The sequence below is a fragment of the Gluconobacter sp. Dm-62 genome, assembly GCF_018256155.1.
Lineage (GTDB): Bacteria > Pseudomonadota > Alphaproteobacteria > Acetobacterales > Acetobacteraceae > Gluconobacter.
The window spans coordinates 517786-574955 of record NZ_JAERLY010000002.1 but is presented as its reverse complement, the minus strand read 5'-3'; the positions used below and the strand labels follow the sequence as shown (position 1 = coordinate 574955).

Here is a 57170-nt window from a genome sequence, read left to right as displayed (position 1 = left end):
CAGCGCAGCCGCAGCCGAGTGGCCCGTTGCCAGCATCGGGTCGAGCACGATGCAGGTCCGGCCCGGAATATCGCTTGGCATGTTGAAGTAGTATTCACTGACTTCCAGCGTCTCGTGGTCTCGGCGCAGGCCGATATGTCCGACACGCGCGGACGGCACCAGATCCAGCATCCCATCCAGCAGACCGTTTCCGGCACGCAGGATCGAGACGAAACAGAGCTTCTTGCCGTCCAGTTCCTCACCTTCCATCGGGCCGCTCGGCGCCTCGATATGACGCGGAGCCAGCGAGAGGTTCCGCGTGGCCTCGTAAGCCAGAAGAAGACTGAGCTCGCGTGTCAGGCGGCGGAAACCTGCCGTGGACGTGTTGTGGTCACGCAGACGGGTCAGCTTGTGGCGCACCAGCGGATGGTCGAGAACGATAGGCGGCAGCGCCTGACTCATGCTTTTTCTCCTTCGGCCGGGCGAAAATCGAGCGCCAGACCGTTCATGCAGTAACGAAGTCCCGTGGGCGGCGGCCCATCGGGGAAGACATGCCCCAGATGGCCCTTGCAGTTCGCGCAGTGGACTTCGGTGCGGACCATGCCATAGCGGCTGTCCTGCGTGGTTTCGACGCCATCCGGCAGGGACTGGAAGAACGAGGGCCACCCACTGCCGCTTTCATATTTCTTTTCCGAAGAAAAGAGCTCACGCCCGCAGGCCGCGCAGGCGTAGATCCCCGCGCGCTTTTCGTCATTGAGCGGGCTGGAGCCGGGACGCTCCGTTCCGTGTTCATGGAGGATCCGCCGCTGTTCCGGCGTTAGGCCGACACCGCAGCCACTACCGGTCTGCCCGTTCGGGCCGCAACTCTGGGTCATGCTGGTTCTCCGGAAAATCTGAAGGGCGTCTTCTGACGATGTATGAAAGCGCCGCCGTATTTTGTCACGCATCTTAAACTGTCAGGACGCAACCCGGCGAGGCGAGATCCGTTAATGGATGCACAACATCAAGACGGAAGGATCCGGTCATGAGTTCCATCGAAGACAAGATCAAGGGCGTTGCCAACCAGGTTGCCGGCAAGGTCAAGGAAGAAGTCGGTCACGTGACGAACGACAAGGAACTTGAAGGTGAAGGCGTAGCCCAGAACCTCAAGGGCAAGGTCCAGAAGACCACGGGCGACGCCAAGGATGCGGTCAAGAGCGGCATCGACAAGCTCTGAAGCCAGTCTCCCGATCACAATGCAGCACCCGCCTTCATGGCGGGCGTTCGCATTTGTGGGGAATGATGGCATGATGGATCACACTTCCATCACTCCTTCCCTTCAGGAGACTGCCCATGTCTGCATCCTCAACGCCCCGCCCCGTCATGCTGGTCATTCTCGACGGCTTCGGCTGGCGCGAGGATGACTCAGACAATGCGGTCCGCCTCGCCAATACCCCGACATTCGACACGCTCTGGGCCACAAGCCCGCATGCGTTTTTAAAAACATCTGGCGAAGATGTGGGTCTTCCGGACGGACAGATGGGCAATTCTGAAGTCGGCCATCTGAACATCGGCGCCGGTCGTGTCGTGATGCAGGAACTGCCCCGCATCTCCCGCAGCGCGCGGGATGGCTCGCTGGCGCAGAACCCCGTTCTTCTGGAGCACATTGCCGCCCTGAAGGCTTCGGGGGGGACCTGCCACCTCATGGGCCTGATTTCGCCCGGCGGTGTGCATGCCCATCAGGATCATGTCGTCGCACTGGCAAAGATCGTCAGTGCGGCTGGTGTTCCCGTCGCCGTTCACATCTTCAGCGACGGCCGCGACACCGCGCCGCGCTCTGGCGAGCAGTTCATCGGAAAATTCCTCGCGGACCTGCCTGACAGCGTACAGGTCGCAACACTGAGCGGTCGTTATTATGCGATGGACCGCGATCGTCGCTGGGAGCGCGTCGGTCTCGCCGTTGACGCCATCCGCGACGCCAAGGGGCCTCATGCGACTGATGCGCTCTCTGCCCTTCAGGCAAGTTACGACAGCGACAAGGGAGACGAATTCGTTCTCCCTACGGTTCTGGGCGACTATGCCGGCATGAAGGATGGGGACGGCATTCTGTCCTGCAATTTCCGCGCAGACCGCATCCGCCAGCTTCTGGACGTCCTCGTCCTTCCGGATTTTGCGGAATACGAGAGTGGCCGGAAGGTAAAATTCGCGTCCGTCTGCGGCATGTCACGCTATTCCGACCATCTGGCGCCGCATATGAGCGTCCTGTTCTCAAAAGTACCGCTTGAGGACCTGCTGGGGGATGTCGTGTCCAAGGCAGGCAGGACACAGCTTCGCATGGCGGAGACGGAGAAATATCCGCACGTCACCTACTTCCTGAACGGGGGCCGCGAAGTCCAGTTCGAGGGCGAGGAACGCATTCTGGTTCCCTCACCCAAGGTCGCGACTTACGATCTCCAGCCCGAAATGTCTGCCCCCGAACTGACGGACAAAGCCGTTGCCGCCATTGAAAGCGGCAAATTCGACATGGTCGTCCTGAACTTCGCCAATCCAGACATGGTCGGCCACACCGGCTCCCTGTCCGCGGCCATCAAGGCCTGCGAAACGGTCGATCAGGGGTTGGGGCGCATCAATGACGCCATTGTCAAAGCCGGTGGTGCGCTGCTCGTAACGGCAGATCACGGCAACTGCGAAACCATGCGCGACCCTGTGACAGGCGGGGCGCATACGTCCCACACGCTCAATGTCGTGCCGGTTATTCTGGCTCATGCAGACGGTAAGACCATTCATGATGGTCGCCTGGCCGATCTCGCCCCGACCATGCTGGCGCTCATGGGCATCAGCCAACCTGATGCGATGACGGGTGTCTCCCTGCTTGAAAGCGCCTGATCCGCGACATGTCCTGCCGCTTGCCCTGATCCTGTCACCAGGTTTGGCGGCAGGCCATCATGTGGTTCATCGCCAGGCACAGCACACGGTCAAAGCGGTACACACAGCGCCAAGCGAGGGGCAAAAAGCCCTCGCCCGTGCACAGGCCGCACGCCGGGCTCTGGAACAGCGACAGGCCGCAGAAGCTGCAGCTCTTCATGCCAAACAGCTTGCATCCGCACAGGCTGAGGCAAAAGCCCGTCAGGACAACGCACGAACGCTCGCCTTCACGGCCCAGACCCATACGGCACAGTCCGCTCTGGACACGACCCAGAACCATGTCCAGACGCTGAAGGCCAGCATTGTCCAGACGATGAACCGGCAAGCGGCAGTTGAGGCCGACATTCGCGAACAGAATGCTGCACTGCAACCCCTGCTCCCCATCGCTGCCCGCCTGTCCATTGCACCCGACGCGGCACTGCTGGCCTCGCCTGAAACTGCGTCCGACAGTGTGACAGCCCTGTCTATTCTCGGCGGTTTTTCGCAGTTAACCCGAAAGCGTGCGGAAACACTCCAGTCCCGGGAGGACGAACTCCGCACCATCAGGACAACCCTGACTCAACAGCAGAAAGAACTGGCAGACCTGCTGGCGGAGCAGACCCGCGATCGTAACGCGGCGGCTGCACGCACACGGCTGGCAGCCCGGCAGGAAGCTGTCGCAGATCAGGGGGCACAGAAAGCCCGCAAGGCCGTTGCAGACGCCATGCGCGCCGCAGCAGATCTGTCTGCCGAAATCAACGGGCTGGTGCAGCAGGAGGCTCAGGCGCGCGCCGAACTGGAGAAGGAAGCCGCAGCCCTGACCCGCCAGCACCAGCTTGACCGCGCCCGCCATGCCCGTTCGCAGGCTCAGGCCCTGTCATCGGCTGGACAGGGCGTTTCAAGCAGCGGCGGCCATGCTCCGGTTCCAGGCCATGTCGCTGTCCGCTGGGGACAGACGACGGAAGCGGGACCGGCAACGGGCGTCACCTATGCTGCCCTCGCTTCTGCACCGGTCCAGGCTCCCTGCACGGGCCGAGTCGAATTTGCTGGTCCTTTCCGGTCCTTCGGGCAGATGCTGATCCTCGACTGCGGCCGCAATTATCGCTTTGTCCTGTCCGGATTGGGCCAACTGACTGTCTCAGGTGGCCAAAGTATCAGGAAAGCTGCCACACTTGGCCAAATGCCTGCGACCGATGGTATGCTTTTTGTCCAGCTCCGGCATGGCACGCAGGTCGTCAGCCCCGCTCCGTTCCTTTGATCCGGTTTGCCGAGCGCGTTTGACCTTGTAGGATCGTTTCTTAGTAATTTGGCAACCTGAACCGGCCTAGTCTGCCTCCGAGGCAACGACGGGTCAGTACGTTCCTTCGTTCCCGAGGATGGAGATCACATGAAGTTTCGCAGTGGCCTGTTGCTGGGCACCGCCTTTCTGGCCGGACTGGCCGTCGGACCCGGCGCCCTGCGTCTTGCTGGCTCCGGAGACTTTCCGGGTGCAGCCCTCGCCCGTGAAATTTCCCATGACAACAGCGCGGAAACCGTCCGCCTGCTGACGTTGCTGGGAACAGTCATGGATGTGGTAAAGGCAGAGTACGTCCACCCTGTCTCCGACAAGGACCTCATCAACAACGCGCTTGACGGAATGGTCGGCAATCTCGACCCTCATTCCTCCTACATGACCGCGGCCCAGTTCCACGACATGCAGACCGAGATTTCGGGCAAGTTTGGCGGTCTGGGTCTTCAGGTTCAGGGTGAGTCCGGGCATGTTCGCGTGGTTTCCCCGATCGACGGAACTCCGGCCGCACGCGCTGGTATCCAGCCGGGCGATTTCATCACGATGGTGGATCACAAGAGCATCGACGACCTGACGCTCGATCAGGCTGTCCGCAAGATGCGCGGCGATCCGGGCACGAAAATCAGCCTGACGATTGTTCGTCCCAAGACCGGTAAGACGCTCACTTTCGACATGACGCGTGAGATCGTGCACGTCCAGATCGTGAAGTCCGCGCTGTACGGTAGCACCGGCTATATCCGCCTGACCGAATTCGATGACGACCTTGAAGGCGCCATGCATGCCGCATTCGACAAGCTCAAGGCACAGGCCACCAAGGCGCCAGGCGGCAAGCTGACCGGCATCATCCTTGATCTGCGATCCAATCCGGGCGGCAAGCTCGATCAGGCCATCGCTGTTTCGGACGACTTCATCAAGGATGGTGAAATCGTCTCAATCCGTGGCCGTCATGCAGAGAACAACCAGCGCTGGGACGCCAAGGGTATGGACATCACCAATGGCCTGCCGATCGTCGTCCTGACGAATGGTGGCTCGGCTTCGGCCAGTGAGATCGTAGCCGGTGCTCTGAAGGATCATCACCGCGCCATTATCCTGGGCGAAAAGACCTTCGGCAAAGGCTCGGTTCAGACCCTCATCCCCATCGGCGATCAGGGTGCCGTGCGTCTGACGACAGCGCGCTATTACACCCCGTCTGGTCGCTCCATTCAGGGCTTGGGCATCACGCCTGACATCCCCGTTGCCGAGACGAAGGATGACGATGCTTTTGGTTATCGTGAGGCCGATCTGTCCCATATTCTGACGAATATCGGCGGCAATCGCACGAACGAAACGCCGCGTACCGACATCCCGCCGATCGCAAAATCCATTCCGAAAATGCCGGATGCCAGCTGGCCGGCGTTCGATGCCACGAAGCCTGCAACCGATTTCCAGCTTCAGCAGGCGATCAAGGTCATCAACGCCATGGCAGGACTGTCAAATCCAGCTCCGGCTACTGCGCAGGCGACCGAGGTCAAGGCTACCGCTCCGGCTGCCCCCAAGCCACCTGAAGCCCATCACTGACAAGGACATCCCGGATCGTGCAGAACCGTCCCGCCTCCAGCCGACCAGGGCTCTGGCAACGACTTCCCGTTATCGGACGCCTTCTGATCGCGTTCTGGGCCGTCCTTCTGGCGGGTGGCGCCGGAGCCGCGGCGCTTCTGTTCCACCACCAGAAGCCTGTAATTCTTGCCAAGGCAGCGCCACAGGCAAAACCTGCAGCTCCGCTTACCCATAACACGTCTTCGATCGCCTCCACGCCAGTACCAGAAGAGACAGCACATCCTGTCAGAACGGCTGATGCACAGCTCCCAACGCCGACTTCTGCAACGTCAGCGAGCGTTGTGCCGCCAGCCCCACCGATAACCATTCCTGCCAAGGCTGCCCCCCCTTCAGCTGCATCATTGTCTACAGCCGTGACACAGCAGGCTCTTCCGCCAGCGATCCCCCCTACCGCGCCAGCGCCCTCACCAATGACTGCACCCTCCCCGACCGCACTTCCGGCGAACCGGACCGCCATCGCGATCGTGTTGCAGGGGTTCGGCTACTCGGATGCACTGACCTACGACGTTCTCTCGCGCATTCCCGCCCCGGTTGCTGTGGGAGTTTCGCCCTATGTCAGCAACATCAGCGATATCATTGCCCGCGCGCATGCGAGTCACCGGGAAGTGTATGTCACTCTTCCCATGCAGAGCGCCCATCCTGAGCGGGTTGATGAAGGTCCGCACGCGCTTGGATATGGAAACTCTTCCGCTGGTGACCAGCGCGAACTGGAGTGGTGCCTGTCCCGTGCTGCCGGTGCGGAAGGACTGACAGATGCGTCTGAAAATGGGGATGACCAGCCTGGCGGTGGGTATACCACTTCTCCTGATTTTTCTCCGATCGCCAGTTTTATCAGCAGCAAAGGCCTGCTCTATCTGGCAGGCTCTGCGCAGGATGGTCGTCGTACCCGCGGGATGACGGCAACGGCCTGGATCGATGGCGACACGGACGCGGCCACTCTGGACAACCGTCTGGCCGCCTTGCTGCCTCAGGACGGAAAGCCCGCAAGGATCCTGCTGATGGTCGGGCCCATTACGCCCGTCATGATTGACCGTCTGGCAAACTGGCTCAAAAGCCCCGCAGCCAGTAACTTCGTAGTGGTGCCGCCTTCGGCTTTTGCCGATAGTGGCATTGGCAACGATCAAGCTGCCAATCTTTCATCTTCGACCCCGGTAGCGCCTCTATGATCGATCCAGCGACCCTCCCCTACCGTCCGAATGTCGGAATTGCGCTCTTCAACAATGAAGGCAAGCTGTTCATTGCAAGACGGACAGACCTCGCAGGAGATGTCTGGCAGTGCCCACAAGGCGGCATTGATGAAGGTGAAACGCCTGAAACTGCTGCCTGGCGCGAGATGGGCGAGGAGATTGGAACGCAGAATGCCTGTATTCTTGCCGAACGGGAGGGATGGCTTTCCTATGATCTGCCCCCTGACCTGATCGGAAAGGCCCTTGGAGGTCGCTTTCGGGGACAGACCCAGAAGTGGTTCGTGATGGGCTATGAAGGACAGGACGCCGACATCTGCCTGGACCTGCACGAGCCGGCGGAGTTCGACGCCTGGGAATGGGTGGAGCCCAAAGCGGTTCTGGAACGGAATTTAGGGTTCAAGAAAGGCCTCTATGCCGATCTGATCCCTGAGCTGACGGCACTTTTTCAGGCTGCCGCCAAAGACTGGGTCCGCACCAGTCGGGCATAAAGCCCGTCTTTCCTGATGAGCTCTGCGTGTGTGCCGGCTTCGGCTACAGCGCCCTGATCCATCACCACAATAAGATCGGCCGCCTGTACCGTAGAAAGCCGGTGCGCCACGATTACGGTCGTCCGACCTGTACGCAAATTGGCAAGGGCTTTCTGCACTCTGGCTTCACTCTCGGAGTCCAGAGCACTTGTGGCTTCATCGAGCAGCAGGACACGCGGATTACGTAGCAGAGCGCGAGCGAGTGCCACACGTTGGCGCTGGCCACCGGAAAGTCGACGCCCTCCGGGCCCTACGCGAGTATCCAGTCCGGCGGGAAGATTGTCGAGGAAATCGACCGCTGCCATGGCACAGGCCTTTTCGACTTCCTCACGCGAGGCAGAAGGCCGTCCGATCCAGATATTCTCGAGCACGGACATGTCAAACAAGGTCGTATCCTGACTGACATAGGCGATGGCATCCCGAAGGGAAGAGAGTGTCAGATCCCGCAGATCAACGCCCTCCAGGCGGATGGACCCATCACTGACATCATGCAGGCGCGGAATCAGGGAAAGTGCCGTGGATTTTCCTGCCCCGCTCGGCCCCACCAGAGCAACCGTCTTTCCGGGTTGAACATCGAAGGTCAGATTCTGCAAGCCGACCCGACCATCCTCGTATTGATAGCTGGCCTGCTGGAACGCCAGATGACCTTTTCCAGGCGGCAGGGATGTCGCACCCGCCCGCTCCATCACGGCCGGGGGCTCATCAATCACGGCAAAGACACGTGACAAACCGGCTAACCCTTCCTGAAGAGCCGTATTGAGTGAACCCAGTGCGCGAATGGGTCGGGACGCGGTCAGGAGAGCTGCAATAAAGGCCGTGAAATCCCCAAGCGTCGCCCCACCCTGCGCCGCTCTCCAGCCAGCAAAACCCAGTACGGCTGCAACAGCAGCACCGCCCAGAACCTCAAGGACGGGATCAACACGCGCGCGCCCCTTCGCAATTCGCAGGAATGCCGAATGCAGCAGGTCAAGAGACTGATCGACCCGTGAGCTCTCCCGCTCTTCCATACGATAGATGCGAACCTGCCGGGCGAGGGCAAAGCTTTCATTCAGCAGAGCCGATGTCTCACCGATCTGTTCCTGCATCCCGCCCGAAGCCCGGCGCACCTTCTTGCCCAGCTTCTGAATGGGCACTGCCGCAACCGGATAAAGCACGAGTGCAATCAGGCTCAGCTCCCAGTCCGTGACGATCATGGAAATCACAAGTCCCACCACCGTCACTGCATCGCCAAGAGCGTTAACTACCCGGATCATGGCTTCGCGGATCGAAATGGCATCCGTAGTAAAACGGGCTGCCCATTTGGCAGGTGCGTCTTTTTCGATTGTCGAGACATCTGCCTGAAGCGCATGAGCAAACATGCGAGACTGCAACCCGCGGATTACTGCCAGAACTAGTCCCTGCACGGCAATCGTCTGTCCGTACTGGGAGGCAGCCTTAAGTCCCGTGACAATCACGACGAGCGCCGGAATCTGATACAGAATACGGGAATCATGAGCCGCGAACATATCCACGGCCCGTTTAATAACGGCGGGATAAAGGGCGGTCAGTCCGGCCATGAGCACTGTCAGGATAATTACGGAAATGATCCGCCCAACATGCTGACGCATTTCCTCACGCCAGATGCGTGTCATCAGGACGCGGCTGTCCGTATCAAGAGCTGTCGTTTTCGTCATATCCGGGGGTTTAGCAGGCCTTTTGAAAAGGACGAAACCGCGGTTTCATTTCTTCGCTTCGAGATAAGCCAGACACTCCAGCCGACTGGGCAGACATCCCTGTGCCATCCACCAGTCCCGGGCTGCCTTCAGCCATTGCCCCATGCCGGGTCCCGGCAAGACGCCTTGGGCGATGGCGTCCTTTCCCGATAACGGAAATTCCGGTTGTGGCATGGCCTGTAAGCGGGAACGAAACTGATCCCACGCCTTGTCAGGCGCACCAACACGGCAAGCCTGCATCAGCCAGCTTCGTTCCAAAAGCCGATCCAGACCCTGCTCTACACGCAGGCGACGCAGGTCATTGTCAGATAATTTCGGATGCAAAACCGGCCTGTCTGACGCCCAGGCCTTGATCTTCAAAGCATCTGCGTTCGAAAGCCTCAGCCGATCGGGCAGCTCCCTGCTATCCTTACGGCACAGCGCAAACAGTCTGAGTAAAGAAGAGACAGGAGCATCACAGTTCAACAAACGGTTCAGGGAAGCAGGATCGGGTTCCGGAAGGATGACTGGAAGCAGTCCAACAGTCACCATTTCAGCAACCGTCTCCATGAGGCGCGGACCCGACAGAATTCTCAGCAGTTCCGAGGCGACCCGCTCAGCAGACAGCATACCGATCAGCCCAAGCTGCTCCGCCACAGCCTGACATGCCGCTTGATCCGGATGCCCGTTGCCGTAACGCGCATCAAACCGGAAGAAACGCAGGGCTCTCAGCGCGTCTTCCGCGATCCTAAGGGAAGCATCGCCCACGAAACGCACGCGATGGTTTTGAAGGTCTTGCTGGCCACCAAAGTAATCATGCAACTGGTCATGCCGATCCAGCGACATGGCATTGATTGTGAAATCCCGCCGGGCTGCGTCTTCTTCCCAATCCTGCGTCCAGGCCACGATCGCATGGCGTCCGTCCGTTTCCTCATCACGGCGCAGGGTCGTGATTTCGTACGGAGCATCGTTCAGCACGGCCGTCACCGTCCCATGTGCCAGTCCCGTAGGGATCACGCGGATACCGGCCTCCTCCAGAAGACACTGCACATCTTCGGGAGGTTCCGGAGTCGCGAGATCCAGATCATTCACGGCAACGTCTGCAAGCAGGTCACGGACCGATCCGCCAACAAGCCGTGCGTCAGGCAGCACAGACCAGAGACGATCCAGCCCCGTGCGATCTGGAAGATGCGCCAGCAGGCCGGAGTTCTGCATCATGCCGGGCGCGAAAGCGGGAAGAAACAGTCCTGACTCCAGACGCCAAGGCAGGGCTGGCCCTGCACATGCCCCGTAACAGCCAAGGCAGCCAGCTCATAATGAACCGCGCGTGTCACCCGCGCCAGAACAGGAAAATCCCCCTCGCCGTCCCTGACATGAACATACGGCACAGCCGCACAGTCTTCCGACGGGCGATCCCAGTCGCAGGACAGCGGATGTTCAGGGCCGATACAGATCAGCTCATCCATATTGGTCCGGAAACACAGGTTCTGCTGGCGGCCGCAGGTCCCGCGGAAATCCAGTTCGACCGCCACGAACGGGGCATCCTCAACCTGGATGATCCCCTGCTCCATTGGCGTTTTCAGCCAGTATGTGCCCTCGGGGTCCCGGGTCAGCATGGACGAAAACATGCACAGCATGGCTTTGCGCTTTACCGCGGAACCCCGGTAAAGCCATGTGCCGTCACGCTGGATGAGAAACGGCAGCATACGCGGCCCCGTCGAAGAAGAGCCGCAAAAGGAAGACTGTGACACCAGAGGATCTGGAGCCACGGAGACGTCAGGTCGGGCCGCCTGCCGGAACTGATGATCGCTCAATTTTCCCTCCAACTGCATAAAAACTCTCTTCTCACACCAACTTGGGTGCAATCGAGCCTTGATGAAACCCCCACACCTGTCAGAGTGGCGCCATGAGCGAGCAGCATTATTCTTCCGGCGTCTCCGCCGGCACCCTGCAGGGCGAGGCGGACGTGGCTGAAGCCGACCGTCTGGCCCCGGTTCTCCGTCACGTCCGCCAGGCCATCGGCAGCATTGTTCTTGGCCAAGATAGCGTCATCGAACAGGTTCTTGTCACGATCCTGTCCGGCGGTCACGCGCTTCTGATGGGAGCGCCCGGTCTGGGCAAGACCCTTCTGGTCAACACGGCGTCGCGCGTGCTGGGTCTGGACGCCACGCGCATCCAGTTTACTCCTGACCTGATGCCGTCGGACATCACGGGTGCCGAGATCCTTGATCAGGATGCAGACGGCCGCCGCGCCTTCCGCTTCCTGCCCGGCCCGATCTTCGGCCAGCTTGTCCTTGCCGACGAAATCAACCGTGCCAGCCCCCGCACCCAGTCCGCACTGTTGCAGGCCATGGCGGAGCGGCGCGTCACACAGGGGGGCAAGGATTACGCCCTGCCAAGCCCCTTCCATGTTCTCGCGACCCAGAATCCGATCGAGCAGGAAGGCACCTATCCGCTGCCCGAAGCCCAGCTCGACCGTTTCATGCTCCAGATCAGCCTCGGCTTTCCGGGGCGGGATGCGGAACGTCAGATGTTGCTTCAAACAACCGGCGCCACAACGCCGACAGTCTCGGCTCTGATGAATGCGGAAAGCCTTCTCGCGGCCCAGCACCTCGTCCGGCGGCTGCCAGTCGGCGATCAGATTGTGGATGCGATCCTGACACTGACACGCTCGCTGCGTCCGGAAGATCCGTCCGCCTCGCAGGACGTACGGGACGCCGTGTCCTACGGACCGGGCCCTCGTGCGGCTCAGGCCCTGATGATCGCGACCCGCGCCCGCGCACTGCTGGATGGCCGTCTGGCACCGAGTCTTGATGACGTTGTGGCTCTCGCAAGCCCGGTCCTGTCCCATCGTATCGGGCTGGGTTTTGGGGCCCGCGCTGCAGGAACGGACAGTGAAGCCCTGATCCGCAAGCAGGCGCAGGCGCTGCTCTGATCACCGTGAAAAGCCCGTCCGATACCCTGCGCAGTCTGTTTCGCCGCCACCGGGGCGCCAGTTCCGGCGCTCCGACCGCGCAGGCGGAAAGCCTGCCCCTGCCCGCGCTCGTCCTTGAAGCCGAAAAAATTGCCGCGAGCCTGCAAAGTGGCGTTCACGGTCGCAGGCGTTCGGGGCCGGGCGAGGATTTCTGGCAGTTCCGTCCCTACCATGCCGGAGAGCCTGCAACGTCCATCGACTGGCGCCAGTCTGCGCGTTCGCCGGTTGAAGACACGTTTTGGGTCCGGGAACGCGAGCGGGAAAATGCGCAGTCGCTGATGCTGTGGTGCGACCCGTCGCCCTCCATGCAGTGGCGTTCGTCCGAGGCCCTGCCGACCAAGGCGGAGCGGGCGCAGCTCTGCACGCTGGCTCTGGCCTCCGCGTCCCTGAGGGGCGGCGAGCGCGCTGGCCTTCTGACCGGGATCGAGGCAGGACGCGCGCTGGCCGGTCGGCAGGTTCTCTCGCGACTGGCTGCATCCCTTCTGCATCCGGATGTGGACGAACCCGAATTTCCGCGCATGTCCCTCGTCCCGGCGCGGTCCAATCTGGTCGTGATCAGCGATTTCCTGTGGGACGAAAAGCGGATCGACACGTTTCTCAAGACCTGCGTCAGCCGCCCTGTGCGAACGCATCTTCTCTGCGTTCTCGATCCAGCGGAACGGGAGCTGAAACGCTCCGGACGAATCCGGTTCGAAGGACTTGAAGGGGGCGTTCTGACCCTCCCCGCCACGGAAAGCCTTGGGCCGGCCTATGAACAGGCGATGACTGCGCATCTTGCGGCCCTAAAGCAGAGCGCGGCCTCCCTCCATGCCGACTGCATCGTGCATGATGCGTCGCAGAACCCGCTCCCGGCCCTGCTGGCGCTTCACATGGCATTGGGAGGCGGCCGATGATCCTTCTGGCACCGTTCCTGCTGCTCGGTCTTCTGACTCTCCCTGCCCTGTGGTGGCTGGTCCGCGCGACGCCGCCCGCGCCCCAGAACCAGACTTTTCCATCCCTGCTCATCCTGAACCGACTGACCGCCCGGCGCGAGGATGCGGCCCGTTCTCCGCTCTGGTTGCTGTTTCTGCGCATTGCGGCCGTAGCCCTCGTCATTCTCGGACTGGCCCGTCCCGTCCTGACACCGCATCAGGCCGAAAGCGGCAATGGTCCCCTCACCCTTGTTCTCGATGATGGCTGGGCGGCCATTCCGCACTGGAGCGAACGTATTTCTGCGGCTGTGGCTCTGGGCGAAACCGCGATCCGCAACGGTCAGGACGTGACGTTGCTGCATGCTGCACGTGCACCCGATGGTGCGATGCCTGAGGCATTCACCACGCATGACGCACATGCCCTGTCCGAACATCTCTCTCATCTGCGGCCCCAGCCCTGGCCGACGGACCGTCAGGCTCTGGCGAGCCTGCTTCAGAACCGTGATCTGTCCAGCCAGCGCGTGATGGTTCTTTCGGACGGGCTGGCAGCCACGGGTGACAACGCCCTGCATGATGCGCTGGCTAAGGCCCGCTCAGTTCAGGACATGCGCTGGAATGGCTGCGACGTCCTGCGCCTTGCCGCATCTGCTGGCCAGGACGGCGCCCTGCATGCGAAGGTCGACACGCTGCCGTGCCCGGCCCGGACCGTGACGCTGCATGCCGTCAATGCGAATGGCGGCACACTCGCGGCTTATCCCCTTGCGACAGGGCAGGATCAGACCATCTCCCTCCCGGCCCTGCTGCGAAACCAGCTTGACCGTCTGACGCTGGAAGGGGCAACCGGGCCGGCCGCAGTCCACCTGATGGGACAGGCCGATCACCGTCGCCCCGTTGGCATCCTTCAGACGCCCGGCGACGCGACGCCTCTCGTCGGGTCGGCCTTCTTCCTGAACCGCGCATTGCAGCCGATTTCGGATCTGCATAGCGGAGACGCCACAGCCCTGCTGGGAGCGCCGCTCTCTGTCCTGATCGCCACGGATGGTGCGCTTTCAGGCGATCAGACGCGCAACCACGTCCTGAACTGGGTGCGTCATGGCGGTATGCTCGTCCGCTTTGCCGGCCCCGGCCTTGCCGCAGATCAGACCGCCAGTTCTGATGCCACGTCCGATGCGCTCCTGCCCGTTCATCTCATGAGCGGCATGCGGCAGCTCGGCGGCCCCATGTCCTGGGGCAAGCCACAGACCCTGGCGCCATTCCCCGAGACCTCCCCGTTCTCTGACCTGACGATCCCGCCCGACGTGACCGTCTCACGGCAGGTTCTAGCCAAGCCCGAGACGGGCCTGACGGATCATGTCTGGGCGGCCCTGAGCGACGGCACGCCCCTCGTGACCGCGCGGGCGGAAGGCAATGGCGAGATCGTCCTGTTCCACGTCACGCCTTCGCCTGACTGGTCCAATGTGCCGCTGTCCGGTCTGTTCCCCGATATGCTGGAGCGCCTGATCGAGCGTTCGGCAGGCGTGGCAGGCGGCGGTCCTTCGGAACTTGCGCCCTGGCGCATTGTGGGAAGCGACGGCGGGCTCATCATGCCGCCTCAGGCCGCACGCTCCATCCGGGCGTCGGATCTGGCGCATACGGCCGTGTCCGTCAGTCATCCCGCCGGGCTTTATGGTCCCGCCCACGGAACGCATGCTCTCAATCTTGCAGATTCCGCCTCCCCGATGACGGAAGAACCTTTGCTCGGAACGCGGATTTCGCCGGATGGCGCCCATGCGGATCGCCCGTTTGGGCCTGCATTGATGGCCGCAGGTCTGCTGCTGCTCCTGCTGGATCTGATCCTGTCGCTGCGTCGGCGTGGTCTGCTGGGCGCTCTGGCTGTTGGCGGTCTTCTACTGCTGCCGATGGCCCATGCTCAGACGCTGCCTCCGCTTCCGGCAACGGTGCCGCAGGCCGCACTTGAGACACGACTGGGCTATGTCCTGACGGGGCATGACGATATCGATGCCGTTTCCCGCGAAGGGCTTCAGGGCCTTTCCGACTACACGACGGCCCGCAGTTCCGCGACGCTCGGCCATCCGGATGGCGTCACGCCCGGCAAGGACGATCTGGCGTTTTATCCGCTGCTGTACTGGCCGATCACGCCGGATGTTCAGCCTGACCCGGAACGGACAAAGGCACTCAACACTTTCATGGAACACGGCGGCATCCTGCTGATCGACGAACAGGGCGCGGGCACCGACACGGATTCCGGAACCAGTTCCGCCGCCCGGGCCGCGTTGCAGCGCGTCACCGACGGTCTGGTCGTGCCGCCGCTCGCAAAACTGACGGACAAGCACGTTCTGGCCCACACCTTCTATCTGTTGCATAGCGGCTTCCCCGGCCGTGTTGCCGGGCAGCCGGTTTATGTCGCCCGCAATGGCGATGAAGCGAATGACGATGTCAGCCCGGTCATCATCGGCAATGGCGACTGGGCCCATGCCTGGGCTGTGGACGGGTCTGGCAACCATCCCTTCGCCGTCCTTCCCGGTGGCGAAGACCAGCGCACGCAGGCCTATCGTTTCGGCGTGAACATGGTCCTCTATGCCCTGACCGGAAACTACAAGAACGATCAGGCCCAGTATCCCGAAATGCTCCGCCGTCTTGGCAGCCCCGAAACGGAAGCGCCCGCAACCAGCCCCGACAGCGTTGATGAGGAGGACGCACCATGATGTTCGACCTCTCTCCGATGCTGCCGGTCTGGCTTCTGGCGACGCTGGCGATCCTGACGGTTGCCGGCGCGATTTACGGTGCCCTAGGTGGTGCGCGCGGAATGCTCTGGCGGGCTCTCGCTGTTCTGGCCCTGCTGGGATGGCTGTCCGGGCCACGCTCGCTCCACCCGGTTCTGCGTCCCGTCCCGCAGGATGCCCTTCTGGTCGTGGACCGTTCCGCCTCCATGCAGGTCGGACCCCGCACAGCCATTGCAGACCGCGCCGCCGAACAGATCATGCAGGACGCAGCCCGTCTTCCCGGCCTGACGCTGCATCGCGTGGATGTTCCCGGCGGCACGGGACATGGAACACGCCTGTTCGAGGCGCTGGATCACGCGGATCTTCCGCAAGGCCGTTTCGCGGGCGCCATCGTCATAACGGATGGCATGGATCATGACGTTCCAGCCCATCTGCCTCCCCGCTTTCATGGCGCAGACGGGCAGACACTTCCGCTGCATCTCCTGCTGGCCGCGCATGGCGAGGAACAGGACCGCCGCCTGCGCATCCTGAGCACGCCGCCCTATGCCATCGTCGGGCAGAACGCCACGATCCGCGTTCAGGTGGACGATCTGGGCGCTCCGGCCACAGCCGACGCCATCCTCACAATCCGATCCGGCGACGCCCCGCCCCAGACACGACCGATCCAGACCGGCACACCGCAGGACATCACGGTGCCGGTCCAGCATCCCGGCGAAACGCTCGTTGGCCTGTCGGTTTCCCCGCTGGCGGGGGAAGCGTCCACGGAAAACAACAGCGAAGTCGTGCGCATCCGGGGCGTCCGTGACCGGCTGCGCGTGCTGCTGGTCTCCGGCGTGCCCAATCAGGGCGAGCGCGTCTGGCGGCGGCTTCTGAAAGCCGATCCGTCCGTCGATCTCGTACACTTCACCATCCTGCGCTCCCCCAACACCGATGACGGCACGCCGCTGTCGGATCTGGCGCTGATTCCGTTCCCGATCCGTGAACTGTTTCAGGAAAAAATCCGCAGCTTTGACCTCATCATTCTGGACGGATTCCGCAACAGCAACATCCTGCCAGACGAATACCTGACCAATATCGCCGACTACGTCCGCAATGGTGGCGGCCTTCTGGTGACAGCTGGGCCGGAATTCACGCAGGACGGCACTCTTCAGGACACAAGCCTCGCACAGGTTCTTCCGGCCCATGTCGGAACGGACGGCGTGGTTACGCGGGCTTTCCGTCCTGCCCTGACCGATCTGGGCAAAACCCATCCCGTCACGGCGGGCCTGACGGAAGACTGGGGTCCCTGGTATCGTGCGCTCCGGCCAGACCAGTCGCATGGCGAGGACCTGATGCACGGTCCTGACGGCGCGCCGCTTCTTCTGTTGGACCGGGTGGACCGGGGGCGCGTGGCCATGCTGATGTCAGACCAGCTCTGGCTGTGGTCCCGTGGCGAAGGCGGCGGCGGACCGCAGGCCGAGCTTCTGCGGCGCCTTTCGCACTGGCTCATGAAAGAGCCCGACCTTGAAGAAAACCGCCTGACGGCCCGGATCGAAAACGGGCAGCTCGACGTCGAGCGCCACGCTGCGGGACAGGCTGTTTCGCCAGAGGCTCTCGTCACCGCACCAGACGGAAAGCGCACGCCCGTCACCCTGAAACAGACGAATGGCGTCTGGCATGCCACGTTGGCCGCCGCGACGCCCGGAATCTGGAGCGTCCGACAGGACGGGCTCGTCGCCTTTGCAAGTCCTGTTTCCCACGATCCAATCGAACGGCAGGACCTGCGCGCCACCGCGACGGTCATGGGCGCAAGCGCTCAGGAATCGGGGGGAACGGTGTCATGGATCGCGGAACATACGCCGCATCTGAAACAGGTTCCCACCGGCTCGGCCATGACGGGTTCAGGCTGGATGGGTCTGCCCGTTACGACGGCCGCCGTCGCAGGCGAAACGCGGACGACGGACCTCGTTCCCGCATGGGCAGCCCTCCTCGCAGCCCTGATTTTCCTCGCAATTGGCTGGTGGCGGGAAGGTCATTGAAAAAATGTCACAATCCGGCACGTCCAAGAGGCATCTGCAGACTCGCACAGGACGATCGATCACAGTATATTGGGATTATGCGACTGCTCCCCACCCTGCCCCGCCTGCTGCTCGTTGCCGCTCTGGCAATGACGCCGACGATTCTCGTACCCTGGCATCACGCCCAGGCTCAGGATGCCGACGACGCCGAGGCTGAACAGGAAGCCGAAGCCAACCAGAAGAAGGCCGAAGCCCGCAAGGCCGCCCAGCGCGCCGCGCCGCCTTCGGCCCTGCCTGGAGCAGAAGGGTCCGACGACGATGCCGGGCATGCCCGCGCCGACGTGAACCCGACCACGGCCCTGTTCGACGCCATCAACCGTGGCTCTCTCAACGCGGCAAAAGAAGCACTTAACCGCGGCGCCGACATGGGTGGCCACAACGTTCTGGACCAGACACCGCTGGACATGGCCATCGACCTGAACCGCAAGGACATCATGTTCCTGCTCCTGTCGATGCGCACCTATAATCCGGACGGCAAAATCGAGAACAGCGTCTCTGATCAGGGCGTCGAAATGAAGAATGGCAGCGGCCATCTCACCATTGGCGGAAAATCCGTCACACCGAAACGCTCTCTCGTCGCAGCGTCTCCGCATTTCGACACAAGCGGTGGGAAAGCCGACCCATCAGTCGGCTTTCTGGGTTTTGCAGGCCACTAATATTTCTGAACCTGATACGAAAAAAGCCGGAGATCAGTCTCCGGCTTTTTTTATGCGTACATTACGCGGTATCAGCCGACGTTGCGAAGCGCCTGACTTTCCTGGCGCAGCACGTCAATCTGGACAAACTGTCCGTCCCGCTCGAAATACCAGAACGTCCAACCATTGCAGGACGGTGCGCCTGTCAATGTCGCGCCCAGTTTGTGAATCGAGCCACGCTGATTACCTGAAACCAGCGTACCATCAGGCGTAACGGTTGCTTTCAGCCGTTTCTGCCGGTCGTACAACACCGTTCCGGCAGGAAGGACGCCTGTCTCTACAAAGCTGCCGAACGGAATACGGGGCATCTCACGCTTGGCAGGCGTCGTCGCGAGTTGCTCGGATGTCAGGCGTTCTTCACGCGCCACACGCTCCCGGGCGGCCTTAACGTAATCCGGATGGCGTTCGATGGCGATGTAATGGCGACCCAGGCGCTTGGCCATGGCGGGCGTCGTGCCACTGCCGCAGAACGGATCGAGGACCACGTCGTTGGCATTGGTCGAGGCCACCAGAACACGATGGAGCAGACTTTCCGGCTTCTGCGTCGGATGCAGTTTCAGGCCATGCTCGTTCTTCAGGCGCTCATTGCCGGTGCATAGCGGCAGATACCAGTCCGAGCGCATCTGAAGATCGTCGTTCAGCGCCTTCATGGCCTGATAGTTGAAGCGGTACTTGCTCTGCGGACCACGAGCCGCCCAGATCAGTGTCTCATGTGCGTTCGTAAAACGCCGCCCCCGGAAATTCGGCATCGGGTTGGACTTGCGCCAGACGATGTCGTTCAGGATCCAGAAGCCCAGATCCTGCATGATCGCGCCCAGCCGGAAGACATTGTGATACGATCCGATAACCCAGATCGTACCGTCCTTGTGCAGGATACGGCGTGCTTCGCTGAGCCATTCGCGCGTAAAATTGTCGTAGGTCGCGTAATCCGCGAACTTGTCCCAATCATCATCCACCCCGTCCACGACGGTCTCGTCCGGACGACGCAGCTCGCCGCGTAGCTGAAGGTTGTACGGCGGATCGGCGAAAATGCAGTCCACGCTCCCATCGGGCAGCGTCTTCATCGTTTCGATGCATTCTCCACGCAGGATCTGGTCGACGGGAAATTCACCGCTCATGCTGCGTGTGCCTCTGCTTCAATCATGTTTCGTATCGGCGCAAAACTACGCCTGTGATGGGGTGTCACCCCCCGGAGCTTCAGGCCCTGCATATGCGCGGCCGTGCCATAACCGGCATTGCGCTCCCAACCATAGGCGTCATGTCGCACCGCCAGACGCGCCATCAGGCGATCCCGCGTCACTTTTGCGATGATAGAGGCTGCGGCAATGGACAGGCTGATCCCGTCCCCGCCGATCACCATTTTGATGGGACACGGCAGCTTTGGGGCATGTTTGCCATCCACAAGGGCCAGATCCGGCATGCGCCCCAACCGGGACAGCGCGCGGCGCATGGCCAGATAGCAGGCCTGGGCAATATTGATCTGCTCAATTTCCAGAACAGACGCGGCACCGATGCCGATCAGAACCTGCTCGTCAGCCATCAGGGCCTCATAGGCAAGCATCCGGCGCCGGGCTGTCAGTTTCTTGGAATCATCAAGGAGGGAAGACAGGGTTTCAGACGGAGGCGTCGTGAATGCAACGGCAGAAGCCACCACCGGCCCTGCCAGAGGACCACGCCCGACTTCGTCGATCCCGACGACCAGCCCCCCATGGGCAGCTTCCAGGGCGTAATCCGGCATTTTTGAGCGTTCTCCCCGACAGACACCCCAAAATCAGGTGACCGAATCGGTTTTGAATCATGGCGACTCGAAAGGGAAGCCTAAAAATGCATTTTCTCTGAGTTTAGTCTGTCAAGTGTGGTGTGAAAGACTCTTTCCCTGCGGACTTCAGAGTTCTTCCTGTTCGTTGTCCTGGCCAGCACCCGGAGGCGTCGTAGGAGCAGGCTGACTCGATTGCCCTTGCCGCGTCTGAAGCTCGGTTTCGATCTGGGGAAGCTGATAGATCTTTTCTGTCACATTCGCCGCCAGCAACACGAGGCTGACGATCAGAAGCGAGAGCCCGCGGCCGACAATCTGCCGCCGCCTCCAGAAATAACCCGGCAGGAAAAGCCACCACCAGAAGCCGGGCGGCGTTTGACCACTCTCGCGGATCGAATTGCGATCAAGCACAAAAGCCGTGAAAAACAGGGCCAGTGACATCATTCCAATGATGGAAAATGTTCCCATCCGTTCACTATCCGGGATCTGGCGCCAATCCAGAACCAGAAGCGCCAGACGCTGGATGAGCCAGGGCCCCACCAGCAAAACCCAGGCCCAGTGTTCTGAAATGCCTGACGACATCCGCAGCAGGCCTGTCAGCGGCGACACAAGCCCGGCAGCGCTGGCTGGCCGCCACGTCTCTCCAAACTCCGACGTCCAGACAAGGGTTTCGGGTTTGATGCGCTGTTGCATGATCAGACGCAGGATTTCTTCACGGGAAACGGGACCGGCCTGCTGCCCGTTATTCTCGTAAAACCATTCCATGCAAAAAAGCCTCCCGGATTACTCCGGAAGGCTTCTAGCACAAAGACGTTGCAGTCGTCGAAAGGGCTGTTGCTCCCTCAGGAGCTTTTGCGTCCGAACAACAGACCGCCTACGATCATGCCAACGACCGTCGCGATCACGAGTGAGATCAGAGGGCGATCCTGCACAAACGCAGTCGCTGCTTCAAGCTTGGTTTCACCTTCGTCATAAAGGTCAGCAAATTCCTGCTGTGCCATGCCGGAAAGCTGGTCAAACTTGCCTTCGGCCTGAAGCTTGGCATCACCGGTCAGGCCACCAACGCCGTCCTTGACCTTGCCCTTGACGTCATCCAGGAGGCCTTCAGCCTTCGTTTCAGTTGTATCAGCCATCTTGTTCTCCTTTGTCCGGACAAATCTGTGTCTGCGTTGATGAACGCGCGACCGCAGCATCCGGTTCCAGTCCGATATGATCCTTGAGCGGAAAAGAGACAAGGCCTGCGACAAAGTAACGAAACGTATCATTTACGCTCATTTTGATTTTCATTGTCAAAACTGAACAGGATTTAAGGTCGCGTCATGGCAGGCGCTGGCCTCCTGCCGTATAGGTATGAAAACACATAGCATCGCCGCCTGAGAGCCCTGAGCTCTGGTATAGGGAAAGACAGAACCACCATGGATCAGCAGACGGCCGGCTCCAACGACCGCCTTACGAACAGCACCGCCCAGTCCTCCCCTCCTCCTGCCCGCTCCCGTCGGCGCTGGATCCTCTGGGGCGTTGTCCTTCTGGTCGTTCTTCTGATCCTGTTTGCGATCTTCCGCCCTCATGGCGCGACGCACAAACGTAATGGCGCCGGGACCGGGGACGGAAGCGTGCAGCCCGTCGCCGTCGCAACCGCCCATACCGGCGATATGCCTGTCATCTTCCAGGAAATCGGCACGGTCGTTCCTGTCACGAACGTAACGATCACGCCCCGGGTCAACGGTCATATTGCTGCCGTCTATTATCAGGAAGGCCAGCACGTCCATAAGGGCGACGAGCTGGAACTGATTGATCCACGCCCCTATGAAGCCACGCTTGCCCAGTATCGCGGCACTCTGGCAGCTGATGTGGCGCAGCTTGAAAAGGCCCGCGTGGACAATGCCCGTTACCAGCGCCTGATCAAGCAGAACTCGACCTCCGCCATGACTGCCCGTGACCAGGAATTCACGGTCCAGCAGCTTGAAGGTCAGGTCGAGTTCGATCGTGCCAATGTCCGGAACGCCGAGCTGAACGTGATGTACTGCCACATCATTGCGCCAGTCGAAGGTCGTGTCGGTATCCGCGTGCTCGACGTCGGCAACTATGTGACGGCAGGCCAGTCCGGCGGGCTGACGATCCTGACGCAGATGCAGCCGATTTCGGTAATCTTCACTGTCCCGCAGAACCAGCTCGGCGATGTCGCAACCCATCTGCGTGAATCCGGCGAACTGACTGTCGAAGCCTGGAACAGCGACAACACCCAGAAACTCGCCACCGGCACCGTGAAGGCCCTCGACAGCCAGATCGACACCTCCACCGGAACAGTCCGGATGCGTGGCATTTTCGCGAATGAGGACGAGCACCTCTTCCCGAACCAGTTCGTCAATCCGCATCTTCTGGTCACGACGCTGCACAACGCCCTGCTCATTCCCGGTAATGCGCTTCAGACCGGACCAGACGGCCGCTTTGTCTATCGCGTGAAGCCTGACATGACAGTGGAAGTCGTCCCCGTCACGGTGGGCACGACCGACAGCACGAATGCGGTGATCCAGAAGGGCCTGAACGATGGCGACCGTGTCGTAACCGATGGCGTCAGCCATCTGCGTCCGGGCCAGAAGGTCTCGATCCCCGACACCTCGTCGGCTGCCAAGCAGACCACGGAAGCCGAGCAGCAGACCGCCGGACAGCACCGCCGTCACCGCAACGGGCAGCAGAGCTCCGATGCGCCGCAGAAAACGAACGACCCGTCCTCGCCTGCCGATACCGGCAACCACTGATCGCCGACCAGAACAGCAAGATTAGGGAACAGCAAGACCGTGAATCCGTCCCGCCTGTTCATCGAGCGCCCGGTTGCCACCAGCCTCCTGATGTTCGCCATTCTGCTGAGCGGTCTGCTCGGCTATCACTTCCTGGCCGTGTCAGCGCTGCCGCAGGTCGAATACCCGACGATCACGGTCTCGACGTTCTATCCCGGCGCCGGTCCGGATGTGATGAGCACGTCCGTCACCGCCCCTCTGGAAACCCAGCTTGGCCAGATGGCGGGGCTGGACCAGATGACGTCCCAGTCCTCGGGTGGTGCTTCGGTCGTGACCCTGCGCTTCGGGTTGGACATGTCGATGGACGTGGCCGAGCAGGAAGTTCAGGCCGCGATCAACAACGCGACTTCCCTGCTGCCCAGCGATCTGCCCGCGCCTCCGATCTATGCGAAGGTCAATCCGGCGGATACCCCCGTCCTGACGCTTGGCATCACGTCCAAAACGCTACCACTTCCTGAGGTCGAGGACTACGTCAACACGCGTCTTGAGCAGAAGATCAGTCAGATTTCCGGCGTCGGTCTCGTTACCCTTTCGGGTGGCAACCGCAAGGCGTACCGGATCCAGGTCAACATCCCGAAGCTGACCTCCTACGGCATCGCAATCGACACGCTGCGCACCATCATCAGCACGGTCAACGTCAATTCGCCGACCGGTACGTTCGATGGCCCCAAGCGCTCCACTTCCCTGCGCATCGACGGTCAGATCCAGTCCGTCGAACAGCTCATGAACCAGGTGATCGCATACCAGAACAACGGTCCGATCCGCGTTCGCGACATCGCAACCGTGGTCGAAGGTGCCGAAAACGCACAGCTTGCCGCTTGGGCTAACCGCACACCCGCGCTGATCCTGAACGTACAGCGCCAGCCCGGCGCGAACGTCATTGGCGTCGTGGACAACGTGCTGCGTGTCCTGCCGCAGCTCAAGCTCGACCTGCCACCGGGCATTGATGTCACGCCACTGACCGACCGCACCACGACCATCCGTGCTTCCGTCAATGACGTGGAATACGAACTTGGCCTCGCCATGTTGCTGGTCGTGGGCGTGATCTTCGTGTTCCTGCGGAATGTTCCGGCAACGATTATTCCCAGCCTGTCCGTTCCGCTGTCACTGATTGGCACTCTGGCAGCGATGTATCTGCTGGGCTTCTCGCTCGACAACCTCTCGCTGATGTCCCTGACCATCGCGACCGGCTTCGTGGTCGATGACGCCATCGTGGTGATCGAGAACATCGCGCGTTATGTCGAGGCCGGCGAGGACCGCTACACCGCTGCGCTCAAGGGTGCTGGCGAAATCGGCTTCACGATCATCTCGCTGACGGTCTCGCTCATCGCCGTGCTGATCCCGCTGCTGTTCATGAAAGACGTCGTCGGCCGTCTCTTCCATGAATTCGCGATGACGCTCTCCATCACGATCATCATTTCCGCCGTCGTCGCCCTGACGCTGGTGCCGATGATGTGCGCGCGTCTGCTGTCCGACACGCATGCGCCCTCCACGAAAAACACGGTCTGGAGCCGCCTGTCCAACCGCACCGAGCGTGGCATCAATGCGCTGATCGCGGGCTATGGTCGCTGGCTTGACGTGGTGCTGCGCTTCCGTGTCATGACCTTGCTGGTCACAGTGGGCACGATCATCCTCACGGGCGTGCTGGCCTGGACCATTCCCAAGGGCTTCTTCCCGACGCAGGACACCGGCGTGATCCAGGGCATCTCCGTGATGTCACAGGCCATTTCATTCGAAGGCATGAAGGACCGTCAGGCCGCCCTTGGAGACGTGATCCTCAAAGATCCGGACGTCGCAAGCATCTCGTCCTTCGTCGGTATCGACGGCCAGAACATGACGCTGAATGTCGGCCGCTTCCTGATCAACCTTAAGCCGCGCGAGCAGCGGACAAGCGACCTGCAGACAATCCTGCGCCGCCTGTCCTCCGTCGGGCAGCAGGTGACCGGGGCGGAACTCTATGTCCAGCCGATCCAGGACCTGTCGCTGGATTCCTCGATTTCTGCCACACAGTACCAGTTCATGCTGGAAAACCCGGATTACGACACCTTCAAGACCTGGGTGCCGAAGTTCGTGGATGCGCTGCGCAAGGAGCCGTCCCTGACGGACGTGACGTCCGACCTTCAGGCCGAGGGGCTGGTGGCCCAGCTTTCGCTCGATCGTCCGACCGGCGCACGCTATTCCATCACACCGCAGACGATCGACAACCTTCTGTATGACAGCTACGGCCAGCGCCAGATCACTACGATCTACACGCAGTCCAACCAGTACCGCGTCATTCTGGAAGCCGATCCGAAGCTTCAGACCGATCTGACCTCCCTGAGCCAGCTCTACCTGCCGGGCATTTCATCCGAAGCCGGTGGCAGCACGTCCGGCCCGACCCGTCAGCCAACATCAGGCCTCGTGCCGCTGTCGCAGGTGACGACGATGACCCATGCGCTCGCACCCCTTCTGATCAGCCATTACGGCCAGTTCCCGGCTACGACCGTCTCGTTCAACGTTGCCAACGGCTATTCGCTGGGAACCGCGACAAACGCCATCGAACGCGTGGAAAAGCAGATCGGTCTGCCGCCTGAGTTCCAGACCGCCTTCCAGGGTACCGCTGCGGCGTTCCGCTCGTCGCTGTCCAACGAGGTCTGGCTGGTCATGGCGGCCGTGATTGCGGTCTATATCGTTCTTGGCATTCTCTATGAGAGCTATGTCCACCCGATCACGATCCTTTCCACCCTGCCTTCAGCCGCCATCGGTGCGCTGATCGGGCTCTATCTCTTCGGGATGGATCTCGACATCATGGGGATCATCGGCATCGTGCTGCTGATCGGCATCGTGAAGAAGAACGCCATCATGATGATCGACTTCGCGCTCGAAGCCGAACGTCTAGAAGGCCATACGCCGCTTGAATCGATCAAGCGTGCGGCGCTGCTCCGTTTCCGCCCGATTCTGATGACCACGCTTGCAGCCCTGTTCGGCGCCCTCCCCCTGCTGCTCGGCACGGGTGTCGGCTCAGAACTGCGCCGCCCGTTGGGTGTGGCCATCGTCTTCGGTCTGATGATGTCGCAGCTCCTGACCCTGTTCACAACGCCTGTCATCTATCTGTTCATGGATGAACTGGGCACGAAGACCCGCGCCTTCATCCAGCGACACCGCCGCAGCCGGCCGCCCTCGAAGCCGCAGGCTTCCAATCCTCAGACAGGCGCTCCGTGAATCTGGTCCGCCTCTTCGTCCTGAGGCCAGTCGGTACGACGCTGCTGGCCGTTGCGCTCGTCATCGGCGGCATCATGGGGTATTTCAGCCTCCCCGTTGCCGATCTGCCGGACGTGGACTTCCCGGTTATCATGGTGACGGCGAACCAGCCCGGTGGCTCCCCGTCAGAGATTGCGAGCACCATCGCCGGACCTCTGGAACGGCATCTGGGGGCGATTTCCGGCGTCACGGAAATGACGTCTGAATCCACAGTCAACCAGACGCGCATTACGCTCCAGTTCGACCTGTCGCGCGATATCAACGGCGCGGCGCGTGATGTGGAAGCTGCATTGCAGGGCGCACGACAGGACCTGCCGACGACCCTCCGCAGCAACCCGACATACATGAAGGCGAATTCCAACGGCCCTCCCATTCTGGCGCTGACCCTGTCTTCCGCCACCCGGACGCCGCAGGAGCTTTACGACTTCGCCAGCAATATTCTGATCCCGCAGCTCAGCCAGATCCAGGGCGTGGGCGATGTGGACATCCGCGGCGCCTCCCTTCCTGCCGTCCGCGTTGAGATCAATCCATTGCGCCTGTTCCGTTATGGGATCGGCTTCGAGGATCTGCGCGCCGCGCTCGCTTCCGCTAACGCCCATACGCCCAAGGGCTTTCTGGACGCCAATGGCGAACGGATGATGCTCTCGACCAACGATCAGGCCACGAAAGCCGAAGAATACCGCGACCTGATCATCGCGTACCGTAACAGCCAGCCTGTCAGGCTCACGGACGTGGCAGACGTCAATGACGGCGTGGAAGACCTCCGTCAGGCCGGCTATCTCAACGGCAGGGCCGCGATCATCTGCACGGTGTTCTCGCAGGGTGGCGCAAATGTCATCAAAACGATTGACGGCATTCGCAGCCGCCTGCCGGTGCTTCAGTCTGCTCTTCCCGGTAACACCGACATCTCGATCCTGATCGATCGCTCCAAAACGATCCGGGCCTCGCTGGACGACACGAAACAGACCCTCTTCATCGCCATCGTGCTCGTGGTGGCCGTTGTCCTGCTTTTCCTGCGCAGTCTCTCGGCCATCATGGTTCCGGCCATCGTGGTTCCGGTCTCGATCGTGGGGACTTTTGGCGTCATGTCGCTGATGGGATACCAGCTCGACAACATGTCCCTGATGGCCCTGACGATCTCGACCGGGTTTGTGGTTGATGACGCCATCGTCGTACTGGAAAACATCGCCCGTTACATGGAGATGGGCTACGGACGGCAGGAAGCAGCCATCAAGGGCACGACCGAAGTCGCCTTCACCGTCGTCTCCATCACAGTCTCACTGATCGTCGTTTTCGCGCCGATCATGCTGATGGGCGGCATTGCCGGACGCCTGTTCCACGAATTTGCGATGACCATGGTCATCACACTCTGCATTTCGCTGGTCCTGTCCCTGACGCTGACGCCCATGATCAGCGCCCAGTTGCTGACCCATACAGACGACAACGGTCCGGGCCCGTGGAAAGAGATCGGCCGTTTCCTTGAGCGGACGATCAACAGTGTGACCGCCGGTTATGGGCGCTCCCTCGACTGGGCGCTGAAACACCAGTTTCTGATTGCGATGTCCCTGCCCGCCACCCTGATCCTTGCGGGCGTGCTGTATGTGAAGATGCCGAAGGGCTTCTTCCCGTCCGAGGACACCGGGCAGATCATGGGCCGTGTTGTCGCCGATCAGTCGATCTCGTTTCAGGCGCTCCAGAAAATCGTGGTCAAGGCCATGAAGACTGTTGCTGCGGACCGTGACGTCGTGGGTGTCATGGGGGGCGTAGGCGGACGTTCCGCAAACTCCGCCAACATGTTCGTCGCCCTCAAGCCCAAATCCGAACGTACGGATGATCTTGCCACGACCATCCAGCGTCTGACCCGAAAGTTCTCGCACGTTCCCGGCGCGCAACTGCGGCTCATGGCTCCAGGGAGCGTCCGGACGGGTGCACGCCCCGGCGACGCTGCCTATCAGTATTCGCTGGAAGGCCCATCCGCCGAAGACCTGTTTGAATGGACGCCTAAAATCGTCGCGGCGCTCTCGAAGCTGCCAGAGCTCATGGACGTCACGTCCGATGTGGAACAGGGCGGACAGGGCATTAACATTGCCATCAACCGCGACACGGAAGCACGCTACTCCGTCACGCCACAGCTGATTTCCAATACGCTCTATGATGCTTTTGGCCAGCGTGCGGCGTCGATCATCTATGGCAACCTCAACCAGTACCGCGTCGTCATGGAAGCCGCTCCGCGCTACTGGCAGGACCCGTCAATGCTGGAACAGATGTGGGTGAGCATCTCCGGCGGCACAGCGGCGGGTGGCACGGCGTCCAACAACATCCGCGCCCGCGCGACGACTGCCGCGACAGCCCTGTCGGAAAGCGAGCAGTCCTATCAGAACTCCGTCGCCAACGCCCTTGCAGGTGGCAAATCGGCGTCGAGCGGTTCAGCTGTGGCGACGACTGCGGCCACAATGGTTCCGCTCTCGGTTGTCTCGCGCCAGCGGAACACCAATACGGCCCTGACCGTCAGCCATGAAGGTCAGTCCGTCGCAACAACCGTCTCCTTCAACCTTGCACCCGGAGTGTCGCTCGGGCCGGCTGTGGACGCGGTTCAGGCTGCCATGGTGAAGCTGCATGTCCCGTCGGACATTCATGGTGGATTTGCCGGCAATGCAGCGGCTTTCCAGAAATCGGTCGGAAGCGAGGCCCTGCTGATCCTTGCAGCCCTTGCAGCCGTCTATATTGTTCTGGGCATCCTTTACGAGAGCCTGATCCATCCCCTGACGATCCTCTCGACCCTGCCTTCTGCTGGCGTAGGTGCTATTTTTGCCCTGCAGGTCTGTGGGGAGGAGTTCTCCCTCATGGCGATGATCGGCGTCATTCTGCTGATCGGCATCGTCAAGAAAAACGCCATCATGCTGATCGATTTTGCCCTGGTCGCACAGCGTGAAGGGATGTCCGCCACGGATGCCATCCGTCAGGCCAGTCATCTGCGCTTTCGCCCCATTCTCATGACCTCTCTGGCTGCTGCGTTCGGCGCCGTGCCTCTGATTATCGGCAATGGATATGGTTGCGAACTCCGGCGTCCGCTGGGCATCGCCATCCTTGGTGGTCTCGTGGTCAGCCAGCTTCTGACGCTTTACAGCACACCTGTCATTTTCCTGTATCTCGACCGGTTCGGACGCGCCATGGGCCGTCTGCGGTCCCATATCGCCTCATTCTTCCATCTTTCATCCCGGGAAACACAGTCCTGATGACCGCCCTCCGTAAGTCTACCCTGCGCAATGCCCTGCTGGGGGCAGCGACCCTGCCGTTCCTGAGCGGCTGCATCGGCGGCATGGTCGGGCCGAACTATCATCGCCCGAAGGCCATCATCTCTGCGAAGTTCAAGGAAGCACCGCCGCCACCGGGCTGGCAGGCTGCTGTCCCCGATCTTGCAAAAATGCCCAAGGGAGACTGGTGGACGGTTTTCAACGACCCCGTCCTGAACGATCTTGAAGAGCGTGTCGCAACATCCAATCAAAGCCTGAAGGAATATGAGGCGCAGTACCGTAAGGCTGCCGCCACGATTGACTCGATCCGGGCCCAGCTCTTTCCGACACTGAGCGGCAAGTTCAGCTTCAACCGCAACTCGGAAGGCGGCAGCACCTCGAATGCCAGCAACGGTATTCCCTACACGTCCAGCCAGTCCTACACGTCCAACACATGGACGACCGGCCCGTCCGCAAGCTGGACCGTGGACGTCTGGGGCATGATCCGGCGTCAGGTTCAGGAGCAGGTTACGGCGACACAGGCCGACGCGGCGCTGGTTGCCAATATGCGCCTGTCCTATCAGCTTCAGCTAGCACAGGATTATTTCGACCTGCGTTATCAGGACAGCCTGATCGCGCTCTATGCCCGTAACGTCGATCTCTATCGCCACAACCTGGATATTCTGCAGAACCAGTTGGATGCCGGTGTCGCCGATCCAACGAGTGTTCTCCAGGCCCGGTATCTGCTGCAGTCAACGCAGGCGAACCTTTCCAACGCGCATATTGCCCGCTCGCAGTATGAGCATGCCATCGCCATGCTGACAGGACGTGCGCCGGCAGAACTTACGCTAGCGCCCTCTCCCCTTCCCGCGACAATCCCTGCAGCACCTGTTGCAGTTCCATCCATGCTGCTTCAGCGCCGCCCTGACGTGGCTCAGGCCGAACGCAACATGGAATCATATAATGCGGAAATCGGATATGAGATCGGGGCCTTTTTCCCGCAGGTCTCGCTCACAGCATCTTACGGCTATAGCGGCAATCCGCTTCAACAGCTGATCCAGGCGGCCACACGCACATGGAGCCTTGGCGCGGCCGCAACCGAGACGATCTTCCAGGGCGGTGCGCGCTCCGCAGCCGTGCGCAGTGCGGAAGCGGATTATGACAATGCCGTCGCCACCTACCGTCAGACCGTTCTCGCCGCGCTTCAGGACACCGAGGATCAGATGTCTGGTCTGCATTATCTCGATCAGCAGCTGGCTCTGCAGGATGCTGCCGTGAAATCCGCCGAGGCAGCGGTGCAGGTCTCGATGAACGAGTACCTTGCCGGGACGCAAATCTATACAACCGTGATCACCGCCGAACAGAATGCCCTGCAGTACCAGGAAACCCAGCTCAGCGTCCGGCAGCAACAATTCCTCGCCGAGGTAAAACTCATTACGGATCTGGGAGGTGGCTGGACCACTCAGCAGCTTCCAAGCAAGAACTCGCTTCAGACGGACAATCCGCTTCTGCCGTCCTTCATCCAAAGAGACAAGAACGGGAACTGAAGACCATAAAAAAGGGCGGGGCCATTGGCACCCGCCCTTTTCGCATCAACTGTATGTCAGGCGCTCAGAGCGCATGCAGCCCAGCAACGCCCGCGAGAATGGCCAGAACTGCCAGAACAAGGAAAACAATGAAGAACAGTTTGGCAATTCCGGCAGTCGCGGCAGAAATGCCCGAGAAGCCGAAAACGCCGGCAATGATGGAAATGATGAAGAAAACAATCGCATAGTGCAGCATGACGCAGGCTCCTCGCCCAAGAGTTCGTGGTCATGTCGTAACGTGACGCACCTGCGGAAGTTTAATTTTTCCGAAAAAGACGTTTCCCCAACAAGATCCCGACAAAAAACGAGCTCAGAAGCCAGAACAGTGGCTGATCCACCATAAGATCACTGACAAGCGCATCCGTTTCTCTTGCCGCGCAGGATATTTTTTTCTTCAGGGCGCTCTTCCAAAAACAGCATCCCGCATTATCCTGCAGTCGTCCCACTTCGGCATCCAGATAGCATTCCAGATCGGCATCCATAGGTCTTCTCCTTGACATAACAGTCTCCCAACGCAGGAAGGGGCAGCCCGGTAACGGACTGCCCCTTCCTTTTACATCGTCAGAGCGCCAACGGGATGCTCTGTATCAATGCCCGACAGCAGGAGTGGTCTCTCCCCGTGCCGCCGCCTCTTCACTATAGCGGCGAGCTTCCGGAGAGATGGTCAGGGCCATCGTCATACCGGCGGACAGCAGATAGATCACGGCAAAGGTCCAGATCACATACTGCATGCCCGGTCCAAAGACAGCTTCACATGCAGCAACGACAGCCGGCCCTACCCAGGTAGACGCACCAGCGCCCAGACCAAGGATGGAAAGTGCTGCTGCTTTCTCACGCGGGCAGATCTGCGGCATCAGGCCCGACAGCGGGACGAAGGCTGCAACAGTGGCACCGTAGAAAATACCTGCGGCAGCCACAGCCCAGAAATTCCCCGGGAACCACAGCGGAACGTAATAGAACAGCGGAATGGCAATAAAGCCGCCGATCCCACCAAACACCGCCACAACAAACCGGTGACCCAGGGTATCTGCCACCATACCCGACACAAGGTTGAACAGAATGTTGCTCAGGAAGATGAGCGACAGAAGGTTCAGCCACTGACCAAGCGAAAACCCGAGGTGGTCCACGAAAAAGGCCGGCATGATTGCCAGAAAGGCATATTCCGAAGACGTGTCGATAACGCGGACGATACCAGCAATCAGCGTCTTCGGCTCACGCCACATGATGCTCATGGAACCGAAGAAAATGTCCTTGGTCGGCACATGGTCAGGAAGAAGCCGCTTTTTCCCGGTCGGTTCATGTGTGAACAGCAGTGCGACAAGGCCACCAATGATCACGAGGCCGAGCGAACACCAGAAGGTGCGAAGCTCGCCGATCTGCGGAATGGCAAAGCGTGCGAACTGCGATCCTAACGTCGGCAGACCTGCCGAGAAGGAAAACCAGAACCACCCTGCTGCCGAACCCAGCATGGCGGTCGGGGTTGCGGCCGCGATCCAGACAAGGAAGCCGTAAGCAAAGAGCGGATAGGCAAATCCACGAAGTGTATAGAACAGCAGGATCATCGGCCCGCTATTCGGCCCGAGACCGAAGGTCAGGAAGCCCACTTCAAGAATGGTCCAAAGGATAAGACCGAGCCACATAACCTTCTTTGGGCCCATGAGATCGGATAGTGGCCCGGAGAACCAGGCAGCGATCATCACGGTGATGCCGTAGAAGGTGAACATTTCATTCACGAAGCCCTGTGTGTGGCCGTGATGAAGCATGTAGGTATCGAGATACCCCGCCTCCACACCATCGCCAACCATGAACAGGAGCTGTCCCACAAACGCCCAGAACAGGGCTCTGGGTATCCCAAGGGTTTCCGCAAGCCCATGTTTCGGGGGGGAAGATTCGGACATTATAACGCTCTCCAAACGCTGGACGCATCACGAACCTATCCGGGCCTCATTGCCGGGATACATATTCGATGCGTCGTGGCAGGCCCTACGAGAGTGCTCGGACCTGTTTCTCAGAATTGTGCAGACCCAACGCGAAAAACGAGAGAACGTCTTCCAAATGGGAAAGAACCGGTCCCGCAGGAGACCGGAGATTCATGCCGTCCCCGAAAGAGACAGAAAAGTTTCTGCAAAGAGTGGTGACTGCATATCACACAACATCGTGGCAAAGAAACCACGAATCAAAAAAGGCCGGAGCATTCCTGCCCCGGCCTTTTTCAAAGTATCAAAACAGGGGCCTCAGGCAGCCTCCTGCTCCTCACCAACGTTCTGCTTTGGTCCGCTATCCAGGCCCTTTGCAGCGACATCGCGATCGATCAGTTCGATCACAGCCATATCGGCATTGTCGCCATAACGGACGCCTGCCTTCAGCACACGGGAGTAGCCACCGGCACGTCCCTTGTAGCGCTCGGCAACGGCCGAAAACAGCTTCGTCACAACAGCATCGTCACGCAGCTGCGCGAATGCCTGACGACGGGCGTGCAGATCGCCACGCTTGCCGAGCGTGATCAGCTTTTCGACCACCGGGCGAAGTTCTTTCGCCTTCGGCAGGGTCGTAGTGATCTGCTCGTGCTTGATGAGAGCCACGGCCATGTTGCGGAACATGGCAGCGCGGTGAGAAGAGGTGACGTTGAGCTTACGCCCGCTCACACCATGACGCATTGCTAGTTTTCCTTACCTTGAAAGTTCTCAGAACGTCTCGTCGAGACGCTTGGCCAGATCCTCGATGTTCTCGGGCGGCCAGGCCGGAACGCTCATGCCGAGCGACAGCCCCATACCGGTGAGAACTTCCTTGATCTCGTTGAGCGACTTGCGCCCGAAATTGGGCGTACGGAGCATTTCCTGTTCGGACTTCTGCACCAGATCGCCAATATAAACAATGTTGTCGTTCTTGAGGCAGTTGGCGCTACGCACCGACAGCTCGAGTTCGTCAACCTTGCGGAGAAGATTGCGGTTGAACGGCAGGTCATCCTGCGGTTCTTCATGCTGGACCGGACGCGGCTCATCAAAGTTGATAAACAGCTGCAGCTGATCCTGAAGAATCCGGGCTGCGAGAGCCAGGCTGTCTTCGGGGGTCACTGCACCATTGGTCTCTACCGTCAGCAGCAGCTTGTCATAGTCAGTGACCTGACCAACACGCGTCTGCTCGATCTTATAGGAAACCCGACGGACCGGGGAGTAAATTGCGTCGATGGGAATCATACCAATCGGGGCATCTTCCGGACGGTTTGCTGCTGCTGCAACATAGCCCTTACCCATATTGACGGTGAATTCCATGCCGAGCTTCACGCCATCATCAAGCGTGCAGATCACGAGATCGGGATTCATGATCTCGATGTCATGACCTGCCTGGATCTGGCCAGCCATCACTTCACCTGGGCCAGTGGCCGTCAGGATCATGCGCTTGGGGCCTTCACCGTGCATGCGAAGAGCAAGCTGCTTGACGTTCAGGACAATGTCCGTGACGTCTTCGCGAACACCCGGCACTGCGGAGAACTCATGCAGCACGCCATCGATCTGGATGGCGGTCACGGCAGCACCCTGCAGCGACGACAGGAGAATACGACGCAGCGCGTTACCGAGCGTCATGCCGAAGCCGCGTTCCAGAGGCTCGGCCACGACAGTGGCGATGCGCGAGGCAACCGGTCCGGGCTCGACTTCAAGCTTCTCCGGCTTGATGAGGGACTGCCAGTTTTTCTGGAGAACCAAGGTCGTGGCCTTTCAAACAACGAAGCACGCCAAGGGAAATTGGCGGCACCTGGGCCCGCACCGGTAAGGTGCGGCAAAAGATGCAATCACTAACAAATGCTGCGTATCGCACGCGATACGCAGCAAAGCATCACTCAGACGCGACGACGCTTCCGGGGACGGCAGCCATTGTGCGGCACGGGCGTCATGTCGCGGATGGACGTAATGTTGAACCCTACGGCCTGAAGGGCACGAAGCGCGCTTTCACGCCCCGAACCCGGACCGGAGACCTCGATCTCAAGCGTTTCCATGCCATGCTCGCGTGCCTTGCGGCCAGCATCTTCTGCGGCCACCTGAGCAGCATACGGCGTGGACTTACGGGAGCCTTTAAAGCCCTGCGCACCCGACGACGACCAGGCAATCGCGTTGCCCTGTGCGTCAGAAATGGTGATCATGGTGTTGTTGAACGTGGAGAGCACGTGAGCAACACCGGAAATGATATTCTTGCGTTCCTTTTTACGGATACGCGGAGCAGCGGCCTTCGCCATGAGAGAGGTCGTCCTAAAAGTTTAAGCAAAAACGTCGATGAGGAAATCAGGCGCGAATTAGCGCGTGACCTTCTTCTTGCCAGCAATAGCAACGGCCTTGCCCTTACGGGTACGGGCGTTGGTGTGCGTACGCTGACCGCGGACCGGAAGGCCACGACGGTGACGAAGGCCACGGTAGCAACCGAGGTCCATCAGACGCTTGATGTTCATTGCGGTTTCACGGCGAAGATCGCCTTCGACGCGCAGTTCGGAATCGATCAGCTCGCGGATCTTTACGATCTCATCGTCAGACAGCTCGTTGACGCGCTTGGCATCGGGGATTTCGAGCTTCGTGCAGATGGACTGCGCCGTCGACGGGCCAATGCCGTAGACATAACGCAGGGCAATGACGACCCGCTTGTTGGTCGGAATGTTTACGCCGGCAATACGTGCCACGCCTGTTACTCCCATTGGAACGGCTCAACGCCGCTCCAGACTGTTATATCCCCGGCCGTGGCCAGGTCGATTGTCTCGCAGCCGAACCTGTCATCTGCCGATTCCGGCAGACGCATATCTGGTCTGGCTACACCTGTGTCGAGGGCGCGCAATATACTGCTCACCCTACCTGAGTCAAATGATAGAGATCACTTTTTCGTGATATCTACTCAGAACTCAGTTTTCCGTAGCGCCTGTCACGATGGCATCGATCGCTTTACCAACGCTTTCAACGTCCTTCATGCCATCGACATGGAGCAGACGTCCGGCCTTCTCATAATAAGGAAGGATCGGAGCAGTCTGTTTGCGATAGACATCAAGACGCGCACGAACCACCTCAGGATTGTCATCCGGACGTCGCGTTCCGTCTTCGCCTCGACGGCTGGCAATGCGATCAACGAGTTCGTCCTCGTTAACATCGAGAAGGATCACTGCGTCGATTGTCAGTCCAAGCTGGAACAGCATGGCATCCAGCGCCTCGGCCTGACTTTCAGTCCGCGGGAAGCCATCAAGAATGAACCCGCGCTGGCAGTCCGGCTGCGCAATCCGGCTCTGGATCATGGCAACGATGATCGGATCGGGAACAAACTGTCCCTTCTCCATGATCGCCTTGGCTTCATTGCCAATCGCCGAACCTGCCGCCACTTCCGCCCGCAACATGTCGCCGGTGGAAATCTGCTTGAAGCCATAAATGGTTTCAAGACGCTTGGCCTGCGTGCCCTTGCCTGCCCCCGGGGGGCCAAGAAGAATGATGTTCATCGACGCTTCGAGCCTCCCGGAACGCCACCACGGGAGCCGCGGCTGCGCTGTTTGCGGATCAGACCCGAATACTGGTGCGCCACCAGATGGGACTGGACCTGTGTCACCGTATCAATCGTGACCGACACAATGATGATCAGGCTTGTGCCGCCAAAATAGAACGGAACATTGTATTTGCTGATCAGGATCTGCGGCAGCAGGCAGACCACCACAAGATACATCGCACCGATCGCCGTCAGACGGGACAGGATTTTGTCGAAATACGTAGCAGTGCTTGCCCCGGGACGAATGCCAGGAATGAAGCCGCCCTGCTTACGCAGGTTCTCCGCCGTTTCCTCGGGATTGAACGTAATCGCCGCATAGAAATAGGAGAAGAAGAGGATCATCGCTGCATAGAACAGCATGTACAACGGCTGCCCCTGACCCAGCTGCTGGCCCAGAACCGAGAGCCAACCCGGCATCGAATGCCCGTTCATGAAACCGGAGATGGTTACAGGAATCAGCAGCACCGATGACGCGAAGATCGGCGGTATCACACCGGCCGTGTTCACCTTCAGCGGCATGTGGGTGGAATCACCGCCGAAAATGCGGTTTCCAACCTGACGCTTCGGATACTGGATCACGACGCGGCGCTGCGCCTGTTCCATGAAGACGATGAAGCCGATGACCGCAATCGCCAGAACAAGGAAGATCACAACGAAAATGGGCGAAAGAGCCCCTGTCCGTCCGAGCTCGAAAAGACTGGCCAAAGCATGCGGCAGGTTCGCCACGATGCCCGCAAAGATGATGAGGGAAATCCCGTTCCCGACGCCGCGGGACGTGATCTGCTCTCCCAGCCACATCAGGAACATCGTGCCGCCCACAAGCGTCACGACGCAGGATGCGATGAAGAACATCCCGGGAGCCACCACAGCATTCGCCCCATGTGCCGTCATGTTCTCAAGCCCGACGGCAATGCCGTAAGCCTGAAAAAGCGCAATGAACACCGTAAGATAGCGCGTATACTGATTGAGCTTCTTACGACCCGCCTCACCTTCCTTCTTCATCGCTTCCATGGACGGAAGCGCCGTGGAAAGAAGCTGGATGATGATCGAGGCACTGATATACGGCATGATGTTCAGCGCAAACACGGTCATACGCCCAAGCGCACCACCGGTGAACATGTCGAACATCCCCAGGATGCCACCCTGATGCTGGGCAAGAAGCTGCCCCATCACGGTCGCATCGACGCCGGGAACCGGAATATATGTGCCAAGCCGATAGACGATCAGCGCACCAAGGGTAAACCAGATGCGCTTCTTGAGTTCGGTCGCCTTGGAAAACGAACTCATATTGAGATTGGCGGCGAGCTGCTCTGCTGCGGAAGCCATCCACCTGTCCTTTCATGAAAACAGCGTCACCGCACGAAAGCACGGGACGCTGTTCACTATCCAACCCTAGCCTGAGCCGAAGCCCAGGGAAGAAATATCAGGCGTCAGCCTGAACTTCCTTCTTGGTCTCGAGTACCTTGACGGTACCACCAGCCTTCTCAACTGCAGCCAGAGCGGCAGCGGAAGCGCCAGCGACTTCGATGGTCACACCATACGAAAGTTCACCATGGGCAAGAAGACGGACACCGGCCAGCTTGCTACCATTGACAAGACCAGCCTTGCGAAGGGTCTCCTCGGTGACGGTTGCAGCCTTGTCCAGCTTTCCGCTTTCGATGGCCTTGGAGATCGCACCGAGGTTCACCGGAGCATATTCCTTACGGAAGATGTTCACAAAGCCACGCTTCGGCATACGACGGTACAGCGGAAGCTGGCCACCCTCGAAGCCATTGAGGGACACGCCCTCACGAGCCTTCTGACCCTTGACGCCACGACCCGACGTCTTGCCCTTGCCGGACCCGATGCCGCGTCCGAGACGCTTCTTGCGATAACGAGAGCCCTCGTTGTCACGAAGTTCGTTGAGGTTCATTTCAACCCTCCACCTTGATGAGGTGGGCAACCTTGCGGATCATTCCACGCACCGAAGGAGTATCCTCCAGAGTGCGCGTGGAACCAATTCCACGCAGGCCCAGACCCGTGAGGGTCCCGGCCTGGCCCGGTTTACGACCGATGACCGATGCGATCTGCGTAACCTGGACGGTTTTGCCGTTCTCAGCCATTTGTCACCTCCGCTTCCGTCTGGGTCTGCTCACGCTTACCAAACAGTTCAGCAGCTTTTTTGCCGCGACGGGAAGCAACATGACGCGGGCTGCTGGCTTTTTCGAGCGCAGCAAACGTTGCCTTGATCATGTTGTGCGGGTTCCGCGTGCCGAGGCTCTTGGCCACAACGTCATTGACGCCGAGGCTTTCGAACACTGCACGCATCGGGCCACCAGCGATGATACCCGTACCGGCTTCAGCCGCACGAACAACCACCTTGCCAGCACCGTAATGACCGAACGTATCGTGATGGAGGGTACGGCCCTCCTTCATCGGAACGCGGATCATCGTGCGCTTGGCGCGCTCGGTTGCCTTGCGGATTGCTTCGGGAACTTCACGAGCCTTGCCCGCTCCGTAACCAACGCGACCCTTCTGGTCACCAACAACCACGAGGGCAGCGAACGCAAAACGGCGACCACCCTTCACGACCTTGGCAACACGGTTGATGGTTACGAGCTTGTCGACCAGATCATCGCCCTGCTCGCGCTCACGACCACCACGGCCGCCTTCTCTTGGCTCACGTGCCATGTGTGATCCTCCTTAGAACGAGAGTCCGCCCTCACGGGCAGCCTCTGCCAGGGCTTTGACCCGGCCATGATACAGATAAGAGCCGCGGTCGAACACGACGGTCTTGACGCCAGCTGCAACACCACGTTCGGCAATCAGCTTGCCGATAACCGTGGCCGCAGACACGTCGGCGCCGGTCTTGCCAGCATCGCGAAGCGTCTTTTCCAGCGTGGAAGCGCTGGCGAGCGTACGGCCCTGAGCATCGTCGATGATCTGGGCGTGAATGTGCTTGCTGGAACGGAAGACCGACAAACGCGGCCGGCCGCCGCTCTTGCGACGAAGCTGGAAACGCAGCCGCTGACGGCGGCGTTCCTGCAATCCTTGCTGCGATGCCATTACTTCTTCTTACCTTCCTTGCGACGCAGAACCTCGGTCTCGTACCGAACGCCCTTGCCCTTGTACGGCTCAGGCTTGCGGAAGCTGCGAATATCGAGCGCAACCTGACCAACACGCTGCTTGTCGTTGCCTTCAACGACAATTGCGGTCGGACGCGGAGTGGTGATCTTGATGCCTTCCGGGATCGGATAGACAACATCGTGCGAGAAACCGAGGTTCATCACCAGGTTGGAGCCCTGAACAGCAGCACGGAAACCCGTACCCTGAATTTCAAGCCCCTTGGAGAAGCCGTCGGACACACCCTTGACCGTATTGGCGATCAGGGCGCGGGTCGTTCCCCACATGGTCCAGTTTTCACGGGAGCGGCGACCAAGAGGAGCAACGGAAACATTGCTGCCTTCGATCTTGACTTCCACATGACGGGACACCGGAACAGTCAGTTCGCCCAACTTGCCTTTGGCCGTAAAAATGCCATCAGCAACGGAAACCTGCACGCCGGTCGGAACTTCGACGGGATATTTACCTACGCGAGACATGCGATCCTCCTTAGAAGACGCGGCAGAGGACCTCGCCGCCAACGTTGGCAGCGCGAGCCTCGACGTCCGACAGGACGCCACGCGGGGTGGACAGGATCGACACACCAAGGCCGGCATAAACGCGCGGAAGTTCCTTGATCTTCGAGTAGACGCGACGGCCGGGCTTGGAAACGCGATGGATTTCCTTGATGACCGGCTGGCCTTCTACATACTTCAGCTCGATACGGAGCTGTGCAACACCCTTGCGGAGCTCTTCAGCAGCAAAACCACGGATGTAGCCTTCGCGCTTCAGGGCTTCCAGAACGCTTGCGCGCAGCTTGGATGCAGGCGCAACGCAGACAGCATGACGGGCACGCTGCGCATTGCGGATCCGGGTCAGCATATCGCCCAGTGGATCAGACAAAGACATTCGATCTACCCTTTACCAGCTCGACTTGACCATGCCAGGAATCTGGCCGGCGGAGGCAAGATCGCGAAGAGCAATACGGCTCAGTTCGAACTTGCGATAGTTGGCACGGGGGCGACCAGAAAGCTTGCAACGCAGACGGACGCGCGTAGCGGATCCATTGCGCGGCATCTGGGCCAGCTTAAGGGTCGCATCAAAGCGGTCTTCAACCGACAGTGTACGATCCTTGATGATGTTTTTGAGAGCGGTCCGCTTTTCCTTGTCGCGCTTCACTAAGTCAGCGCGATGGTTATTGCGGTTTACCGCTGAGACCTTCGCCATCTCGAATTTTCTCCCGGAACCTGTCAGGCCTATCCCGACGGTTTTCCAATCAGCGTGTCTATAAAGGAAAGCGGCCTTCCAATGGAAGGCCGAATCCTGATTTTAACCGTGATCGGTCTGAAAAATTATTGATCAGCCGTTGAACGGCAGATCAAAGGCCTTCAGCAGGGCCTTTGCTTCAGCATCAGACTTGGCGCTGGTCACGAAAATGATGTCCATACCGCGGACGGCATCGATCTTGTCATATTCGATCTCAGGAAACACGATCTGTTCCTTGATACCCATGGCGAAGTTGCCATGTCCATCAAAGCCCTTGTTTGCCGGAAGGCCGCGGAAGTCGCGGATACGCGGCATAGAGATCGTCACCAGACGGTCAAGAAACTCGTACATGCGGGCACGACGGAGCGTGACCTTACAGCCGATGGGCAGACCTTCGCGGATCTTGAAGCCTGCAATAGCCTTGCGAGCAAGGGTCTTGACGGGCTTCTGACCTGAAATCAGGGTCATTTCCGCAAAAGCAGCATCAAGCTTCTTCTGGTCGCCAGCGGCTTCGCCAACACCCATGTTCAGCACGATCTTCTCGAGCTTGGGAACCTGGAGTTCGTTGGCATAACCAAACTGCTCACGAAGCTGCTTCTTCAGAATTTCTTCGTAGCGCTGGTGCAGACGCGGCAAAGCGTTTTTATATTCGCTCATTGTTGCGTTCCTCAGCCTTCGATCACTTCGCCGGTTGCCTTGGCAACGCGAACCTTGCGACCATCTTCCAGAATACGGAAGCCCACGCGCGTCGGCCTACCGCTCTTCGGATCAACCAGCTTCAGGTTAGAAAGATGGATCGGCATTTCGCGCTCGATGATTCCACCTTCGCCGCCTGCGCGGTTGGGCTTCGTGTGACGCTTGGCAATTGCCACGCCACGCACAACAGCCTTCTCGGCCTTCGGCATCACGGCGAGAACTTCGCCACGAACGCCACGGGACTTGCCGGAGAGGACCAGAACCTGGTCACCCTTCTTGATACGAGCAGCCATTACAGCACCTCCGGAGCCAGCGAGATGATCTTCATGAACTTGCGCGCACGCAGCTCACGAACCACCGGGCCAAAGATACGCGTACCAATCGGCTCCTGCTGCTTGTTCAGCAGAACGGCAGCATTCTTGTCGAAACGGATGGCGGAGCCATCTGCACGACGGACCGGGTAGGAGGTTCGAACGATAACGGCCTGATGGACGTCACCCTTCTTCACCTTGCCGCGGGGAATTGCTTCCTTGACGGACACGACAATGACGTCGCCGACCGAGGCGGTCTTCCGCTTGGAACCGCCCAGCACCTTGATGCACTGCACCCGACGTGCGCCGGAATTGTCGGCGACGTCCAGGTTGGTCTCGGGATGAATCATGTGCCTACCCCCTTATGCGCTGACGGAAGAGGAAGCCGAAGCAAGTTCCTCTCCGTTGCGCGACACGACAGACCACGTCTTGCGCTTGGAGATCGGTGCGCATTCTTCAATGCGAACCAGATCACCCGTCTGGCAGACGTTCTCTTCGTCATGAGCCGCATACTTCTTGGAGCGGCGAATAAACTTCTTGTAGAGCGGATGCATGATGCGACGATCAACAAGAACGGTAACCGTCTTGTCCATCTTGTCGCTCGTGACCCTACCCGTCAGGACGCGCCTTGGCATCGTCCGTCTCCTCTCAGGACTTAGCGGCGGACGTTTTGGCGCCCGCACGGTTCTTCGATGTGTGAGCCAGTGTCTTGATACGTGCAACTGCACGGCGCACGACCTTGACGCGGCTTGTGTTCTCCGACTGCCCGGTGGCAGCCGAAAAACGATGATTGATCTGTTCGCGCTTGAGATCGAGCAGAAGAGCGTTCAGCTCGTCCTCGCTCTTCGCGCGCAGATCGGCAGGCTTGTACGTGTCGGCCATTACGCGTCTCCGATACGCTGAACGAACTTGGTCTTGATCGGAAGCTTTGCAGCCCCCAGACTCAGGGCCAGCTTGGCAACCTCAGGCGGAACGCCTTCGATCTCGAACAGGATACGACCCGGCTTGACGCGTGCGGCCCAGTACTCGGGGTTACCCTTACCGGAGCCCATACGCACTTCTGCAGGCTTTGTCGAGACCGGAGTGTCCGGAAAGATACGAATCCACACACGACCGGCACGCTTCATGGCACGCGTGATCGCACGACGGGAGGCTTCGATCTGGCGAGCGGTAATCCGCTCCGGCTCCAGCGCCTTCAGGCCGAAGGCACCGAAGTTCAGCTGGGTTCCGCTTTTCGCAAGACCGTGAATGCGGCCCTTATGGGCCTTACGAAACTTTGTCCGCTTCGGGGAAAGCATGTTGTTAAATCCTCAAATCAGCACCAGCAAAGGAACTGTGAGCTTTCGCTCACAGTCTTAGCGCTGGGGAGCCTGCTCCGCAGCACGACGATCCTGTGCCAACGGGTCATGAGCCAGGATCTCACCCTTGAAGATCCATACCTTCACACCGCAGGTACCATACGTTGTCTTGGCAGTTGCCGTACCATAATCGATATCAGCGCGAAGCGTATGCAGGGGAACGCGTCCCTCACGGTACTTTTCGGCGCGAGCGATTTCAGCACCACCCAGACGACCACCGCAGGTGATCCGGATGCCCTGGGCACCCAGACGCATTGCGGACTGAATTGCGCGCTTCATAGCACGACGGAAAGCAACGCGGCGTTCCAGCTGCTGAGCAATGTTCTCGGCAACGAGGGTCGCATCGATTTCCGGCTTGCGGATCTCGACGATGTTCAGCGCCACGTCGGTCTTCGCCATACGGCTCAGTTCCTTGCGGAGCGCATCGATGTCCTGGCCCTTCTTGCCGATCACGACGCCCGGACGGGCAGCATAGATCGTCACGCGGGGCTTCTTTGCCGGACGCTCGATAACAACGCGGGACACGCCTGCACCGGACAGCTTGCGACGCAGGAATGCACGAAGCTTCAGATCTTCATGCAGCAGGCGCGCATAGTCTTGACCAGCGTACCAGCGGCTGTCCCAGGTACGGTTGACGCCGAGCCGAAGCCCGATCGGATTGACCTTATGTCCCATGGATCAGGCTGCCTTCTGCTCTTTGTTGGTTCCGCGAGACGGCTTCGTCTCTTCCGGTGCTTCTGCACGCTCGGCAACAACAATCTTCAGGTGGCTGAAGAACTTCTGGACCTGAGAGGAGCGGCCACGGCCACGAGCGTGGAAACGCTTCATGACAATGGACTTGCCCACTTCTGCGGTCTTGACCACCAGCTGATCGACGTCGAGCTGATGATTGTTCTCAGCGTTGGCCACGGCGCTCTCAAGAGTCTTCTTGACCTGCTGCGCGATACGACGACGCGAGAAGGTCAGAGCAGCGATAGCCTTGTCAGCTGGCTGGTTGCGGATCATTGCCGCAACCAGGTTCAGCTTTTGCGGGCTGACGCGGATGTTGCGGGCAATTGCCTGCGCTTCCGTGTCAGCAAGCGTGCGAATATGCTTTGGCTTGCTCATTTTCAGCCCCGCTTCGACTTCTTGTCAGAGCCATGACCGGTGTAGGTCCGCGTCGGTGAGAACTCACCGAACTTGTGACCGACCATGTTCTCCGTGACCTGCACTGGCAGGAATTTGTGACCATTATAGACGCCGAACGTAAGTCCAACGAACTGCGGAAGGATCGTCGAACGACGTGACCAGATCTTGATCACTTCGTTACGACCCGAAGCGCGTGACGCTTCAGCCTTGCCGAACAGATACCCGTCAACGAACGGGCCCTTCCAGACGGAACGTGCCATCTCTATTTGCCCCCTCTTACTTGCCGGACTTACGGCGACGGATGATCAGGCTATCCGTCTTTTTGTTAACACGCGTCTTGTAACCCTTGGTCGGAACACCCCAAGGCGTAACCGGATGACGGCCACCAGAGGTCCGGCCTTCACCACCACCATGCGGATGGTCGACCGGGTTCATGACAACGCCACGGTTATGCGGGCGACGCCCGAGCCAGCGGGAGCGACCAGCCTTACCAAAATGCTGGTTCATGTTGTCCGGGTTGGACACAGCACCAACGGTTGCCATGCATTCACCGCGAACAAGACGTAGCTCACCGGACTGCAGCTTGACCTGCGCATAGCCGGCATCCTTGCCGACCAGCTGGGCATACGTGCCAGCAGAGCGGGCCAGCTTGCCACCAGCGCCCTGCTTCAGCTCGATGTTATGCACGATCGTTCCGACCGGCATTGCACCCAGCGGCATGGCATTGCCAGGCTTGACGTCCGTGTGGGCGCCGGAGATGACGCGATCGCCAACCTTTACGCGCTGCGGAGCAAGAATGTAGGCGAGTTCGCCGTCTTCATACTTGATTAGCGCGATGAACGCCGTGCGGTTCGGATCGTATTCGAGACGCTCGACCGTAGCGGCCACATCGAACTTGCGACGCTTGAAGTCGACATAACGATAGGACTGCTTGTGCCCGCCGCCACGGAACCGAACTGTCGTACGACCGTGATTGTTACGGCCGCCCGACTTGTTCTTACCTTCCGTGAGCTGCTTGATCGGCTTGCCCTTGAAGAGCTCACTGCGATCAATCAGCACGGTGCCGCGTGTGCTCGGCGTTGTGGGATTAAAGTGCTTTAGTGCCATGGTATCCTACCCCGCGTCAGCCCAGCTTGGCTGTAAGGTCAATGGACTGACCTTCAGCAAGCTGTACATACGCCTTCTTGATGTCCGAGCGACGACCAGGACGACCCTTGACGCGCTTGACTTTGCCCTTCTGGACCAGCGTGCTTACGCCAGTAACCTTCACGTTGAAGAGCTTCTCAACCGCAATCTTGATCTGAGGCTTCGTCGCACCGGGAGCGACCTTGAACACCACCTGGTTACGCTCTGAAAGAAGCGTAGCCTTTTCGGTGATCAGCGGTGCACGGATCACGTCGTACAGGGCTTCCTGTGACATGTTCTGTGCAGTCTTATGTGCGTTCATGACGGTATTGGTGGTCATGCCAGACGCTCCTTAAGACCCTCAAGACCGGCGCGGGTGATAACCAGCACATCGTGGTTGAGGATGTCATAGACGTTTGCACCAATGGTCGGCAGAACGTCGATCTTCGGCAGATTAGCGATTGCGCGAGCGAACTGCTCGTCAACAGCGCCATCAACGATCAGTGCGGACGTCCAGCCCAGAGCCTTGATCTTCGCTGCTGCTTCACGGGTCTTGGTGACACCGTTAGCTGCATCGAGAACGATCAGCTTGCCTTCCGCAGCCTTCTGCGACAGCGCACAGATCAGGCCGAGACGACGGACCTTCTTGGGAAGGTCATAGCCGTGATCGCGAACGACCGGACCATGAACAACGCCACCCGTACGGAACTGCGGTGCACGCAGGGAGCCCTGGCGGGCAGAACCCGTGCCCTTCTGACGGAAAGGCTTCTTGGTCGTGCCAGAAACTTCACCCATGCCCTTGGTCCGGTGCGTACCGGCACGGCGCTTTGCGAGCTGCCAGTGCACAACACGTGCCATGATGTCAGAGCGCGGCGTGACCGCGAAAATCTCTTCCGGAAGCGCGACAGAGCCTGCGCTACCATTATCGAGGGTCTTGATATCGTATTCCATGCCCCTCGTCCTCAACCGGCGGCCGCCGCTGTTGCTGCCGGGTACGGCGCATCAGCATGGCGAGCCTTCTTGATTGCATCGCGAATCAGCACAAGGCCGTTCTTCGCACCAGGAATTGCACCCCTGACCATGATCAGGTTTCGCTCTTCATCCACGGCAGCGATCTCAAGGTTGAGCGTGGTAACACGCTCGTCACCCATGTGACCTGCCATCTTCTTTCCCTTGAAGACCTTGCCAGGATCCTGGCGCTGGCCTGTAGAACCGTGGGAACGGTGGCTGATGGAGACGCCGTGGGATGCTTCGAGACCTGCGAAGTTATGACGTTTCATAACACCCGCAAAACCCTTGCCCTTGCTCTGGCCCGTGACGTCAACTTTCTGCCCCACAACGAAGTGAGCAGCGGACAGCTTGGTTCCAGCTTCCAGCAGGGCGTCTTCAGAGACGCGGAACTCTGCCAGATGCTTCTTTGGCTCGACCTTGGCCCGGGCGAAATGGCCACGGTTCGCCTTGGTGACATTCTTCACCTTGGCATTACCAAGTCCGAGCTGAATGGCGGTATAGCCATCGCGCTCGTTCGTGCGGGCATCCACAACCTCGACATTGTCAAGGTGAAGGACCGTCACAGGCACATGAGTGCCATCTTCCTTAAACAGCCGGGTCATTCCCAGCTTCTTTGCAATCAATCCGGTTCGCATCGTCTGGACCTTAGAGTTTGATCTCGACGTCCACGCCAGCGGCGAGGTCGAGCTTCATGAGGGCGTCCACGGTCTGCGGGGTCGGCTCGACAATGTCGAGCAGCCGGCGGTGAGTCCGAATTTCGAACTGTTCGCGGCTTTTCTTATCCACGTGTGGCGAGCGGTTCACCGTGAACCGTTCGATATGCGTCGGCAGCGGGATCGGACCCCGAACCCGCGCACCCGTACGCTTCGCCGTGTTTACGATCTCTTTGGTGCTGTTGTCCAGCACGCGATGATCGTACGCCTTAAGGCGAATGCGGATGTTCTGGTTGTCCATGTTCTTGTTCGTCCAACTCAAAAATTCGGGTGTCGTCCTACTGCCATTGCCCCTGAAAGGGAACCCCGGTCAGAAAAAATCTGACCGGGGCTGCCAAAGCCAACAGCTAAACGCAGGACCTTAGGCGGTGATGGAAGAAACCACACCGGCACCCACGGTACGGCCGCCTTCGCGAATAGCGAAGCGCAGGCCTTCGTCCATGGCGATCGGAGCAATCAGCTCCACGTCCATGGCAACGTTATCACCCGGCATGACCATTTCCGTGCCTTCCGGCAGCGTCACGACGCCAGTGACGTCGGTCGTACGGAAATAGAACTGCGGGCGGTAGTTCGTGAAGAACGGCGTGTGACGACCGCCCTCTTCCTTCGTGAGGATATAAGCCTCAGCCTTGAAGTTCTTGTGCGGCGTGATGGAGCCGGGCTTTGCCAGAACCTGGCCACGCTCGACATCTTCACGCTTCGTGCCACGAACCAGTGCACCGATGTTGTCACCGGCTTCACCGCGATCGAGCAGCTTGCGGAACATCTCAACGCCCGTAACGGTCGTCTTGATGGTATCCTTCAGGCCGATGATCTCGACTTCGTCACCCACGTTCACGACGCCACGCTCAACACGACCCGTGACAACCGTACCACGACCCGAGATCGAGAACACGTCCTCGATCGGCATCAGGAACGGACGGTCAACCGGGCGCTCCGGCTGCGGGATGTAGGCGTCAACCTGGGTCATGAGCTCAAGCACGCGGTCTTCACCGATTGCTGCATCGCCATCTTCCAGCGTCACAAGAGCAGAGCCCTTGACGATGGGGATATCGTCGCCCGGGAACTGATAGGAAGACAGAAGTTCACGAACTTCCATTTCCACGAGTTCAAGCAGTTCCGGATCGTCAACCTGATCAACCTTGTTCAGGAAGACCACGAGGGCCGGAACGCCAACCTGACGTGCGAGCAGGATGTGCTCACGCGTCTGCGGCATCGGACCATCGGCAGCGGACACGACGAGAATCGCGCCGTCCATCTGCGCCGCACCCGTGATCATGTTCTTCACATAGTCAGCATGGCCGGGGCAGTCGACGTGAGCGTAGTGACGGTTAGCCGTCTCGTACTCAACGTGAGCCGTGGAAATGGTGATACCACGAGCGCGCTCTTCCGGAGCCTTGTCGATCTGGTCGTACGCGCTGTAGGTGGCGCCGCCGGTCTTTGCCAGCGTCTTGGTGATTGCAGCAGTCAGCGAGGTCTTGCCGTGATCGACGTGACCGATGGTGCCGATGTTGCAGTGCGGCTTCGTCCGCTCGAATTTAGCCTTTGCCATCGTCTTTCTCCAAAACCCCGCTCCACCTGGAACGGGAGTAAGACTGAAAGTTCAAACCAGTCAGTGCACGATCCCAAGATCGTGACACTGCCGGAAGCCCTTTAACCGGTTCTGATTACCAGCGATAGTGGCTGAATGCCTTGTTGGCTTCAGCCATACGGTGCGTGTCTTCGCGCTTCTTGACAGCGGAGCCACGGTTGTTGACCGCATCCATCAGTTCGTTGGACAGACGCTCCTGCATCGTGTTCTCGCCACGCTTGCGGGAGGCGTCGATCAGCCAGCGGATCGCGAGGGCCTGACGACGCTCGGTGCGGACTTCAACCGGAACCTGATAGGTTGCGCCACCGACGCGACGCGAGCGGACTTCAACCGCAGGCTTCACGTTGTCCAGAGCCGAGTGGAACATAGCCACCGGATCTGCAGTCGTGCCGCCGCGGCGGCGCATGACTTCGAGTGCACCGTAAACGATGCCCTCGGCAGTGGATTTCTTACCATCGTACATCAGCGCATTCATGAAGCGCGTAATGACGACGTCTCCGAACTTCGGATCGGGAAGGATCTCGCGCTTTACAGCGCGGTGACGGCGACTCATTCCAAATACCTCTTACTTCGGACGCTTTGCGCCGTACAGCGAACGACGCTGACGACGCTTGGCGAGACCCTGTGTATCAAGCACACCACGCAGGATGTGATAACGGACGCCAGGAAGATCCTTCACGCGGCCACCACGGATCAGAACAACACTGTGTTCCTGAAGGTTATGACCTTCACCCGGAATGTAGCTCACGACCTCATACCCGTTGGTCAGACGCACCTTGGCGACCTTACGCAGAGCGGAGTTCGGCTTCTTCGGCGTTACGGTATACACACGCGTGCAAACGCCGCGCTTCTGCGGGCAGCCCTGCAGTGCGGGGACCTTGTTCCGCTTTGCGGCCGGCTCACGGCCGTTCGCGATCAACTGGTTGATGGTCGGCATGCGCCCTTCCCAATCCTTGTCCTATTTCAGGCAGCCACATTGCTGCTTCTGCCTTGACATTTGTTCCAACCGACATGCGGTAGGACCGCCTGCCATTTCCACATCGTGAAAAGGAAACAGCCTGAACTGTTCCCTTCTCTCTCCAGCGTACGGCCTTGGCATTTTCTCCCGAGGGAAAATAGCGGCACCGCATGCGATTCTTTAAACTTCGTCGGCTTTTTCAGCCTTCCGAGAAGGCATGTGCCGAGGGCGCGGAACCTACGAAGGGTTCGGCCTCAAGTCAAGTGGTTCAGCTAAAATGGCCCGATTCTGCACGGAAAGATTCCGGAATCGGGCAAACGGGATCCCTGCCCCATCAGCGGCAGGGATCCCGTTCATCATTCTGCTGCATCTTCGACGGCTGCCGGAGACGTTCCGCCAACGCGGTGGCGGTCCTGGCTCGCAGCGATGCCCCGCAGACGGTTCATCACGCTGCCCGTTCCTGCCGGGATCAGACGCCCGACAATCACGTTCTCCTTGAGACCGTTGAGGGTATCCACCTTGCCCGACGTCGCCGCATCCGTGAGGACACGTGTGGTCTCCTGGAAGGAGGCCGCCGAGATGAAGGACTGCGTCTGGAGGGACGCCTTGGTGATGCCCTGCAGAACCGGCATGGCCCGTGCAGGCGTATCCCCGTTCTGGGTCAGACGCTGGTTTTCACCCTCGTACTCGATCCGGTCCACCGTCTCACCGATCAGGTAGGTCGAATCACCCGGCTCAAGGATTTCCACCTTCTGCAGCATCTGACGAACAATGACCTCGATATGCTTGTCATTGATCTTCACGCCCTGCAGTCGATAGACGTCCTGGATCTCGTTGACGAGATAGTCAGACAGCGCTTCAACACCCATGACCTTGAGAATGTCATGCGGCACGCGCGGACCATCGACCAGCGGATCGCCCTTCTGGACAAAGTCGCCTTCCTGAACGGAAACGTGCTTCCCCTTCGGGATGAGGTACTGGGTCTCTTCGCCCGTATCGTCATTCTTGACGATGACGCAGCGCTTCGACTTGTAGTCCTTCCCGAACTCGATGCGTCCCTCGCCTTCGGCAATGATCGCATGGTCCTTTGGACGCCGTGCCTCGAAGAGTTCTGCCACACGCGGCAGACCACCTGTAATGTCACGCGTCTTGGAGCCTTCGCGAGGAATACGGGCCAGCACGTCACCGGCATTGACCTCAACTCCGTTTTCAACCGACAGAATACTGTCCGGAGAGAGGAAGTAGCGGGCATCATTGCCGTTTGCGAGCTTGACGACGTTTCCGGAAGCATCCTTGATCTGCAGGCGTGGACGCAGATCCACACCCTTGGCTGCCTGCTTGTAATCGACGACGACCTTCGAGCTCAGACCCGTGACTTCATCCATACGCTCAACGAGCGTGATGCTGTCGATCAGGTCGAGATACTCGATGGTACCAGCCTGCTCGGTGATGATCGGCAGGGTGTACGGGTCCCACTCGGCCATCTTCTGGGTCCGCGTTACCGCTTCCCCTTCCGAGACCATCAGGCGTGCACCGTAAGGCACACGATAGCGGGCACGTTCCACACCGTTCTCATCGGTCAGCAGGATCTCGCAGTTACGCGACATCACGACCAGAACCTTCTGCGAGTTCTCGACCACGTTCCGGTTCTTGATCGTCACGATACCGTCTCGGGACGCTTCGACCATGGACTGCTCGGCACCACGCGTTGCCGCACCACCAATATGGAAGGTACGCATCGTCAGCTGGGTGCCCGGCTCACCAATAGACTGCGCAGCGATAACGCCGACCGCTTCACCAATGTTGACCGGCGTACCACGTGCCAGATCACGGCCATAGCAGTGACCACAGATCCCAACGCGGCTGTCACAGGTCAGAACGGAGCGGATATCAACACTTTCCACCCCGGACTTCTCGATGAGCTCGGCTTCAGGCTCTTCAATGAGCGTGTTGCGCGGCAGGACGATCTCCTGCGTAACCGGATGCACGACGTCCTTGGACAGCGTACGGCCCAGGATACGCTCGGACAGGGAAGCGACGACTTCGCCGCTATCCATGACCGCACGCACCGTCAGACCGCGTTCCGTACCACAATCCGGCTCAACGATGATGCAATCCTGCGCCACATCGACGAGACGACGCGTCAGATAACCCGAGTTCGCGGTCTTCAGTGCCGTATCCGCAAGACCCTTACGGGCACCGTGGCTAGACGTGAAGTAATCGAGAACCGACAGGCCTTCCTTAAAGTTCGCGATGATCGGCTGCTCGATGATCTCGCCCGAAGGCTTCACCATCAGGCCGCGCATACCGGCGAGCTGCTTCATCTGGGCCGGCGACCCACGGGCACCGGAATGGCTCATCATCCAGACCGAGTTCGTCGGCTTGCCGATAACCTGCTTGGAAATCTCCTTGAGCATCGCAGCCTGGACTTCGTCCGTGCAGCGTGACCAAGCATCCACCACCTTGTTGTAGCGCTCGCCAGCCGTGATCAGACCGTCCTGATACTGCTGCTCAAACTCCTTGACCTCTTCCGACGTCTTGCCAACCAGCGTTGCCTTGGCGTCCGGAATGATCATGTCATCCTTGCCGAAGGAAATGCCGGCGCGGGCTGCATGACGGAAACCAAGACCCATCAGACGGTCACAGAAAATCACCGCTTCCTTCTGGCCACAGTGACGATAGACCGTGTCGATCACGTCAGACACGTTCTTCTTCGTCAGCTGCTTGTTAATCAGGCTGAACGGAACAGCCTGATGCTTCGGCAGAATCTGGGCAATCAGCGCACGACCCGGAGTCGTCACGATCATCTGACGCACGGGCTTGCCAGCTGCATCGACCGTTTCCAGACGCAGACGGATCTTGTCATGCAGCTGAAGCGAACCCGAAAGCATGGCGCTCTCGATTTCGGCAACGTTCGAATAGGCCGACGGGGCAGCCCTGACGATCTTGCCATCCTTGATGACAGCCTCATCCGGCGTCTCGCGGTATTCCGGAACTTCAAGGCTCAGGTAATACAGACCCAGAACGATATCCTGGGACGGCACGATGATCGGCTTGCCGTTTGCGGGGCTGAGGATGTTGTTTGTCGACATCATCAGCACACGGGCTTCAAGCTGGGCTTCAAGCGACAGCGGCACGTGAACGGCCATCTGATCGCCGTCGAAGTCAGCGTTGAATGCGGTGCAGACCAGCGGGTGAAGCTGAATGGCCTTGCCTTCGATCAGCGTCGGCTCGAACGCCTGGATACCCAGACGGTGAAGTGTCGGTGCGCGGTTCAGCATGACCGGATGCTCGCGGATCACCTCTTCGAGGATATCCCAGACTTCCGGACGCTCTTTTTCCACCATGCGCTTTGCAGCCTTGATGGTGGTGGCGTGACCGTACTTCTCAAGCTTCGAGTAGATGAACGGCTTGAACAGTTCGAGCGCCATCTTCTTCGGAAGGCCGCACTGATGCAGCTTCAGTTCCGGACCAACCACGATGACCGAACGGCCAGAGTAATCGACGCGCTTTCCAAGCAGGTTCTGACGGAAACGTCCCTGCTTGCCCTTCAGCATGTCAGACAGCGACTTCAGCGGACGCTTGTTGGCACCCGTGATGGCGCGGCCACGACGGCCGTTGTCGAACAGGGCGTCAACAGCTTCCTGCAACATGCGCTTTTCGTTGCGGACAATGATGTCCGGCGCACGTAGCTCGATCAGCCGCTTCAGACGGTTGTTACGGTTGATGACGCGACGATACAGATCGTTCAGATCGGACGTTGCGAAACGGCCACCATCGAGCGGCACGAGCGGACGCAGTTCCGGCGGAATGACCGGAACGATGTCCATGATCATCCAGTCAGGGCGCGAACCGCTTTCCACGAACGCTTCGACGAGCTTCAGACGCTTGACGAGCTTTTTGCGCGCGGCTTCCGAAGTCGCCTTGCGCAGCTTCTTACGCATCATGGTCTTCTCGGAATCGCCTTCCATGACTTCAGCGTCATAGTCGAACGGATCCGGCAGACCCTTTTCCTTTGCCGCAAGGCTCAGATCGCGTTCCTGGTCATTCGGAATGCCCCAGTCGTAGCTGGAGAGCGCGCGCTTGATGGCCTCTGCACCGATTCCGACGTCGATGCCTGCATCAGGATATTCATCCAGCAGGTCTTCGCAGCGGATTTCGTCCAGAAGATACTGGTCGCGCTTCTTGCCGTTCTTGTAGGAGTCGATCTGATCCGATTCACAGACGCCCTTGTCGAGAATCAGGAACTTTTCGAAATACAGAACCGGCTCGACGTCCTTGAGCGGCATGTCCAGCATCGTGGCGATGCGGCTTGGCAGGGACTTCAGGAACCAGATATGCGCAACAGGCGACGCCAGCTCGATATGTCCCATGCGCTCGCGGCGCACCTTGGCCAGCGTGACTTCAACGCCACACTTTTCGCAGACAATACCGCGGAACTTCATCCGCTTGTACTTGCCGCAAAGGCACTCGTAATCCTTGATCGGACCAAAGATACGAGCACAGAACAGGCCGTCACGCTCAGGCTTGAACGTCCGGTAGTTGATGGTCTCCGGCTTCTTGATTTCGCCGTAAGACCATGACCGCACCTGCTCGCTGGAAGCGAGCTGGATCTTGATCTGGTCGAAGGTCACCGACTGGCCGGTCTGACCCAGGATCTTCATGAGTTCGTTCATGCGCCGAAACCCCAATGTGTACCGCGGCGTCCCGCGGACACCTTAAAAATGAACCGTGGCGAGAAGGAGAGAGCGGGCAATTAAGACCCGCTCTGCTCGAGTTCGACATTCAGGCCGAGCGACTTCAGTTCCTTGATCAGAACGTTGAAGCTCTCCGGAATGCCGGCTTCGAAATCGTCCTGCTCACGAACGATTGCCTCGTAGACCTTGGTACGGCCGGACACGTCATCCGACTTCACCGTCAGCATTTCCTGCAGCGTGTAGGCTGCACCGTATGCTTCAAGGGCCCACACTTCCATTTCACCAAAGCGCTGACCACCGAACTGCGCCTTACCACCCAGCGGCTGCTGCGTGACGAGCGAGTAAGGACCGATCGAACGGGCATGGATCTTGTCATCGACAAGGTGATGCAGCTTCAGCATGTAGATGTAACCAACCGTCGTCTGGCGCTCGAAGAGCTCACCCGTACGACCGTCGATCAGCTGGGACTGACCCGACTTGTTGACACCAGCCTTCTCGAGCATCTCTTCGATGTCGGGAATCGAGGCACCGTCGAACACCGGCGTTGCGATCGGCAGACCCTTGCGAAGATTGTTCGCAAGCTCGATCAGCTGTTCGTTCGGCAGCGTTGCGATGTCGTCATTGAAGATCACGTCTCCATAGACTTCATGCAGACGGTCAAGCAATACCTGCTTGCGTTCGCCGGTCCGCTGATACTCGTCGACCATATCGCCGATGCTTGCACCGATATTGGCACAGGCCCAGCCAAGATGGGTTTCAAGGATCTGACCGATGTTCATGCGCGACGGCACACCCAGCGGGTTCAGAACGATATCAACAGCCTGACCATTCTCAAGGAACGGCATGTCCTCAACCGGAACAACGCGGGAGACGACACCCTTGTTACCGTGACGACCGGCCATCTTGTCACCCGGCTGAAGCTTGCGCTTCACGGCAACAAAGACCTTGACCATCTTCATCACGCCAGGCGGCAGCTCGTCACCGCGCTGCAGCTTCTCTACCTTGCTGTCGAAACGCGCATCGATGCGACGGGTCGCTTCCTTGAACTCACCACGAAGCTTTTCAAGCTCCGACATGACGTCATCGGAAGCTACCGTAATGCTGGACCAGGTCGCGCGATGATGCTCGTCAAGAACCTCTTCCGTGATCGGCGTTCCCGAGCGGAGGCCCTTGAAGCCTGCCCCGGCGGTCTGACCGACGAGACGCTCACGAAGACGGTTATAGAAGCTGCGCTCCTGAATGCCGCGTTCATCGTCGCGATCCTTGGTGAGGCGCTCGATCTCAGCGCGCTCGATCGCCATGGCGCGCTCGTCCTTGTCCACGCCACGACGGGAGAAGACGCGAACGTCGACAATCGTACCTGTCGTGCCTGGCGGCAGCTTCAGAGAGGTATCACGGACGTCGGAAGCCTTTTCACCGAAGATGGCGCGCAGAAGCTTCTCTTCCGGCGTCATCGGGCTTTCACCCTTCGGCGTCACCTTGCCAACGAGAATGTCACCCGGGTTCACTTCCGCACCAACATACACAATGCCGGCTTCGTCGAGGTTGCGCAGGGCTTCCTCGCCAACATTCGGAATGTCGCGCGTGATTTCTTCCTGACCCAGCTTCGTATCGCGGGCCATGACTTCGAACTCTTCGATGTGGATCGAAGTGAAGACGTCATCACGGGCAATACGCTCGGAGATCAGAATGGAATCTTCGAAGTTGTAACCGTTCCAGGGCATGAACGCGACGAGCACGTTACGACCCAGAGCCAGTTCACCAAGCTCGGTGGACGGACCGTCAGCGATGATGTCGCCTGCATGAACCGTGTCACCAACCTTCACCAGCGGCCGCTGGTTGATGCAGGTGGACTGGTTGGAACGCATGTACTTGCGCAGACGATAGATATCCACGCCCTGCGTTGCACCAACCTCGTCCGTGGCACGAACCACGATACGGGCACCGTCGATCTGGTCGATCACACCACGGCGCTTGGCCACGATGGTCGCACCCGAGTCATGCGCAACCGCAGCTTCCATGCCGGTACCGACCAGCGGGGCATCAGCCTTCACCAGCGGCACAGCCTGACGCTGCATGTTCGCGCCCATCAGTGCGCGGTTGGCGTCATCGTTCTCAAGGAACGGAATGAGCGCGGCAGCGACAGAAACAAGCTGCTTCGGCGAAACGTCGCAGGCTGTGACCTGCTCCGGAGGGACAACACGGAAGTCACCCGAACGACGAACGGAAACAAGCTCATCCGTCAGACGACCCTGATCGTCCTGCTTGGCATCAGCCTGGGCAACAACGAGCTTTTCTTCTTCCATGGCGGAAAGATATTTCCAGCCATCCTGAAGAACGCCCTCTTCCACCAGACGATACGGCGTCTCGATGAAGCCGTACTTGTTCACCTTGGCGTAGGTCGACAGCGAGTTGATCAGACCGATGTTCGGGCCTTCCGGCGTCTCGATCGGGCAGATACGGCCGTAATGCGTCGGGTGAACGTCACGGACTTCGAAGCCTGCGCGCTCACGGGTCAGACCGCCCGGGCCAAGCGCCGAAAGACGACGCTTGTGCGTCACTTCGGAAAGTGGGTTGGTCTGATCCATGAACTGGCTGAGCTG

59 protein-coding genes (2 of these 59 only partly in view) are annotated in these 57170 nt (G+C 59.7%); 15 read left to right on the top strand and 44 right to left on the bottom strand.

Features of this window, described 5'->3' with window-relative positions:
- Both upp and msrB read right to left on the bottom strand, forming a co-directional pair.
- Nucleotides 1–441 carry the 5' portion of a uracil phosphoribosyltransferase gene (upp, locus tag JK202_RS04470; RefSeq protein ID WP_211558594.1) on the bottom strand. 198 nt of this gene lie to the left of the window's left edge, so the window shows 441 of its 639 coding nt (coding positions 1–441); the start codon lies at nt 439–441; its stop codon lies off the left edge, out of view.
- Complete coding sequence (gene msrB, locus JK202_RS04465) at nt 438–854, bottom strand: peptide-methionine (R)-S-oxide reductase MsrB (protein ID WP_211558592.1); 417 nt, start codon at nt 852–854, stop codon at nt 438–440. The genes upp and msrB overlap by 4 nt, the downstream gene beginning before the upstream one ends.
- Nucleotides 855–1003: 149 nt before the next feature.
- Between msrB and JK202_RS04460 the strand changes: the two genes are divergently transcribed.
- The 6 genes from JK202_RS04460 (at nt 1004) to JK202_RS04435 (ending at nt 7421) form a co-directional block, all read left to right on the top strand.
- Nucleotides 1004–1195, top strand: a complete 192-nt coding sequence (locus JK202_RS04460) for a CsbD family protein (RefSeq protein WP_211558590.1) — start codon at nt 1004–1006, stop codon at nt 1193–1195.
- 116 nt (nt 1196–1311) lie between these two features.
- Nucleotides 1312–2844 (top strand): 2,3-bisphosphoglycerate-independent phosphoglycerate mutase, encoded by a 1533-nt coding sequence (gene gpmI / locus JK202_RS04455; RefSeq protein WP_211558588.1) that lies wholly within the window; start codon nt 1312–1314, stop codon nt 2842–2844.
- A complete protein-coding gene (locus tag JK202_RS04450; RefSeq protein WP_211558586.1) occupies nt 2831–4120 on the top strand; it encodes a murein hydrolase activator EnvC in 1290 nt (429 codons plus the stop codon). Before gpmI ends, JK202_RS04450 begins: the two co-directional genes overlap by 14 nt.
- A 129-nt stretch (nt 4121–4249) precedes the next feature.
- Complete coding sequence (locus JK202_RS04445; RefSeq protein ID WP_211558584.1) at nt 4250–5707, top strand: S41 family peptidase; 1458 nt, start codon at nt 4250–4252, stop codon at nt 5705–5707.
- Between the two features lie 17 nt (nt 5708–5724).
- On the top strand, nt 5725–6912 hold the full coding sequence (locus JK202_RS16480; protein WP_211558582.1) for a divergent polysaccharide deacetylase family protein: 1188 nt from the start codon (nt 5725–5727) through the stop codon (nt 6910–6912).
- Complete coding sequence (locus JK202_RS04435; protein ID WP_211558580.1) at nt 6909–7421, top strand: RNA pyrophosphohydrolase; 513 nt, start codon at nt 6909–6911, stop codon at nt 7419–7421. Before JK202_RS16480 ends, JK202_RS04435 begins: the two co-directional genes overlap by 4 nt.
- On the opposite strand, the gene JK202_RS04430 is transcribed toward JK202_RS04435, so the two are convergent.
- From JK202_RS04430 to JK202_RS04420, 3 genes are read right to left on the bottom strand one after another with little or no spacing between them, the layout of a single operon-like run.
- On the bottom strand, nt 7379–9133 hold the full coding sequence (locus tag JK202_RS04430; RefSeq protein WP_211558578.1) for an ABC transporter ATP-binding protein: 1755 nt from the start codon (nt 9131–9133) through the stop codon (nt 7379–7381). The genes JK202_RS04435 and JK202_RS04430 overlap by 43 nt on opposite strands.
- Before the next feature lie 45 nt (nt 9134–9178).
- Nucleotides 9179–10369 carry a CCA tRNA nucleotidyltransferase gene (locus tag JK202_RS04425; protein WP_211558576.1) on the bottom strand — a complete coding sequence of 397 codons (1191 nt, stop codon included), beginning with the start codon at nt 10367–10369 and terminating at the stop codon, nt 9179–9181.
- A complete protein-coding gene (locus tag JK202_RS04420; protein ID WP_408872130.1) occupies nt 10366–10965 on the bottom strand; it encodes a DUF1285 domain-containing protein in 600 nt (199 codons plus the stop codon). The genes JK202_RS04425 and JK202_RS04420 overlap by 4 nt, the downstream gene beginning before the upstream one ends.
- A 92-nt stretch (nt 10966–11057) precedes the next feature.
- Between JK202_RS04420 and JK202_RS04415 the strand changes: the two genes are divergently transcribed.
- The 5 genes from JK202_RS04415 (at nt 11058) to JK202_RS04395 (ending at nt 18472) form a co-directional block, all read left to right on the top strand.
- Complete coding sequence (locus JK202_RS04415) at nt 11058–12086, top strand: MoxR family ATPase (RefSeq protein WP_211558574.1); 1029 nt, start codon at nt 11058–11060, stop codon at nt 12084–12086.
- Nucleotides 12087–12091: 5 nt separating this feature from the next.
- Nucleotides 12092–13018 (top strand): DUF58 domain-containing protein, encoded by a 927-nt coding sequence (locus JK202_RS04410; protein ID WP_211558572.1) that lies wholly within the window; start codon nt 12092–12094, stop codon nt 13016–13018.
- Nucleotides 13015–15741 (top strand): DUF4159 domain-containing protein, encoded by a 2727-nt coding sequence (locus JK202_RS04405; protein WP_211558570.1) that lies wholly within the window; start codon nt 13015–13017, stop codon nt 15739–15741. Before JK202_RS04410 ends, JK202_RS04405 begins: the two co-directional genes overlap by 4 nt.
- Nucleotides 15738–17777, top strand: a complete 2040-nt coding sequence (locus JK202_RS04400; RefSeq protein WP_211558568.1) for a glutamine amidotransferase — start codon at nt 15738–15740, stop codon at nt 17775–17777. The genes JK202_RS04405 and JK202_RS04400 overlap by 4 nt, the downstream gene beginning before the upstream one ends.
- 77 nt (nt 17778–17854) lie before the next feature.
- Complete coding sequence (locus JK202_RS04395; RefSeq protein ID WP_211558566.1) at nt 17855–18472, top strand: ankyrin repeat domain-containing protein; 618 nt, start codon at nt 17855–17857, stop codon at nt 18470–18472.
- Between the two features lie 71 nt (nt 18473–18543).
- On the opposite strand, the gene JK202_RS04390 is transcribed toward JK202_RS04395, so the two are convergent.
- The 4 genes from JK202_RS04390 to JK202_RS04375 form a co-directional block, all read right to left on the bottom strand.
- The gene (locus tag JK202_RS04390) at nt 18544–19629 is read right to left on the bottom strand and encodes a DNA methyltransferase (RefSeq protein ID WP_211558564.1); all 1086 of its coding nucleotides are present in this window, start codon (nt 19627–19629) and stop codon (nt 18544–18546) included.
- Entirely contained in the window at nt 19626–20249 is a 624-nt protein-coding gene (locus tag JK202_RS04385; protein WP_211558562.1) for a ribonuclease HII, read from the bottom strand. Before JK202_RS04385 ends, JK202_RS04390 begins: the two co-directional genes overlap by 4 nt.
- Nucleotides 20250–20396: 147 nt before the next feature.
- Entirely contained in the window at nt 20397–21032 is a 636-nt protein-coding gene (locus JK202_RS04380; protein WP_211558560.1) for a DUF4339 domain-containing protein, read from the bottom strand.
- A gap of 77 nt (nt 21033–21109) precedes the next feature.
- Complete coding sequence (locus JK202_RS04375) at nt 21110–21400, bottom strand: CsbD family protein (protein WP_211558558.1); 291 nt, start codon at nt 21398–21400, stop codon at nt 21110–21112.
- Nucleotides 21401–21682: 282 nt separating this feature from the next.
- Here JK202_RS04375 and JK202_RS04370 point away from each other — a divergent pair, with 282 nt between their 5' ends.
- Genes JK202_RS04370 through JK202_RS04355 form a run of 4 tightly spaced genes read left to right on the top strand, consistent with a single transcriptional unit; the run spans nt 21683 to nt 31085 of the window.
- Nucleotides 21683–23026 carry an efflux RND transporter periplasmic adaptor subunit gene (locus tag JK202_RS04370; RefSeq protein WP_211558556.1) on the top strand — a complete coding sequence of 448 codons (1344 nt, stop codon included), beginning with the start codon at nt 21683–21685 and terminating at the stop codon, nt 23024–23026.
- A 39-nt stretch (nt 23027–23065) separates the two neighbouring features.
- A complete protein-coding gene (locus JK202_RS04365; RefSeq protein WP_211558554.1) occupies nt 23066–26266 on the top strand; it encodes an efflux RND transporter permease subunit in 3201 nt (1066 codons plus the stop codon).
- The gene (locus tag JK202_RS04360; protein ID WP_211558552.1) at nt 26263–29541 is read left to right on the top strand and encodes an efflux RND transporter permease subunit; all 3279 of its coding nucleotides are present in this window, start codon (nt 26263–26265) and stop codon (nt 29539–29541) included. Before JK202_RS04365 ends, JK202_RS04360 begins: the two co-directional genes overlap by 4 nt.
- Nucleotides 29541–31085 carry an efflux transporter outer membrane subunit gene (locus tag JK202_RS04355; protein WP_211558550.1) on the top strand — a complete coding sequence of 515 codons (1545 nt, stop codon included), beginning with the start codon at nt 29541–29543 and terminating at the stop codon, nt 31083–31085. The genes JK202_RS04360 and JK202_RS04355 overlap by 1 nt, the downstream gene beginning before the upstream one ends.
- A 64-nt stretch (nt 31086–31149) precedes the next feature.
- On the opposite strand, the gene JK202_RS04350 is transcribed toward JK202_RS04355, so the two are convergent.
- From JK202_RS04350 to rpoB, 35 genes are all read right to left on the bottom strand, one after another.
- On the bottom strand, nt 31150–31320 hold the full coding sequence (locus JK202_RS04350) for a DUF1328 domain-containing protein (RefSeq protein WP_011251938.1): 171 nt from the start codon (nt 31318–31320) through the stop codon (nt 31150–31152).
- Nucleotides 31321–31381: 61 nt separating this feature from the next.
- Complete coding sequence (locus JK202_RS04345) at nt 31382–31606, bottom strand: hypothetical protein (protein ID WP_211558548.1); 225 nt, start codon at nt 31604–31606, stop codon at nt 31382–31384.
- 105 nt (nt 31607–31711) lie between these two features.
- Nucleotides 31712–33022, bottom strand: coding sequence for an MFS transporter (locus JK202_RS04340; protein WP_211558546.1), 1311 nt, complete (start codon nt 33020–33022; stop codon nt 31712–31714).
- A gap of 336 nt (nt 33023–33358) precedes the next feature.
- Complete coding sequence (gene rplQ / locus JK202_RS04335; RefSeq protein ID WP_211558544.1) at nt 33359–33781, bottom strand: 50S ribosomal protein L17; 423 nt, start codon at nt 33779–33781, stop codon at nt 33359–33361.
- A gap of 27 nt (nt 33782–33808) precedes the next feature.
- The gene (locus JK202_RS04330) at nt 33809–34828 is read right to left on the bottom strand and encodes a DNA-directed RNA polymerase subunit alpha (RefSeq protein ID WP_211558542.1); all 1020 of its coding nucleotides are present in this window, start codon (nt 34826–34828) and stop codon (nt 33809–33811) included.
- 134 nt (nt 34829–34962) lie between these two features.
- Entirely contained in the window at nt 34963–35355 is a 393-nt protein-coding gene (rpsK, locus tag JK202_RS04325) for a 30S ribosomal protein S11 (RefSeq protein ID WP_011251943.1), read from the bottom strand.
- 57 nt (nt 35356–35412) lie between these two features.
- Nucleotides 35413–35790 (bottom strand): 30S ribosomal protein S13, encoded by a 378-nt coding sequence (gene rpsM, locus JK202_RS04320; RefSeq protein WP_211558540.1) that lies wholly within the window; start codon nt 35788–35790, stop codon nt 35413–35415.
- Between the two features lie 216 nt (nt 35791–36006).
- Nucleotides 36007–36588, bottom strand: coding sequence for an adenylate kinase (locus JK202_RS04315; protein ID WP_211558538.1), 582 nt, complete (start codon nt 36586–36588; stop codon nt 36007–36009).
- Entirely contained in the window at nt 36585–37958 is a 1374-nt protein-coding gene (gene secY, locus JK202_RS04310; protein WP_211558536.1) for a preprotein translocase subunit SecY, read from the bottom strand. The genes JK202_RS04315 and secY overlap by 4 nt, the downstream gene beginning before the upstream one ends.
- 97 nt (nt 37959–38055) lie before the next feature.
- The gene (gene rplO / locus JK202_RS04305; RefSeq protein WP_211558534.1) at nt 38056–38544 is read right to left on the bottom strand and encodes a 50S ribosomal protein L15; all 489 of its coding nucleotides are present in this window, start codon (nt 38542–38544) and stop codon (nt 38056–38058) included.
- Nucleotide 38545: 1 nt separating this feature from the next.
- A complete protein-coding gene (gene rpmD, locus JK202_RS04300) occupies nt 38546–38734 on the bottom strand; it encodes a 50S ribosomal protein L30 (protein ID WP_211558532.1) in 189 nt (62 codons plus the stop codon).
- Nucleotides 38727–39302 (bottom strand): 30S ribosomal protein S5, encoded by a 576-nt coding sequence (rpsE, locus tag JK202_RS04295; protein WP_211558530.1) that lies wholly within the window; start codon nt 39300–39302, stop codon nt 38727–38729. Before rpsE ends, rpmD begins: the two co-directional genes overlap by 8 nt.
- A gap of 12 nt (nt 39303–39314) precedes the next feature.
- Complete coding sequence (rplR, locus tag JK202_RS04290) at nt 39315–39677, bottom strand: 50S ribosomal protein L18 (protein ID WP_011251950.1); 363 nt, start codon at nt 39675–39677, stop codon at nt 39315–39317.
- On the bottom strand, nt 39677–40213 hold the full coding sequence (gene rplF / locus JK202_RS04285) for a 50S ribosomal protein L6 (protein ID WP_211558528.1): 537 nt from the start codon (nt 40211–40213) through the stop codon (nt 39677–39679). The genes rplR and rplF overlap by 1 nt, the downstream gene beginning before the upstream one ends.
- Nucleotides 40214–40223: 10 nt before the next feature.
- Nucleotides 40224–40622: a 30S ribosomal protein S8 gene (gene rpsH, locus JK202_RS04280; RefSeq protein ID WP_011251952.1), complete on the bottom strand. Its 399-nt coding sequence runs from the start codon at nt 40620–40622 to the stop codon at nt 40224–40226.
- 12 nt (nt 40623–40634) lie between these two features.
- On the bottom strand, nt 40635–40940 hold the full coding sequence (rpsN, locus tag JK202_RS04275) for a 30S ribosomal protein S14 (protein WP_194254952.1): 306 nt from the start codon (nt 40938–40940) through the stop codon (nt 40635–40637).
- A 132-nt stretch (nt 40941–41072) separates the two neighbouring features.
- Nucleotides 41073–41636 carry a 50S ribosomal protein L5 gene (gene rplE, locus JK202_RS04270; RefSeq protein ID WP_211558526.1) on the bottom strand — a complete coding sequence of 188 codons (564 nt, stop codon included), beginning with the start codon at nt 41634–41636 and terminating at the stop codon, nt 41073–41075.
- Nucleotides 41637–41647: 11 nt separating this feature from the next.
- Complete coding sequence (rplX, locus tag JK202_RS04265) at nt 41648–41968, bottom strand: 50S ribosomal protein L24 (RefSeq protein ID WP_211558524.1); 321 nt, start codon at nt 41966–41968, stop codon at nt 41648–41650.
- Nucleotides 41968–42336, bottom strand: a complete 369-nt coding sequence (gene rplN, locus JK202_RS04260) for a 50S ribosomal protein L14 (protein WP_011251956.1) — start codon at nt 42334–42336, stop codon at nt 41968–41970. The genes rplX and rplN overlap by 1 nt, the downstream gene beginning before the upstream one ends.
- Before the next feature lie 12 nt (nt 42337–42348).
- On the bottom strand, nt 42349–42621 hold the full coding sequence (rpsQ, locus tag JK202_RS04255; RefSeq protein WP_062029305.1) for a 30S ribosomal protein S17: 273 nt from the start codon (nt 42619–42621) through the stop codon (nt 42349–42351).
- Nucleotides 42622–42634: 13 nt separating this feature from the next.
- The gene (gene rpmC, locus JK202_RS04250; RefSeq protein WP_062029304.1) at nt 42635–42868 is read right to left on the bottom strand and encodes a 50S ribosomal protein L29; all 234 of its coding nucleotides are present in this window, start codon (nt 42866–42868) and stop codon (nt 42635–42637) included.
- Nucleotides 42868–43284, bottom strand: a complete 417-nt coding sequence (rplP, locus tag JK202_RS04245) for a 50S ribosomal protein L16 (protein WP_011251959.1) — start codon at nt 43282–43284, stop codon at nt 42868–42870. Before rplP ends, rpmC begins: the two co-directional genes overlap by 1 nt.
- A gap of 57 nt (nt 43285–43341) precedes the next feature.
- Nucleotides 43342–44019 (bottom strand): 30S ribosomal protein S3, encoded by a 678-nt coding sequence (gene rpsC / locus JK202_RS04240; RefSeq protein ID WP_011251960.1) that lies wholly within the window; start codon nt 44017–44019, stop codon nt 43342–43344.
- Between the two features lie 3 nt (nt 44020–44022).
- A complete protein-coding gene (gene rplV, locus JK202_RS04235; RefSeq protein WP_211558522.1) occupies nt 44023–44451 on the bottom strand; it encodes a 50S ribosomal protein L22 in 429 nt (142 codons plus the stop codon).
- A 2-nt stretch (nt 44452–44453) separates the two neighbouring features.
- Nucleotides 44454–44732 (bottom strand): 30S ribosomal protein S19, encoded by a 279-nt coding sequence (gene rpsS / locus JK202_RS04230; RefSeq protein ID WP_011251962.1) that lies wholly within the window; start codon nt 44730–44732, stop codon nt 44454–44456.
- Nucleotides 44733–44748: 16 nt separating this feature from the next.
- Nucleotides 44749–45579: a 50S ribosomal protein L2 gene (rplB, locus tag JK202_RS04225; protein ID WP_211558520.1), complete on the bottom strand. Its 831-nt coding sequence runs from the start codon at nt 45577–45579 to the stop codon at nt 44749–44751.
- A gap of 16 nt (nt 45580–45595) precedes the next feature.
- The gene (locus tag JK202_RS04220; RefSeq protein ID WP_211558729.1) at nt 45596–45892 is read right to left on the bottom strand and encodes a 50S ribosomal protein L23; all 297 of its coding nucleotides are present in this window, start codon (nt 45890–45892) and stop codon (nt 45596–45598) included.
- 41 nt (nt 45893–45933) lie between these two features.
- Nucleotides 45934–46548, bottom strand: coding sequence for a 50S ribosomal protein L4 (gene rplD / locus JK202_RS04215; protein ID WP_062029295.1), 615 nt, complete (start codon nt 46546–46548; stop codon nt 45934–45936).
- A gap of 11 nt (nt 46549–46559) precedes the next feature.
- The gene (gene rplC, locus JK202_RS04210; protein WP_211558518.1) at nt 46560–47243 is read right to left on the bottom strand and encodes a 50S ribosomal protein L3; all 684 of its coding nucleotides are present in this window, start codon (nt 47241–47243) and stop codon (nt 46560–46562) included.
- 10 nt (nt 47244–47253) lie between these two features.
- Entirely contained in the window at nt 47254–47562 is a 309-nt protein-coding gene (gene rpsJ / locus JK202_RS04205) for a 30S ribosomal protein S10 (protein ID WP_007282720.1), read from the bottom strand.
- A gap of 120 nt (nt 47563–47682) precedes the next feature.
- Nucleotides 47683–48873, bottom strand: a complete 1191-nt coding sequence (gene tuf, locus JK202_RS04200; protein WP_211558516.1) for an elongation factor Tu — start codon at nt 48871–48873, stop codon at nt 47683–47685.
- Nucleotides 48874–48988: 115 nt separating this feature from the next.
- Nucleotides 48989–49465, bottom strand: a complete 477-nt coding sequence (gene rpsG / locus JK202_RS04195; RefSeq protein WP_211558514.1) for a 30S ribosomal protein S7 — start codon at nt 49463–49465, stop codon at nt 48989–48991.
- 12 nt (nt 49466–49477) lie between these two features.
- Nucleotides 49478–49849 carry a 30S ribosomal protein S12 gene (gene rpsL / locus JK202_RS04190; protein ID WP_011251969.1) on the bottom strand — a complete coding sequence of 124 codons (372 nt, stop codon included), beginning with the start codon at nt 49847–49849 and terminating at the stop codon, nt 49478–49480.
- A 377-nt stretch (nt 49850–50226) separates the two neighbouring features.
- Complete coding sequence (gene rpoC, locus JK202_RS04185; protein WP_211558512.1) at nt 50227–54546, bottom strand: DNA-directed RNA polymerase subunit beta'; 4320 nt, start codon at nt 54544–54546, stop codon at nt 50227–50229.
- Nucleotides 54547–54626: 80 nt separating this feature from the next.
- Nucleotides 54627–57170, bottom strand: the 3' portion of a protein-coding gene (rpoB, locus tag JK202_RS04180; protein ID WP_211558510.1) for a DNA-directed RNA polymerase subunit beta. It continues 1629 nt past the right edge of the window; only the last 2544 of its 4173 coding nucleotides appear in the window; the start codon falls outside the window, past its right edge — the gene reads right to left on this strand; the stop codon is at nt 54627–54629.

Excerpts from the sequence above, each read along its gene's own strand:
- msrB (WP_211558592.1), bottom strand. The coding sequence starts at position 854 with ATGACCCAGAGTTGCGGCCCGAACGGGCAGACCGGTAGTGGCTGCGGT.
- JK202_RS04460 (WP_211558590.1), top strand. The coding sequence starts at position 1,004 with ATGAGTTCCATCGAAGACAAGATCAAGGGCGTTGCCAACCAGGTTGCC.
- gpmI (WP_211558588.1), top strand. The coding sequence starts at position 1,312 with ATGTCTGCATCCTCAACGCCCCGCCCCGTCATGCTGGTCATTCTCGAC.
- JK202_RS04445 (WP_211558584.1), top strand. The coding sequence starts at position 4,250 with ATGAAGTTTCGCAGTGGCCTGTTGCTGGGCACCGCCTTTCTGGCCGGA.
- JK202_RS04435 (WP_211558580.1), top strand. The coding sequence starts at position 6,909 with ATGATCGATCCAGCGACCCTCCCCTACCGTCCGAATGTCGGAATTGCG.
- JK202_RS04430 (WP_211558578.1), bottom strand. The coding sequence starts at position 9,133 with ATGACGAAAACGACAGCTCTTGATACGGACAGCCGCGTCCTGATGACA.
- JK202_RS04425 (WP_211558576.1), bottom strand. The coding sequence starts at position 10,369 with ATGATGCAGAACTCCGGCCTGCTGGCGCATCTTCCAGATCGCACGGGG.
- JK202_RS04415 (WP_211558574.1), top strand. The coding sequence starts at position 11,058 with ATGAGCGAGCAGCATTATTCTTCCGGCGTCTCCGCCGGCACCCTGCAG.
- JK202_RS04405 (WP_211558570.1), top strand. The coding sequence starts at position 13,015 with ATGATCCTTCTGGCACCGTTCCTGCTGCTCGGTCTTCTGACTCTCCCT.
- JK202_RS04400 (WP_211558568.1), top strand. The coding sequence starts at position 15,738 with ATGATGTTCGACCTCTCTCCGATGCTGCCGGTCTGGCTTCTGGCGACG.
- JK202_RS04395 (WP_211558566.1), top strand. The coding sequence starts at position 17,855 with ATGCGACTGCTCCCCACCCTGCCCCGCCTGCTGCTCGTTGCCGCTCTG.
- JK202_RS04390 (WP_211558564.1), bottom strand. The coding sequence starts at position 19,629 with ATGAGCGGTGAATTTCCCGTCGACCAGATCCTGCGTGGAGAATGCATC.
- JK202_RS04385 (WP_211558562.1), bottom strand. The coding sequence starts at position 20,249 with ATGCCGGATTACGCCCTGGAAGCTGCCCATGGGGGGCTGGTCGTCGGG.
- JK202_RS04380 (WP_211558560.1), bottom strand. The coding sequence starts at position 21,032 with ATGGAATGGTTTTACGAGAATAACGGGCAGCAGGCCGGTCCCGTTTCC.
- JK202_RS04375 (WP_211558558.1), bottom strand. The coding sequence starts at position 21,400 with ATGGCTGATACAACTGAAACGAAGGCTGAAGGCCTCCTGGATGACGTC.
- JK202_RS04370 (WP_211558556.1), top strand. The coding sequence starts at position 21,683 with ATGGATCAGCAGACGGCCGGCTCCAACGACCGCCTTACGAACAGCACC.
- JK202_RS04355 (WP_211558550.1), top strand. The coding sequence starts at position 29,541 with ATGACCGCCCTCCGTAAGTCTACCCTGCGCAATGCCCTGCTGGGGGCA.
- JK202_RS04350 (WP_011251938.1), bottom strand. The coding sequence starts at position 31,320 with ATGCTGCACTATGCGATTGTTTTCTTCATCATTTCCATCATTGCCGGC.
- JK202_RS04345 (WP_211558548.1), bottom strand. The coding sequence starts at position 31,606 with ATGGATGCCGATCTGGAATGCTATCTGGATGCCGAAGTGGGACGACTG.
- JK202_RS04340 (WP_211558546.1), bottom strand. The coding sequence starts at position 33,022 with ATGTCCGAATCTTCCCCCCCGAAACATGGGCTTGCGGAAACCCTTGGG.
- rplQ (WP_211558544.1), bottom strand. The coding sequence starts at position 33,781 with ATGCGTCATGGTGTGAGCGGGCGTAAGCTCAACGTCACCTCTTCTCAC.
- rpsK (WP_011251943.1), bottom strand. The coding sequence starts at position 35,355 with ATGGCGAAGGCCGCTGCTCCGCGTATCCGTAAAAAGGAACGCAAGAAT.
- JK202_RS04315 (WP_211558538.1), bottom strand. The coding sequence starts at position 36,588 with ATGAACATCATTCTTCTTGGCCCCCCGGGGGCAGGCAAGGGCACGCAG.
- secY (WP_211558536.1), bottom strand. The coding sequence starts at position 37,958 with ATGGCTTCCGCAGCAGAGCAGCTCGCCGCCAATCTCAATATGAGTTCG.
- rplO (WP_211558534.1), bottom strand. The coding sequence starts at position 38,544 with ATGAACCTCAACGAACTTCGTGACAACGAGGGCTCTCGTTATCGCAAG.
- rpmD (WP_211558532.1), bottom strand. The coding sequence starts at position 38,734 with ATGGCTGAGAACGGCAAAACCGTCCAGGTTACGCAGATCGCATCGGTC.
- rpsE (WP_211558530.1), bottom strand. The coding sequence starts at position 39,302 with ATGGCACGTGAGCCAAGAGAAGGCGGCCGTGGTGGTCGTGAGCGCGAG.
- rplR (WP_011251950.1), bottom strand. The coding sequence starts at position 39,677 with ATGGCATCGCAGCAAGGATTGCAGGAACGCCGCCGTCAGCGGCTGCGT.
- rplF (WP_211558528.1), bottom strand. The coding sequence starts at position 40,213 with ATGTCTCGCGTAGGTAAATATCCCGTCGAAGTTCCGACCGGCGTGCAG.
- rpsH (WP_011251952.1), bottom strand. The coding sequence starts at position 40,622 with ATGTCTTTGTCTGATCCACTGGGCGATATGCTGACCCGGATCCGCAAT.
- rpsN (WP_194254952.1), bottom strand. The coding sequence starts at position 40,940 with ATGGCGAAGGTCTCAGCGGTAAACCGCAATAACCATCGCGCTGACTTA.
- rplE (WP_211558526.1), bottom strand. The coding sequence starts at position 41,636 with ATGAGCGAATATAAAAACGCTTTGCCGCGTCTGCACCAGCGCTACGAA.
- rplX (WP_211558524.1), bottom strand. The coding sequence starts at position 41,968 with ATGGCTGCTCGTATCAAGAAGGGTGACCAGGTTCTGGTCCTCTCCGGC.
- rplN (WP_011251956.1), bottom strand. The coding sequence starts at position 42,336 with ATGATTCATCCCGAGACCAACCTGGACGTCGCCGACAATTCCGGCGCA.
- rpsQ (WP_062029305.1), bottom strand. The coding sequence starts at position 42,621 with ATGCCAAGGCGCGTCCTGACGGGTAGGGTCACGAGCGACAAGATGGAC.
- rpmC (WP_062029304.1), bottom strand. The coding sequence starts at position 42,868 with ATGGCCGACACGTACAAGCCTGCCGATCTGCGCGCGAAGAGCGAGGAC.
- rplP (WP_011251959.1), bottom strand. The coding sequence starts at position 43,284 with ATGCTTTCCCCGAAGCGGACAAAGTTTCGTAAGGCCCATAAGGGCCGC.
- rpsC (WP_011251960.1), bottom strand. The coding sequence starts at position 44,019 with ATGGGACATAAGGTCAATCCGATCGGGCTTCGGCTCGGCGTCAACCGT.
- rplV (WP_211558522.1), bottom strand. The coding sequence starts at position 44,451 with ATGAGCAAGCCAAAGCATATTCGCACGCTTGCTGACACGGAAGCGCAG.
- rpsS (WP_011251962.1), bottom strand. The coding sequence starts at position 44,732 with ATGGCACGTTCCGTCTGGAAGGGCCCGTTCGTTGACGGGTATCTGTTC.
- rplB (WP_211558520.1), bottom strand. The coding sequence starts at position 45,579 with ATGGCACTAAAGCACTTTAATCCCACAACGCCGAGCACACGCGGCACC.
- JK202_RS04220 (WP_211558729.1), bottom strand. The coding sequence starts at position 45,892 with ATGTCACAGGAAGCCCTGTACGACGTGATCCGTGCACCGCTGATCACC.
- rplD (WP_062029295.1), bottom strand. The coding sequence starts at position 46,548 with ATGGAATACGATATCAAGACCCTCGATAATGGTAGCGCAGGCTCTGTC.
- rplC (WP_211558518.1), bottom strand. The coding sequence starts at position 47,243 with ATGCGAACCGGATTGATTGCAAAGAAGCTGGGAATGACCCGGCTGTTT.
- rpsJ (WP_007282720.1), bottom strand. The coding sequence starts at position 47,562 with ATGGACAACCAGAACATCCGCATTCGCCTTAAGGCGTACGATCATCGC.
- tuf (WP_211558516.1), bottom strand. The coding sequence starts at position 48,873 with ATGGCAAAGGCTAAATTCGAGCGGACGAAGCCGCACTGCAACATCGGC.
- rpsG (WP_211558514.1), bottom strand. The coding sequence starts at position 49,465 with ATGAGTCGCCGTCACCGCGCTGTAAAGCGCGAGATCCTTCCCGATCCG.
- rpsL (WP_011251969.1), bottom strand. The coding sequence starts at position 49,849 with ATGCCGACCATCAACCAGTTGATCGCGAACGGCCGTGAGCCGGCCGCA.
- rpoC (WP_211558512.1), bottom strand. The coding sequence starts at position 54,546 with ATGAACGAACTCATGAAGATCCTGGGTCAGACCGGCCAGTCGGTGACC.